Source organism: Solidesulfovibrio sp. C21, from assembly GCF_047785625.1.
In the GTDB taxonomy this organism is placed as follows: domain Bacteria; phylum Desulfobacterota; class Desulfovibrionia; order Desulfovibrionales; family Desulfovibrionaceae; genus Solidesulfovibrio.
The window spans coordinates 1-51,199 of record NZ_JBLODY010000028.1 but is presented as its reverse complement, the minus strand read 5'-3'; the positions used below and the strand labels follow the sequence as shown (position 1 = coordinate 51,199).

Annotated in this window: 50 protein-coding genes; 35 read left to right on the top strand and 15 right to left on the bottom strand. The window is 65.0% G+C overall.

The features are described 5' to 3' along the window. Positions 1-165: 165 nt before the first annotated feature. The 3 genes from aroC to ACMZ6R_RS10410 all read left to right on the top strand — a co-directional run bounded on the left by aroC (position 166) and on the right by ACMZ6R_RS10410 (position 2,942). Positions 166-1,218 carry a chorismate synthase gene (gene aroC / locus ACMZ6R_RS10420; RefSeq protein WP_416111090.1) on the top strand — a complete coding sequence of 351 codons (1,053 nt, stop codon included), beginning with the start codon at positions 166-168 and terminating at the stop codon, positions 1,216-1,218. A 474-nt stretch (positions 1,219-1,692) separates the two neighbouring features. Further along, complete coding sequence (locus ACMZ6R_RS10415) at positions 1,693-1,926, top strand: hypothetical protein (protein WP_416111088.1); 234 nt, start codon at positions 1,693-1,695, stop codon at positions 1,924-1,926. A 14-nt stretch (positions 1,927-1,940) separates the two neighbouring features. Beyond that, positions 1,941-2,942, top strand: coding sequence for a DUF6976 family protein (locus tag ACMZ6R_RS10410; RefSeq protein WP_416111086.1), 1,002 nt, complete (start codon positions 1,941-1,943; stop codon positions 2,940-2,942). 416 nt (positions 2,943-3,358) lie between these two features. Here the strand turns inward: ACMZ6R_RS10410 and ACMZ6R_RS10405 are convergent, their stop codons facing one another. Then, complete coding sequence (locus ACMZ6R_RS10405) at positions 3,359-3,988, bottom strand: helix-turn-helix domain-containing protein (RefSeq protein ID WP_416111084.1); 630 nt, start codon at positions 3,986-3,988, stop codon at positions 3,359-3,361. A gap of 439 nt (positions 3,989-4,427) precedes the next feature. Here ACMZ6R_RS10405 and ACMZ6R_RS10400 point away from each other — a divergent pair, with 439 nt between their 5' ends. Beyond that, complete coding sequence (locus ACMZ6R_RS10400; RefSeq protein ID WP_416111082.1) at positions 4,428-6,287, top strand: lysophospholipid acyltransferase family protein; 1,860 nt, start codon at positions 4,428-4,430, stop codon at positions 6,285-6,287. Positions 6,288-6,483: 196 nt separating this feature from the next. On the opposite strand, the gene ACMZ6R_RS10395 is transcribed toward ACMZ6R_RS10400, so the two are convergent. Together ACMZ6R_RS10395 and ahbD are read right to left on the bottom strand one after the other, a co-directional pair. After that, a complete protein-coding gene (locus ACMZ6R_RS10395) occupies positions 6,484-6,882 on the bottom strand; it encodes a hypothetical protein (protein ID WP_416111080.1) in 399 nt (132 codons plus the stop codon). A 22-nt stretch (positions 6,883-6,904) separates the two neighbouring features. Continuing rightward, positions 6,905-8,026 (bottom strand): heme b synthase, encoded by a 1,122-nt coding sequence (gene ahbD / locus ACMZ6R_RS10390; RefSeq protein WP_416111079.1) that lies wholly within the window; start codon positions 8,024-8,026, stop codon positions 6,905-6,907. Between the two features lie 215 nt (positions 8,027-8,241). Here ahbD and ACMZ6R_RS10385 point away from each other — a divergent pair, with 215 nt between their 5' ends. After that, positions 8,242-8,943 (top strand): acid phosphatase, encoded by a 702-nt coding sequence (locus tag ACMZ6R_RS10385; RefSeq protein WP_416111078.1) that lies wholly within the window; start codon positions 8,242-8,244, stop codon positions 8,941-8,943. A gap of 82 nt (positions 8,944-9,025) precedes the next feature. Here ACMZ6R_RS10385 and hemB read toward each other — a convergent pair whose 3' ends face one another. Continuing rightward, on the bottom strand, positions 9,026-10,012 hold the full coding sequence (hemB, locus tag ACMZ6R_RS10380) for a porphobilinogen synthase (protein WP_416111077.1): 987 nt from the start codon (positions 10,010-10,012) through the stop codon (positions 9,026-9,028). Positions 10,013-10,039: 27 nt separating this feature from the next. Next, positions 10,040-11,290 (bottom strand): HDOD domain-containing protein, encoded by a 1,251-nt coding sequence (locus ACMZ6R_RS10375; protein ID WP_416111075.1) that lies wholly within the window; start codon positions 11,288-11,290, stop codon positions 10,040-10,042. Positions 11,291-11,471: 181 nt separating this feature from the next. Here ACMZ6R_RS10375 and ACMZ6R_RS10370 point away from each other — a divergent pair, with 181 nt between their 5' ends. Beyond that, the gene (locus ACMZ6R_RS10370; RefSeq protein WP_416111073.1) at positions 11,472-11,726 is read left to right on the top strand and encodes a hypothetical protein; all 255 of its coding nucleotides are present in this window, start codon (positions 11,472-11,474) and stop codon (positions 11,724-11,726) included. Between the two features lie 387 nt (positions 11,727-12,113). Here the strand turns inward: ACMZ6R_RS10370 and ahbC are convergent, their stop codons facing one another. The 4 genes from ahbC to ACMZ6R_RS10350 form a co-directional block, all read right to left on the bottom strand. Further along, a complete protein-coding gene (ahbC, locus tag ACMZ6R_RS10365) occupies positions 12,114-13,301 on the bottom strand; it encodes a 12,18-didecarboxysiroheme deacetylase (protein ID WP_416111071.1) in 1,188 nt (395 codons plus the stop codon). Positions 13,302-13,376: 75 nt separating this feature from the next. Beyond that, the gene (locus ACMZ6R_RS10360; protein WP_416111069.1) at positions 13,377-14,012 is read right to left on the bottom strand and encodes a class I SAM-dependent DNA methyltransferase; all 636 of its coding nucleotides are present in this window, start codon (positions 14,010-14,012) and stop codon (positions 13,377-13,379) included. A gap of 109 nt (positions 14,013-14,121) precedes the next feature. Beyond that, a complete protein-coding gene (locus ACMZ6R_RS10355) occupies positions 14,122-14,529 on the bottom strand; it encodes a response regulator (protein ID WP_416111067.1) in 408 nt (135 codons plus the stop codon). 137 nt (positions 14,530-14,666) lie between these two features. Continuing rightward, a complete protein-coding gene (locus tag ACMZ6R_RS10350) occupies positions 14,667-16,424 on the bottom strand; it encodes a sensor histidine kinase (protein ID WP_416111065.1) in 1,758 nt (585 codons plus the stop codon). Positions 16,425-16,553: 129 nt separating this feature from the next. Here ACMZ6R_RS10350 and ACMZ6R_RS10345 point away from each other — a divergent pair, with 129 nt between their 5' ends. The 13 genes from ACMZ6R_RS10345 to ACMZ6R_RS10285 all read left to right on the top strand — a co-directional run bounded on the left by ACMZ6R_RS10345 (position 16,554) and on the right by ACMZ6R_RS10285 (position 31,282). Further along, on the top strand, positions 16,554-17,036 hold the full coding sequence (locus ACMZ6R_RS10345) for a hypothetical protein (RefSeq protein WP_416111063.1): 483 nt from the start codon (positions 16,554-16,556) through the stop codon (positions 17,034-17,036). Between the two features lie 217 nt (positions 17,037-17,253). After that, positions 17,254-18,048: a phosphatidate cytidylyltransferase gene (locus ACMZ6R_RS10340; RefSeq protein WP_416111061.1), complete on the top strand. Its 795-nt coding sequence runs from the start codon at positions 17,254-17,256 to the stop codon at positions 18,046-18,048. Positions 18,049-18,064: 16 nt separating this feature from the next. Beyond that, entirely contained in the window at positions 18,065-19,588 is a 1,524-nt protein-coding gene (locus ACMZ6R_RS10335) for a hypothetical protein (protein WP_416111059.1), read from the top strand. Continuing rightward, positions 19,585-20,841 carry a 1-deoxy-D-xylulose-5-phosphate reductoisomerase gene (dxr, locus tag ACMZ6R_RS10330; protein WP_416111057.1) on the top strand — a complete coding sequence of 419 codons (1,257 nt, stop codon included), beginning with the start codon at positions 19,585-19,587 and terminating at the stop codon, positions 20,839-20,841. Before ACMZ6R_RS10335 ends, dxr begins: the two co-directional genes overlap by 4 nt. Before the next feature lie 136 nt (positions 20,842-20,977). Further along, positions 20,978-22,057 (top strand): RIP metalloprotease RseP, encoded by a 1,080-nt coding sequence (rseP, locus tag ACMZ6R_RS10325; protein WP_416111055.1) that lies wholly within the window; start codon positions 20,978-20,980, stop codon positions 22,055-22,057. Beyond that, positions 22,050-22,826, top strand: a complete 777-nt coding sequence (gene tsaB, locus ACMZ6R_RS10320; protein ID WP_416111053.1) for a tRNA (adenosine(37)-N6)-threonylcarbamoyltransferase complex dimerization subunit type 1 TsaB — start codon at positions 22,050-22,052, stop codon at positions 22,824-22,826. The genes rseP and tsaB overlap by 8 nt, the downstream gene beginning before the upstream one ends. A 605-nt stretch (positions 22,827-23,431) precedes the next feature. Next, positions 23,432-24,325 carry a flagellin gene (locus ACMZ6R_RS10315; protein WP_416111051.1) on the top strand — a complete coding sequence of 298 codons (894 nt, stop codon included), beginning with the start codon at positions 23,432-23,434 and terminating at the stop codon, positions 24,323-24,325. Positions 24,326-24,445: 120 nt separating this feature from the next. Further along, a complete protein-coding gene (gene fliD, locus ACMZ6R_RS10310) occupies positions 24,446-26,143 on the top strand; it encodes a flagellar filament capping protein FliD (RefSeq protein WP_416111049.1) in 1,698 nt (565 codons plus the stop codon). Positions 26,144-26,380: 237 nt separating this feature from the next. Further along, on the top strand, positions 26,381-27,127 hold the full coding sequence (gene fliS, locus ACMZ6R_RS10305) for a flagellar export chaperone FliS (RefSeq protein WP_416111047.1): 747 nt from the start codon (positions 26,381-26,383) through the stop codon (positions 27,125-27,127). 117 nt (positions 27,128-27,244) lie between these two features. Further along, positions 27,245-28,468 carry a hypothetical protein gene (locus ACMZ6R_RS10300; RefSeq protein WP_416111045.1) on the top strand — a complete coding sequence of 408 codons (1,224 nt, stop codon included), beginning with the start codon at positions 27,245-27,247 and terminating at the stop codon, positions 28,466-28,468. Between the two features lie 121 nt (positions 28,469-28,589). Beyond that, positions 28,590-30,032, top strand: a complete 1,443-nt coding sequence (locus ACMZ6R_RS10295) for a YIP1 family protein (RefSeq protein WP_416111043.1) — start codon at positions 28,590-28,592, stop codon at positions 30,030-30,032. Positions 30,033-30,194: 162 nt separating this feature from the next. Next, on the top strand, positions 30,195-30,497 hold the full coding sequence (locus ACMZ6R_RS10290) for a hypothetical protein (RefSeq protein WP_416111041.1): 303 nt from the start codon (positions 30,195-30,197) through the stop codon (positions 30,495-30,497). A 26-nt stretch (positions 30,498-30,523) separates the two neighbouring features. Next, the gene (locus tag ACMZ6R_RS10285) at positions 30,524-31,282 is read left to right on the top strand and encodes a hypothetical protein (RefSeq protein WP_416111039.1); all 759 of its coding nucleotides are present in this window, start codon (positions 30,524-30,526) and stop codon (positions 31,280-31,282) included. A gap of 153 nt (positions 31,283-31,435) precedes the next feature. Here the strand turns inward: ACMZ6R_RS10285 and ACMZ6R_RS10280 are convergent, their stop codons facing one another. Continuing rightward, positions 31,436-32,767 (bottom strand): DUF4405 domain-containing protein, encoded by a 1,332-nt coding sequence (locus tag ACMZ6R_RS10280; protein WP_416111037.1) that lies wholly within the window; start codon positions 32,765-32,767, stop codon positions 31,436-31,438. A 198-nt stretch (positions 32,768-32,965) separates the two neighbouring features. On the opposite strand from ACMZ6R_RS10280, the gene ACMZ6R_RS10275 reads away from it, so the two are divergent. After that, positions 32,966-33,187: a NifU family protein gene (locus ACMZ6R_RS10275; protein WP_416111035.1), complete on the top strand. Its 222-nt coding sequence runs from the start codon at positions 32,966-32,968 to the stop codon at positions 33,185-33,187. A gap of 99 nt (positions 33,188-33,286) precedes the next feature. After that, entirely contained in the window at positions 33,287-34,681 is a 1,395-nt protein-coding gene (gene gltX / locus ACMZ6R_RS10270) for a glutamate--tRNA ligase (protein ID WP_416111033.1), read from the top strand. 103 nt (positions 34,682-34,784) lie between these two features. On the opposite strand, the gene ACMZ6R_RS10265 is transcribed toward gltX, so the two are convergent. Further along, a complete protein-coding gene (locus ACMZ6R_RS10265; protein ID WP_416111031.1) occupies positions 34,785-35,006 on the bottom strand; it encodes a hypothetical protein in 222 nt (73 codons plus the stop codon). A gap of 192 nt (positions 35,007-35,198) precedes the next feature. On the opposite strand from ACMZ6R_RS10265, the gene ACMZ6R_RS10260 reads away from it, so the two are divergent. Next, positions 35,199-36,530: a hemolysin family protein gene (locus tag ACMZ6R_RS10260; RefSeq protein ID WP_416111029.1), complete on the top strand. Its 1,332-nt coding sequence runs from the start codon at positions 35,199-35,201 to the stop codon at positions 36,528-36,530. Between the two features lie 132 nt (positions 36,531-36,662). Here ACMZ6R_RS10260 and rpmB read toward each other — a convergent pair whose 3' ends face one another. Then, positions 36,663-36,869: a 50S ribosomal protein L28 gene (gene rpmB / locus ACMZ6R_RS10255; protein WP_005990833.1), complete on the bottom strand. Its 207-nt coding sequence runs from the start codon at positions 36,867-36,869 to the stop codon at positions 36,663-36,665. A gap of 192 nt (positions 36,870-37,061) precedes the next feature. Here rpmB and ACMZ6R_RS10250 point away from each other — a divergent pair, with 192 nt between their 5' ends. The 9 genes from ACMZ6R_RS10250 (at position 37,062) to ACMZ6R_RS10210 (ending at position 44,126) form a co-directional block, all read left to right on the top strand. Continuing rightward, complete coding sequence (locus ACMZ6R_RS10250) at positions 37,062-37,613, top strand: YceD family protein (RefSeq protein WP_416111027.1); 552 nt, start codon at positions 37,062-37,064, stop codon at positions 37,611-37,613. Positions 37,614-37,675: 62 nt separating this feature from the next. After that, entirely contained in the window at positions 37,676-37,858 is a 183-nt protein-coding gene (rpmF, locus tag ACMZ6R_RS10245; RefSeq protein ID WP_416111025.1) for a 50S ribosomal protein L32, read from the top strand. Continuing rightward, positions 37,848-38,897: a phosphate acyltransferase PlsX gene (gene plsX / locus ACMZ6R_RS10240; protein WP_416111023.1), complete on the top strand. Its 1,050-nt coding sequence runs from the start codon at positions 37,848-37,850 to the stop codon at positions 38,895-38,897. The genes rpmF and plsX overlap by 11 nt, the downstream gene beginning before the upstream one ends. A gap of 16 nt (positions 38,898-38,913) precedes the next feature. Next, a complete protein-coding gene (locus ACMZ6R_RS10235) occupies positions 38,914-39,906 on the top strand; it encodes a beta-ketoacyl-ACP synthase III (RefSeq protein ID WP_416111021.1) in 993 nt (330 codons plus the stop codon). A gap of 214 nt (positions 39,907-40,120) precedes the next feature. Continuing rightward, positions 40,121-40,849, top strand: coding sequence for a 3-oxoacyl-[acyl-carrier-protein] reductase (fabG, locus tag ACMZ6R_RS10230; protein WP_416111019.1), 729 nt, complete (start codon positions 40,121-40,123; stop codon positions 40,847-40,849). A 42-nt stretch (positions 40,850-40,891) separates the two neighbouring features. Next, positions 40,892-41,128, top strand: coding sequence for an acyl carrier protein (locus ACMZ6R_RS10225; protein ID WP_416111017.1), 237 nt, complete (start codon positions 40,892-40,894; stop codon positions 41,126-41,128). A 66-nt stretch (positions 41,129-41,194) separates the two neighbouring features. Beyond that, a complete protein-coding gene (gene fabF, locus ACMZ6R_RS10220) occupies positions 41,195-42,439 on the top strand; it encodes a beta-ketoacyl-ACP synthase II (protein WP_416111015.1) in 1,245 nt (414 codons plus the stop codon). 95 nt (positions 42,440-42,534) lie between these two features. Further along, entirely contained in the window at positions 42,535-43,773 is a 1,239-nt protein-coding gene (gene glyA, locus ACMZ6R_RS10215) for a serine hydroxymethyltransferase (protein ID WP_416111013.1), read from the top strand. A 155-nt stretch (positions 43,774-43,928) separates the two neighbouring features. Then, positions 43,929-44,126, top strand: a complete 198-nt coding sequence (locus ACMZ6R_RS10210; protein WP_416111011.1) for a GGDEF domain-containing protein — start codon at positions 43,929-43,931, stop codon at positions 44,124-44,126. Positions 44,127-44,223: 97 nt separating this feature from the next. Here ACMZ6R_RS10210 and ACMZ6R_RS10205 read toward each other — a convergent pair whose 3' ends face one another. Next, a complete protein-coding gene (locus tag ACMZ6R_RS10205) occupies positions 44,224-44,541 on the bottom strand; it encodes a hypothetical protein (protein ID WP_416111009.1) in 318 nt (105 codons plus the stop codon). 367 nt (positions 44,542-44,908) lie between these two features. Here ACMZ6R_RS10205 and ACMZ6R_RS10200 point away from each other — a divergent pair, with 367 nt between their 5' ends. Then, a complete protein-coding gene (locus ACMZ6R_RS10200; RefSeq protein WP_416111007.1) occupies positions 44,909-45,373 on the top strand; it encodes a deoxycytidylate deaminase in 465 nt (154 codons plus the stop codon). Then, positions 45,360-46,493: a bifunctional diaminohydroxyphosphoribosylaminopyrimidine deaminase/5-amino-6-(5-phosphoribosylamino)uracil reductase RibD gene (gene ribD / locus ACMZ6R_RS10195; protein ID WP_416111005.1), complete on the top strand. Its 1,134-nt coding sequence runs from the start codon at positions 45,360-45,362 to the stop codon at positions 46,491-46,493. The genes ACMZ6R_RS10200 and ribD overlap by 14 nt, the downstream gene beginning before the upstream one ends. Here ribD and ACMZ6R_RS10190 read toward each other — a convergent pair. Next, positions 46,465-48,066: an SGNH/GDSL hydrolase family protein gene (locus ACMZ6R_RS10190; protein ID WP_416111004.1), complete on the bottom strand. Its 1,602-nt coding sequence runs from the start codon at positions 48,064-48,066 to the stop codon at positions 46,465-46,467. The genes ribD and ACMZ6R_RS10190 overlap by 29 nt on opposite strands. Before the next feature lie 201 nt (positions 48,067-48,267). After that, complete coding sequence (locus ACMZ6R_RS10185) at positions 48,268-49,386, bottom strand: AAA family ATPase (protein WP_416111002.1); 1,119 nt, start codon at positions 49,384-49,386, stop codon at positions 48,268-48,270. A 125-nt stretch (positions 49,387-49,511) separates the two neighbouring features. On the opposite strand from ACMZ6R_RS10185, the gene ACMZ6R_RS10180 reads away from it, so the two are divergent. After that, positions 49,512-50,342: a CvpA family protein gene (locus tag ACMZ6R_RS10180; RefSeq protein ID WP_416111000.1), complete on the top strand. Its 831-nt coding sequence runs from the start codon at positions 49,512-49,514 to the stop codon at positions 50,340-50,342. Beyond that, on the top strand, positions 50,339-51,124 hold the full coding sequence (gene mazG, locus ACMZ6R_RS10175; protein ID WP_416110998.1) for a nucleoside triphosphate pyrophosphohydrolase: 786 nt from the start codon (positions 50,339-50,341) through the stop codon (positions 51,122-51,124). Before ACMZ6R_RS10180 ends, mazG begins: the two co-directional genes overlap by 4 nt. The last annotated feature ends 75 nt before the right edge of the window (positions 51,125-51,199 follow it).

Here is a 51,199-nt window from a genome sequence, read left to right as displayed (position 1 = left end):
GAAGAAAAGTTTCCCCCCGGGCCCCCCTTCCAAAGACTTTTATAAATAATGACGGTGAGTCACAGGCATTATGAGAAAGCTTAGGAAGGGGAGAGCGCGAGAGGGGAGAACCCTTTTTAAAGGGTTTCCCCTCTCGCACTTTCTTCTCATAAAATAGGAGCTCTTATGAGCGGGAATACCTTTGGCACTGTTTTTCGTCTGACCACGTATGGCGAGTCCCATGGCCCGGCCCTTGGCGGCGTGGTGGACGGTTGTCCGCCGGGGGTGCCGCTCGATGCCGCCCTTATCCAGCGCGACCTGGACCGTCGCCGTCCCGGGGCCGGGGGACTCACCGGCACGGCCCGCAAGGAGCCCGACGCCGTGCGCCTGCTGTCCGGCGTTTTCGAGGGCGCAACCACCGGCACGCCCATCGGGTTCGTGATCGAGAACACCAACCAGCGTTCCCGGGACTACGAGGAAGCCAAGAACCTGCTGCGCCCCGGCCATGCCGACGGCACCTATCTGGCCAAGTACGGCCGGCGCGATTATCGCGGCGGCGGCCGGGCCTCGGCTCGCGAAACCGCCGCCCGGGTGGCCGGCGGGGGAGTGGCCGGCGCGTTCCTTGCCGGCTGCGGCATCGAGGTTGCGGCCTACACCGTGGAATTCGGCGGCATTCCGGCCGATATCGTGGACATTGCCGGCGCGGCGGACCGGCCTTTTTGCGCCCCGGACCCGGCCATCGTGCCGGCCTGGGAGGCCCGGGCCAAGGAAGCCATGGCTTCGGGCGACAGCCTGGGCGGCATCGTGGAGGTTACGGCCACGGGCGTTCCGGCCGGGCTTGGCGAACCGGTCTTCGACAAGCTCGACGCCAGGCTCGCCTATGCGCTGATGGGCGTCGGCGCGGTCAAGGGCGTGGAAATCGGCAACGGGTTTGCCGCCGCGCGCCTGGCCGGCTCCGCCAATAACGACCCCATCGTCACCCCGCCCGAATCCAACCATGCCGGGGGGATACTGGGCGGCATCTCCAATGCGCAACCCGTGGTGGTGCGGGCGGCGGTCAAGCCCATCCCGTCCATTGCCGTGTCCCAGCGCACCACGGACATCGCCGGCAATCCGGCGTCGATCGTGGTCGGTGGCCGGCATGACCGCAGCGCCATTCCGCGCGTGGTGCCGGTGCTTCGGGCCATGGTGCTGCTCGTTTTGGCCGACATGGTGCTTCTGCAGCGCACGGTACGCTAGTGTGGCGGGGCGTTCACGGACACGCGAGGGTGTTGGCCGTGTCCGTACATCCGACAGTTTTTGCAAAGAAAATTTGCTGAAAATTCATGGTCGGTTAGGTGACGTAATTCCTGTTTCCTTTTGACCCGTCGCGGCTTTTTACTGCCCCAATTCTGCCCATCATTTCAACACACTGAAATAATTTATTATTTTAATGAATCTCACGCTCCAATCAGGCTTTTGGAACACGGGAAACTTCCTGTTTTGTCTTGTATTCTTCCGCAATTTCTCGTACTCTTTCAATAACCTGTGGGTTTCTTGATATTTTTCTCGTGGTGCGATCTTTGCTTAATTGACGCCTGCACGGACGTTTCGTCACGCAATACGCCGATTCCAGCCGGGTCATGAGGGTCGTGGGTCACCGTGGCCGGGTTGCAGGCGACGATTATTCCCGCTGCCGCAAGATCGCGCTGCCGCATAAAGAAGGAGGCGAATATGGATGTACCGAGCAAGAGCAACAAAGCCTGGCAAGAAATTGTGACGGGAAAGAAAACCTACCAGCTCAAGTTCCTTGCCGCCAAGATCCTGCTTGGCCGCCTGACGCGAGCGGTGAAGGAAGACCCTTCGCCGGACAACATCGGCGCCAGCGTTGATCAACTCTATGCTATTTTCGCCAACAATGTGAATATGCCAAGCGTTCAGGACGATCTGAAAACCATCTTCGGCTAGGAGGGGAAAGCGACATGCGACAAACTATTTCCAAAGTAGCTGATGTCAGGCAGTTGATCGAGTCGGGACGCAAGCTCCTTCTGGCCGGTGACGAGGATGCCCTGCGCCAGTTGCCCCAGGGCGATTGGATAGGCGGCACGATTCCGTACTTCATTTCCAGCGACAAGGGCGGCATGTCCAGCCGTGAGCTCATCTGCGCCACGGACATCACCGACATCGTCACGTCCATCGAGATTGTCGCCTACGACGAAACCAGCCTGGCCCGCGTCTACGCCGAGGGTCCCAAGCACGGATTCAGCTTCATCATCATTCCGGCGGCCAGCAAGACGCACCTGTCTTTTGCCCTGAACGCCCCCAACTATAAAGATTTCGGTATCCGGCCGCTGATCGGCTGGGTCGCGGGCGTACACCTGTCCGACCTGGGCAAGAAGACCCCCAAAATCATCAACGGCCGCACCGGCGAGGTGCGCGAGGAAGGAGCCCTGGTGCTCCAGGCCCAGCTGCCCGAGGGCAAGGTGGCCGAAATCGGCATTCTCAACCTGTTCGAGCAGGGCGACGGCGACATCCTGACCTTCACTTCCGACGACTTTGCCGCCAAGGACGTGATGGTCAACGGCGAAAAACGCAACTTCGCCGCCTACATCGTGAAAAACAAGCTCGACACCAAGCTGCCGCTCGTAGCCGACTACTACGGGGCCATAGTCAACATCAGCTTCCAGGATGTCGACGAGGTGGAAGGCCAGGTGAAGTTCTACGCCCCGGTCTTCTCCGGCATCCGCTACAAGCACGCCAAGCCCGTGGCGGATTACGTCAAGGAATTCAACAGCCGCCTGAACAAGGAATGCTCCATCGAATCCTCCCGGGTGGCCTTCTCCTGCAACTGCATCCTCAATTACCTGTATTCCGAGCTGGAAGGGAAAAAGACCGATCCCTTCACCGGGCCGGTCACCTACGGCGAGATCGCCTATCAGCTTCTCAACCAGACCTTGGTGTATCTGGAGATCATGGACGTTTAGCCGCCAGTCGCCGAAGCGCGACCCACACCCAAGCCCATCGGGACCCATCGTTTAAGCGATGTCTGCTGGGCCGCCACCGTCAACCGGAAGGCGGACCGACGTTTCCGCGGCGTCGGGGCGGCCTCGCGGACCAGGCGATAGTCCTCGAGGAAAGGAAGGCCGTGAGCCGGGCGCAAGCCGGGCAAGCGGCCTTCCCCATTTGCATCCCCCACAGGGCGAAGACCGGGGGGAAACCTTTCTTGCAGAAAGGTTCTCCCCCCAGGCCCCCCTTCCAAAGACTCTTAACGGTTACAGACTGTTATCGTGATTGCGCCTGTAATCGTTGAAATTTTTTGGGAGGGGAGAGCGCGAGAGGGGGACCCTTTTTTCAAAAAGGGTCCCCCTCTCGCACCTCTTTCCCTTCTTCCCCTCTCCCCTCACGACGTCTCGTCGGCGCGGCGCAGGGCGTTTATCTTGTCCACGAGGTAATTTTCCAGTTCGCGCCGGTCCTTGCGCAGGCGCACCAGTTCCGCCTCCAGCAGATGCATCTTCTCGGCCATGGCGGCGTTTTCGCCGCGCACCGCCCCGAGCTGCTCCCGCAGCCCCTCCACCGTCTCCTCGGGCAGGGCCGGCTGGACCGGCGGAAAATGCTGCTGGAACTGGGCCATGATCGACCGGGCGATTTCCGTGCCGATGCCGGCGGCCATGGCCATGACGGCCGGCTCGCCGCCGGAAAAGGCCGCTTCGCCTGCGGTGATGGTCGTTGCGGGCGAAGCGGGCGCGGCGACAGTGGAAAGAACCGCCTCGCCGGCCGCCTCGTGGGCCACGTTGACCGGAAACTGCCGCATCAGCTCGGCCCGCACGTCCGCCGCCGAGAGCCCCTGGCCGAGCAGCCGGCCGATGGCCTGGAAGACTTCCACCGCCTCGGGGCGAAACCGCTTGCTGCGTCCGCGCCCGACGCTCGGCAGCACCTCGTCGAAGCGGTTCTTCCAATAGTGGAGCGTGGATTCCGGCATATCCAGCAGCTTGGCGATGGCGGCCACGGAGTACAGACGATTTTCCGACACGGCGCATTCCCCGGAGCTATTTTATACACGGTCGCTGGGGGGAAACCTTTCTTGCAGAAAGGTTCTCCCCCCAGACCCCCTTTCCAAAGACGCTTCAAAGGGTGGATATCCGCTGCAACACCTTAACAGATAAAAAATTGAGAAAGGGACGCGAGCGAAAGGGCAGCCCCCTTCCCGAAGGGCTCCTTCTCCCGCATCGCCTATACCCTAGGAGCGGCCCGCGTCGGGTGTCAAGACGTCGACATCTTGCCGGACGGCGGACAACGGCGTAAGTTTCGAATGTTACAAATCCACCTGCGTTGTGACGCATCCGCGCACAATCGTCGGCGAACGCAGCCAATTCTCCATGGAGTCGTAACCCTGGCTGGCTATGCCTTGTATGGTTTGACCAGTGGCTATGCGCCCCGTCTTCCTAGACGCCATCCCCCGAGGTGATGACATGGAACAAAGCGAACGTCCCCGCATCTTTTCCCTGGCCCCATCCTTTGGCGGGCCTGTCACGCGCCGCGCCGTCGCCCTGGCCGAGCCTTTTCTGGCCAAGGCTCTGTCGCTTGCCCCCATCGAGGACATCTACCGGGCCATTCCGAACGGCCTGGACGGCGGCTCCTTCGTGGACGCCGTGCTCGATGCCATGAACGTGCGCGTGCGGGCCGCGACCGAGGAACTGGAGCGCATCCCCAAATCCGGGCCGGTGGTGGTGGTGGCCAACCATCCCTTTGGCGGACTGGAAGGGCTGGTGCTGGCCAAAATGCTTTTGGCCGTGCGCCCCGACACCCGGATCATGGCCAATTTCATGCTCTCCCGCATTGCGGAGTTGCGCGATCTTTTCGTCTTCGTCGACCCCTTCGGCGGCTCCTCGGCCACGGGCAGCAACATCCGGCCTCTCAAGGAATGCCTGCACGTGTTGCGCAAGGGCGGCCTGCTCGGCATCTTTCCGGCCGGAGCGGTGGCCCACCCCCACCTGGAAAACGGCCGGCTGACCATCGGCGACCCGGCTTGGAGCGCCACCGTGGCGAGGCTCGTGCGCAAGACCGAAGCCACGGTCGTGCCCATCCATTTTGGCGGCCGCAACAGCCGGCTGTTCCAGGTCCTGGGCCTCATCCACCCCCTCGTGCGCACGGCCATGCTGCCCCGGGAATTCTGCAATAAACGCGGCCGCACCGTGGAAGCCCGCATCGGCACCCCCATCCGTTACAACCGCCTGGCCAAGGTCTCGACCTGCGACGAGGAAGCCGATGCCTGCATCACCCGCTACCTGCGCCTGCGCACGGAGCTCTTGCGCAATCGCCCGGACAGGCCTCTGCGCCGGCCGCCGCTTTTCCCCCAGAAAAACGCCGGCCGCCAGGAAGCGCTCATCCCGCCCGTGAGCCCGGACCTGCTGGCCGACGAAATCGCCTCGCTTGCGGCCGGGGCGGTCCTGCACCAAAGCGGCGAGTTCCAGGTCATCGAGGCCAAGGCCGTGGACATCCCCCTGACGCTGCGCGAAATCGGCCGGCTGCGCGAACTGACCTTCCGCCGGGTGGGCGAAGGCACGGGCAAGGCCTGCGACCTCGACGGGTTCGATCCCTTCTACCGCCACCTGTTTTTGTGGAACGCCGCAACACGCGAAGTGGCCGGCGCCTACCGCATCGGCCGCACCGACGAGCTTTTGACCGAAAAAGGCCCGCAGGGGCTTTATACCAGCACGCTTTTCGTGCTCAAGGCCGCCTTTTTCTCGCGCATAAGCCCGGCGCTGGAGATGGGCCGGTCCTTTGTGCGGCCCGAGTACCAGAAAAGCTACTCGCCGCTTCTGCTCTTGTGGAAGGGGCTGGCCCAGATGGTGGTGCGCGAGCCGCGCTACCGGGTGCTTTTCGGCCCGGTGAGCATCACCAACGACTACAAGCACGCCTCCAGGCGGCTTATCGCCAGCTACTTCGAGGGCAACGTCACCAATCCCAACCTGGCCCGGCTGGTGCGCCCCAAAACGCCCCTTCGCGGCCAGACCTGGCTGGCCCGGGCGGCCCGGACCCTGGTCGAGGACCTCGACGACCTGCTGGCGCTTATCGACGACATCGAGGCCGACCGCAAGGGCATCCCGGTGCTTTTGCGCCAGTACCTGAAGCTTGGCGGCAAGATCCTGGCGTTCAACGTGGACAAGGGTTTCGCCGACTGCCTCGACGGACTGATCGTGGTGGACCTGCTCCAGGCCGACCGACGCCAGCTCGAGCGCTACATGGGCAAGGCCGGGCTGGCCGGTTTCATCGCCTACCACGAAGCCCAGGCGGCCACGGCCGACACGCCGGCGGAGCATTGCGCCTAGTGTCGCGTTCTCGAAATTCGTGCATACGAATTTTGAGAGTAATATATTTAACTAATTATTTTTTCTCTAAAAAATATTGTCATATTTTTTAGAGAACGCCACACTAGGCTTTTCGCGCTTTCCCGAACGCCAACGGAAAAAAGCCGGAGGGAAGACATCCCCCCGGCTTTTTTGCGCCTGGATAGGCCTCACGCGCCTACCCGGCCCCGTCGTCCGAGTCGTCGTCATCGGGCCGCGCCGGACGCGACAGCAGGAGCCAGCCGCCAAGGCCCAGGACGAAGACGGCCACGCCCCCGGCAACGCCTCTGGAACGGCCAAGGCCGGAAAACCACTCTTCCAGCTTTTCGGCCAGGACCAGTCCCTTGCCGCCGAACGCCTCCATCCGGCGGTTGTAGGCCTTGGTGTCCTCCAGACGCTGCGGGTAGGCCACGCCGTCGATGACCACGTAGCCCGACGTCTCCGCGCCAGCGCCGGCCCGCTGCCATATCCAGGCGGACAGGCCGAGGCCGACAAAAAGGAGGCAAACACCGCACAAGCGTCTGCCCCAGGCTTTTCGGGACGGGCCCGGCACGCCCGGCGTCAGGTTGTCGCACATTTTGCCAACGTACCTTAAGCGCCTACCGGCCCTCGGCGGCCTTGGCCGGGGTGTAGTCGCACAGGGGCTCCGGGGCCATGTAGTTGCCGGACATGGTGTGGGCCCTGGCCCGGCAGCCGCCGCAGACGCGGTGGTATTCGCACACGCCGCACTTGCCGAGATACTCGTCCTTGTTGCGGAACTGGAGAAACTGGGGCGAGGAGCGCCAGATCTCCGGGAACGGCGTTTTGCGCACATTGCCGCAGTCGAGGTCCAGATAACCGCAGGGCTGCACCTGGCCCACGGCCGAAATGAAGCAGAACCCCGTGCCGCCGAGGCAGCCGCGCGTCATGGCGTCCATGCCGAAGGTGTCGGGGCTGACGGTCACACCCTCGGCCTTGGCCCGCTGGCGCATGATGCGGTAATAATGGGGGGCGCAGGTGGCTTTCAGGTGCATGCTGGTGGTCTTGCGGAAATCGTAGAACCAGTTGAGCACTTCCTCGTATTCCTTGGCCGTTATGATCTCGGCCCCGAGCTCCACGGCCCGACCGGTCGGCACGAGCAGGAAAATATGCCAGGCGGCGGCCCCAAGCGCCTCGGCCAGCTTGAATATTTCCTTGAAGTTTGCCATGTTATGCTTGGTCACTGTGGTGTTGATCTGAAACTCCACCCCGGCCGACTTGAGGTACTCGATGCCGCGAAGCGCGCCTTCGAAGGCCCCGGGCACGCCCCGGAAGGCATCGTGGTCGGCGGCGTTCGGCGCGTCGATGGAGATCGAGCAGCGGGCGATGCCGGCATCGCGGATTTCCCGGGCGTTTTCGGCGGTGACGAGCGTGCCGTTGGGAGCCATGACGCAACGCAGGTCGCGGCTCCTGGCATGGCGCACCAGCTCGAAGATGTCCGGGCGCAACAGCGGCTCGCCGCCGGTGAAGATGATGATGGGGCTGCCGGTTTCCGGGAATGTGTCGATAAGGGCCTTGGCTTCGGCGGTGTCGAACTCGCCGGGCCAGGGATCGAGGCAGGCCTCGGCCCGGCAGTGCTTGCAGGCCAGGTTGCAGGCCCGGGTGACCTCCCAGGCGATGAGCCGCAGGGGCGGCATGCCGGCCGGGCCGGCGGGATGCGCATTGTGGGGATGACTGTGGCCGTTGGCGTGGGGATGCTGCATATGGGGATCTCGGACCCGAAGGCGGCCGGACGGTCGCCGGGTCCCCTCCTTTGTGGCGTGATGTGCGCGCGGCCGCGCTGGCGGCATGCGCGCGCGACCGGACGGTTCGCTTGATATAATGGTTGGCCGCCCGGTGGCAAGGCGGACGGGCGTATCGGGCACAAAAGCCCGGGCATGGGACCTCATGCCCGCAACACGAAAACCCGGAGGTATTTATGCGCCAGGCGTTTCGCCTGCTTGCCCTGTTGCTGCTGCTGGCGGTGCCCTGCACCGGTCAGGCCGGCGAACAGGCCTTTGGCCTCACAGCAAAACAGATCGACCTCGTCCGGCTGCTGCCGCCGCCGCCCGCCGTGGGATCGGCCAGGCAGCGGGAGGAGATGGCCCTGCTCATGACGCTGCAACAATCCCGCACCCCGGCCCAGGTCGCCCTGGCCCAGGCCGACGCCATGCGCTCCGTGTTCCGGTTCGCCGACGCCATAAGCCCGGCTTTTTCCGCCGCCGAGCTGCCGGTCACGGCCGCTTTTTTCGACAAGGTCCGCCACGCCGCCGACCTGCTCCTCGGCCCGGCCAAAAAACATTTCGACCGCCCCAGGCCCTACGCGAGCAATCCGGCGCTGACGCCCTGCCTGCACAGGCCGGGAAACGCCTCCTACCCCAGCGGCCATTCCACCTTCGCCACCGTCATCTCCATCCTCCTGGCCAACATGCTGCCCGAGGATGCGGACGCCATCTACGCCAGGGCGGAAGTCTATCGGTTCAATCGGGAACTGGGCGGCGTGCACTACCCGAGCGACGTGACGGCCGGGCGCATCGCCGGGACCGTCATCGCGGCTCTTCTCTTCGACGACCCGGCCTTTACGGAAGCCTACGCCAAGGCCCGGGCCGAAACACGCCGGGTCCTCGGCCTGCCGCAATAACGCAAGACGTCCCCGAAACCCAGGCCGGGTTCTCGGGGACGTCCTCGTGCGGGAATGCGGGCGCGCCGGCCCGGAGCCTCGGCTATTTCGACAGCCAGGGCAGCGCTTTTTCGGCGAAATAGGTGATGATCATGTCCGCCCCGGCCCGCTTGATGGAGGTCAGCGACTCCAGGATGGCCCCCTTGCCGTCGAGCCAGCCGTTGCCGATGGCGGCCTGGAGCATGGCGTACTCGCCGCTGACCTGATAGGCGGCCAGGGGCACGTCGAAATTGTCGCGCAGAAGGCGCAGCACGTCGAGATAGGGCATGCCCGGCTTGACGATAAGGATGTCCGCGCCCTCGGACAGGTCGGCCGCGGCCTCGCGCAGGCCCTCGCGCACGTTGGCCGGGTCCATTTGATAACCGCGGCGGTCGCCGAAGGCCGGCGTGCTGTCGGCCGCGTCGCGAAACGGCCCGTAAAAGCACGAGGCGTACTTGACGGCGTAGGACATGACCGGAATGTGGGTGAAGCCTGCCTCGTCGAGCGCCATGCGGATGGCCCCCACGCGCCCGTCCATCATGTCCGAAGGGGCGACGATGTCCGCGCCGGCCCGGGCATGGCTCACGGCCGTCTTGGCGAGCAGTTCCAGGGTCGGGTCGTTTTGCACTTCGCCGCGTCCGTCGATCAGGCCGCAGTGGCCATGGCTCGTATACTCGCACAGGCACACGTCGGTCACCACGACCAGTTCGGGATAGGTCTCCTTGAGGCGCATCACGGCCTTTTGCACGATGCCGTCGTCCGCGTAGGCCCCGGAGCCGACCGGATCCTTTTTCTCGGGCAGGCCGAAAATAATGGCCGAGCGCAGACCATTGTCCATGGCCGCGCCCACCCGCGCCGTCATGCGTTCCACGGAAAGCTGGCTCTGGCCGGGCAGGGAGGCGATGGGGCGCTCGAAGTCCCGGTCGTCGGTATCGACCACGAAATAGCCCTGGATGAGATCGGCCGGACGCAGTTCGGTTTCGCGCACCATGTCGCGCAAAAAAGGCGTACGGCGCAGCCGGCGGCCGCGATGAAAATCGCCGAAAACCATGACAGTCCTCGCTTCGCTAACGTTGGATCAATGTTTACGGACAGGGAAAAACGCGCCCACGATGTCGTCTATCTGGTCCTGGCCGGCGGCGGCCAGTTCGGGCAGGCGCTCGGGAGCGAGACCAAGCATGTCCCAGGCTTCGGGTTCGAGGGTGGGCACCATGGACGAGGCCGGCGGGGTATGCCCCAGGGCCACGGCCATGATGTCGGCCAGATGCAGGATGGCCGGCTCGATGTCGCCCGGACAGGCCGAGGGCTTGTGGTGGCAGGTGACGATGGCCACCAGCGCCTCGGGAAATTTCCAGGCCCGCAGCAACAGCCCACCGACCAGAGGATGGGCGAAGCCCACCACCTCGTTTTCGGCCACGAAAAGGGGCGTCATGTTGGCCTTGGCGTAATAGATGGCTTCCACCGCTGCGTGGGGCAGCTTTTTAAACAGCACCAGCCGGCCGATGTCGTGCAGAATGCCGGCCACGAACAGCCGCTCGCCGCCGTTTGTGCCCACGGCGTCCCCGAGCAGCCGGGCAAAGACGCCGACGGCCACGGAATGCTCCCAGAACGTGCGCATGTTGATCAGTTCCGGGGGGATGTCCTTGAAGGCGTTCATGGCCGAAATGCCAAGCGCCAGGGTGGAGACTTCCTGGCCGCCGAGGACCATGACCGCCCGCGAGATGGAGTCCACACGGTGGGGCAGGCCGTAAAAGGGGCTGTTGACGAGCCTGAGAAGCTTGGCGGTGAGGCTCGTGTCCTTGCTGATGACGTCGGCCACCTGGCCGGAGGAGCTTGAAGGCGAATCGAGCACCTGGCGGATCTTGAAATAGATGTCCGGGAACGAGGCGAGCTTCACCTCGCTGTCCACGAGGTCGTCGACCCCGCCCTCCTCGCGGAAAAAGAGATCCCCCATGGACTCGGCCCGGGGATTGGGGGGGATGTCCGGGGGCAGGCCCGCGCCGGAGGCAAGCGCCCGCGCCTGATCCAGCACGGCGGTCTCGAACAGGGCGATCACGGCCGGGTGCGACATGTCGTTGGCCAGGAAACGGCGGAAAACATGGGTGGCGCTTTGCTCGATGAGCGCCGACGGGATGTCCGCCCCCCCGGGCGCGTCGCCCGATGTGCCGTCGGCCACGTCCGCGCCGGCCACGCCCCGCGTGCGCAGGCTCCCGATATGGCTGTCAGTAAGTGTCATCCCCTTGGGCAACAGCATGTTGCCGTCAGGCCCAAAGAGGTCCGACGCCAAGGTCATGCCCGCCTCCAGCGCGTCCAGGGGTAACCTGCCCACGATGTGCTCCTCCGCTTACGCCCGCCCAATAGGCCGCTTCACGTACTTTCCTTCATATTCTTTTTTACCGGACATGGTCAACAGGCGCGAGAACGCTTTACAGCCCCCTTCCCGGGGAGTATGACCGCCGCCGTAAAGCAACCGTCACTCTACGGACGCAAACATTTCGGGGGACCGTTTCATGAGCGCATGCGTGGCATCGCTGGCGACCGCCAAGGAAGCCAGGAAAATCGTGGAAGCGGAGGCCGTGCCGGCTGTGGCCGCCACCGCAACGGACGACAAGGCCCGCCTGGCCATCGCCCTGGAAGCCCTTTCGGCCATTGCCGGAGAAAACGACCTGACCTGCGTGCGGACGCTTTTCCGTATGCGCCGCCAGGCCGAAAAGGCGCTTTTGCGCATCAGGGGCTCCCGCAACGACCAGCATACCCTGTTTTAACCGCCCGGGGCGGCCGCGCCGCCCCGCCCCGCCGGCTTTTCGCCAGCGCGAATGCGAGAGGGGGACCCTTTTTGAAAAAAGGGTCCCCCTCTCGCGCTCTCCCCTCCTAAAAACTTCTAACGGTTACGGGCAGCGTAACGCTAACAGGCTGTTCTCGTTAAAAGTCTTTGGAAAGGGGGCCCGGGGAGCTTGCTGACAAAGCCAGATGAATCAGGCTGCTGAAAAGGTTCGAGTGCAAGGCGCAAAAAGACTCCAAGACCGACGCGTAGATAACTACGCGAGGGTTTGGAGTCTTTGAAGCAACGCAGCAATCGGGCCTTTGTCAGCAGTCTGGGGGGGAGAACCTTTCTGCGAGAAAAGTTTCCCCCCGGCACGTCTTTTCGAATTTTACTCTTCAGGGCGGATTTCGTCGTCGGTCAGGTAGCAGGCCGGATCGGGCGCCCAGACGTCGCCGGTGACGGCTTCGGCCCGGGCCCGGAAGTTGCCGCCGCAGATGGCAAGATAACGACAGGTGGCGCAGCGCCCGGTGACGTAGCGCTTCTTGTCCTTGAGCTTGGCCAGCAGTTCGATGTTCGGATCGTCCCAGATCTCGGAAAACGGCCGCTCGCGCACATTGCCGAAGACGTGGTGCCGCCAGAACTGGTCGGCGTGGACCTTGCCGTCCCAGGAGATGCAGCCGATGCCCCGGCCGGAGCTGTTGCCTTCGTTAAACGAGAGCAGCTCCGCCACCTCGGCCGCGCGCTTGGGGTCCTCGCGGGCCAGGCGCATGTGGACGTAGGGACCGTCGGCGTGGTTGTCCACGGTGAGCACTTCCTTGGGGAAGCCCGCGTCGTGCAGGGCCCGCGTGTGGTCCATGATCAGGTCGACCAGGGCCCGCGTGGCCGTGTGGTCCAGGTCTTCCTTGATAAGCTCCGAGCCGCGCCCGGAGTAGACCAGGTGGTAAAAGCAGATGCGCGGCACTTCGAGGTCGCGCAGCAGGTCGAAGAGAAGCGGCACATCGCTGGCGTTGCGCTTGTTGATGGTGAAGCGCAGTCCGACCTTGAGCCCTTCCATCTGGCAGTTTTCGAGGCCGGCCAGGGCTTTTTTGTACGCGCCCGCAACGCCCCGAAAGCGGTCATGGACCGCCTCGCCGCCGTCCAGGGAGATGCCGACGTAGGACAGGCCGACCCCTTTGAGCTCCCGGGCCTTTTCGCGGGTAATCAGCGTACCGTTGGTGGAGATGACGGCCCGCATGCCCCGGGAGGTGGCGTGGGAGGCCAGCTCGGTCAGGTCCTTGCGCACCAGCGGCTCGCCGCCGGAAAAAAGCATCACCGGAGCGCCGTAGGCGGCCAGATCGTCGATCATGGCCTTGGCTTCCTCGGTGCCGATGTCGTCCACGCCCTCCGGGTCGACGGCCTTGGCGTAGCAGTGCACGCACTTGAGGTTGCAGCGCCGGGTCATGTTCCAGACCACGACGGGCTTTTTGTCCGCGGAAAACTGAAGCAGGTGCGACGGGAGCTTGCCCGATTGGCGGCCGTAGCGCAGGGCGTCGGAAGGCTCCACCCCGCCGCAGTAAAGCTTGGATATGCCGATCATGAAAAATCCTCTGTTTCGTTGGGTGGGAAGGCCCTATACTACATTTTCGACCAGCGCGGTAGGGGGTTCACCCGGTTACGGCCTTCTGGCGGTCATGAGAAACACGGTGAATTCCCGCACGGCCCCGTCCCTGCCCGGCCGTTCGATGGTGGCGGCGGTGGTCGCGTCGATGTCCGTAAACCCGCATCCGGCCAGCATGTCGGCCAGTTCCAGGCGGTCGAAGCCGAAATGGTAAACCCCGTCGTTGTCGGGATGAAACACCCCGCCTTCGCTGTCCAGGTCGGCCAGGGCCAGGCGCGCCCCCTTGCCCGCGGCCTTGAAAAGCCGGTCCAGCACGGGCGGGATATTCTCGACATGATGCAGGGCCATGGCGCTGCCGATGAGGTCGTAGGTCCCGGGCAGGGGGTCCCCGGCGCCGATGTCGGCCAGGATGGTGGCCACGTTGTCGAGGCCGACCGCCTCGATCTTGGCGTCGAGGGCGGCCAGCATGCCCGGCGAGGTATCGAGCCCGGTGACGCGCTGGCAGCGCCTGGCCAGCTCCAGCGTCAAAAGCCCCGTGCCGCAGCCGAAATCCAGGGCATCGGGCACGGTCTCCCGAAAAAGCCCGACCCGTTCCATGGTGGCGGCGATGTCGCCGGCCAGCTTGCGGCGGAACGGATTGGCGTCCCAGGCCTCGGCCCGGGCGTTGAAAAGCGCGACGTTGTCATCCATGCCTGTCTCCCTACAGCCGATGGAGCGGCCGAAAAAAAACGGCCAATCCGCGATGCGCGGCGGCCTTTGCCCTCGACCAGATTCCCGGCGCGGCGTCAAGGAGGAAATGTCAGGACGGGTCGGAAACGGACGGCGTCTGCCGGCGGGACCGGTCCACGGCGTCCGTGATCTTGGCCAGCAGTTCGTCGAGGTCGCAGGGCTTGAGCAGGTAATCGGTCGCCCCGGCGGCCAGGCCGTCCTTGGCCGCCTCCTCGGAACCATGGCCGGTGAGCATGATCACGGGCATGGACGGGACCATCTTCTTGAAAATCTTGAGCACCTCGATGCCGTCCATGTCCACCATCTTGAGGTCGCACACGGCCGCGTCGCAGGCGTTTTCATGCAGCGTGCGCACGGCCTCGGCCCCGGAAAGCGCCACCATGATATCGAGGCCCCGCCGCCGCAGGCGCTTGGCCAGCACTTCGGTGAAGCCGGCCTCGTCGTCGATGAGAAGAACCCGCAACGGTTTGTCACTCATGACCGCTTGAAACCCTATTGGATGCTGTTGTCCGGGGGAGGGGACTTTTTGAAAAAAGTCCCCTCCCCCGGGCCCCCTCCTTCAAAAACTTTTATCGGGGGGGAATGGTTGCTTCACTGCATTGCCGCAAAACGCACTTACGGCTTTTCCGGCCCGGCGCTTGACGCGTTGGGTCCGGAAGGCGCGGCCGGGGCCTGGGGTTCGGGATAGCCGGCCGAGGGCAGGGAGATCCGGAAAGTCGCGCCCTGTTCCGGGGCCGATTCCACGGTGATCTCGCCGCCGAGCTTTTTGACGATGCCGTAGCAGATGGAAAGTCCGAGCCCTGTGCCCTTGCCCACGGCCTTGGTGGTGAAAAAGGGCTCGAAAATGCGGGCGGCCACGGCCTTCGGTATGCCATGCCCGGTGTCGGACACGACAAGCTCCACATGATCGCCGGCCAAACGGGTGGCCAGCGTCAGGTCGCCGCCGTTTTTCTCCATGGCGTCCATGGCATTGTTGACGAGGTTGAGCACGAGCTGCTGGAGCTCCGAGGGCGAGCCGGCCACATGGGGCAGGTTCTCGGCCAGATCGGTCTTGATGTGCACGTTGACGTAGCGGGCGCGCTTGTCGGACAGCTCGGCCATCTCGGCCACCAGGGCATTCAGGTCCAGTTCCTTGATGCGCTCGTCGGTCTTGCGGGCGAAACTTAAAAGCTTGTAGGTGATTTCCTTGCAGCGCGTGCCCTGCAGGCGGATCTGGTCCAGGGCCCGGCGCATTTCGGCCATGTTCTCGGGCGTGCCGTAGTCGTCGTCGGTCAGGATGTCCGTCACCCAGCCGGCCTCTTCCATCATGATGGCCACGGGATTGTTGATCTCGTGGGCGATGCCGGCGGCCAGCTCGCCGACCGAGGCCAGCTTGCCGGCCTCGATGACCTGATCGTTTAAAAGATCGCGCTCGGCGTCGGCCGTGGCGATGCGCCCGACCATGCGCCGGGCCAGCCACCAGGCGGCGACGAAAACCAGCACCGCGCCCACGGCCACGATGACGATGGCCAGCACCCTGGCCCGGTAGAGCGAGGCAAAGGCGTCGGCCTCGTCCTGCTGGTAGACCAGGGCCCAGTCCCCGCCCTTGAGCGTGGCCGCGACGTAAAGCACCCGATGCCCCGAGGCCGGGGACTCGTGGGTGAACACCATGACCTGATCGGCGGCCATGGCCGGCGCATCGCCCGTGCCGCTCCAGATCTTCCTTCGCAAGAACGGCGCGTCGGTTTGCAGGCCGCGCTTGGGCGTGGTTTGCAGCTCGCCCCGGGCGCTTAAGATAAAGGCCTGCCCCGTGGCCCCCTGACCGATATTTTCCACAAGCTTGTTGAAGGCGGCGAAGTCGATGGTGGAGCGCAGAATATATTCCTGGCCGTCATGGGCACGCCGCACCGCCACCACGAAATGGGGCAGCCCCCGCAGCCCGAGGAACACGTCGCTTATGGTCACCTCGCCTTTCTGGGCGGCGGCGAACCACGGCGAATCGGCGTAATCGGCCCGGCCCAGGCGGTAGGGCCCGGCATAGGACACGAGCGCCCCGGCGGCATTGACCAGCCCCAGGTCCACGAACACCCCGCCGTGCTCTTTTTGCATGGTGGCCAGGAGCCCGCCCAGGGCGCCGTCGTCGGTCAGCGAGGAAAACGGCGTCAGATCGGCCAGCACCCGCAGCTCGGCGGCGGATTCGCGCAAAAACGCCCCCACCTGCTGCGTGTGCTTGAGCACCAGCTCTTCCAGGTGTTCCACAACCTTGGCCCGGTAGGCGGTATGGAACTGGTAGCCGAGCATGACCGCGCAGGCCAAAAGCGGGGCCAGAGCCACCACCGCCACCCAGGCCACCATACTGCGTGTCAGGGACTGATAATAATGGCGGTCGCTCAAAGGCTGCCTCCAGCGGCGGCGGGCGGAATGGCGGTGGCCAAATACATGAAAAAAGCATACGTCTCCGGAAAGGCTTTTACAAGCGGCCAGGAATCGTCCGTGACCCCGACCGGCGGGAGGTGTGCAGGCATGGCCGAGGGCGTGATCGATCTCAAAAAGCAGTTGCGGGATTTGAAGGCCCACGAGCACTTGGCCGGATTCACCGGGTTTCGTCTCGACCTGGGCCTTGGCGACGCGCCCAAGGAAGGCGTGCTCAAGATCGCGGAATTCGTCCGGCCCGACGCCTCGGGCTACCTCACCCTGACCTTTCAGACCGATCCCGACCCCGAGCCGGATCGCCGGGCCGCCCTGGCCGGCCTCTTCGACCGGTTCGGCCGGTTCGCCCAGGCGGCCGACGCCGTAACCGGCGCCAAGCGCTTCGGTCAGGGGTTCGAATACATCATGATCGCATCGCAGGGCCTTGCCGATGGCGATCCGTGGTTCGTGGTGGACATGGACTTCTATTATAAGAATCTGGCGGGACGGCTGCGCCCCCTGATCGAGGACGCGGTGCTGCCGGGGCTTGCCGGGGTGATGCCCGTGACCTTCGAGCCCGTCAATTGGTGGGACTGATCGCCCGGAGGCGACACGCGGCATTGGACGCCGCGGCGCTTTTGCTCTACCAGTGACGCGAGGCCGCGCGTTTACGGCCGAACGAGCGGCGTTTCCCCTTGATGCCCCTTGATGCGGACGCGCCGTTTTTGGTGTCCAAATGCCGGGACCGGTTTCACCGCATCCCGAAAACACGGGGCGCGGTCCGCGCCCGCCCCGGAGACAGCGACACGCTTCCATGCCTGCCGGATCACAACGACAACGCCTGCTCACCGCCGCCGTGGGCCTGCCGGTCCTGGCCGTGGCCGTGGCCGCCGGCGGCTGGTTTCTGGCCATCCTGACCGCCGTGGCCGCCGCCCTGGCCATGCGGGAATTTTTCGCCATGACCGGCCGGCCCGGACCGGTTCTCGAAGCCATCGGCCTGGTCCTCGGGCTTATCGTCGTCGGCAGCGCCGTCCTTGGCGGCTGGCCCGTGGCCGGGGTTGCCCTGGGGCTGGCCTTCTGGATCGAGCAATTCACGTTCCTGGGCCGTTTCGCCGCCCGGGGAGAGACGGCCCCGCCGCGCGCCGCGTTGGCCGCCGCACTCCTCTACGTCGCCTTTCCCCTGCGGTTTCTCTGCCTTTTTTCCCCACTGGAAACGGTATTCATCCTGGCCGTGGTCATGGCCGCGGACACCGGGGCCTATTACGCGGGGAGCCTTGTCGGCGGTCCCAAGGTCTGGCCGGCGGTCAGCCCCGGCAAGACCTGGGCCGGAACCTGCGGCGGACTTCTGGCCTCGGCGCTCGTCGCTTCGGTCTTTGCCGCGTCCACGCGTTTCGTACCCGGCCCGCTGGCGCTGGCCGGCTTTGGCGTGATCGTTGCCGGCGTTTCCCAAATGGGCGATTTTTTCGAATCCGCGCTCAAGCGCGCCGCCGGCGTCAAGGACTCGGGCACTGTGCTCCCTGGGCATGGCGGCGTGCTCGACCGCATCGACGGGCTGTTGCCCGCCATCCTGGTTTATGCAGCCGGCCGGCCCCTGCTCGGGCTGGGGTAAAGGAGGTCGTCAGGCCATGGATGATGCCGCTGCCGCGCCGCCGGGCGACCGCGAGGCCCGCTTCGACGCCTGCCTGGAACGTCTGGAGGAATTAAAGGCCGTCAAAGCCCGCCGGGAAGTGCTGGAAGAACGGGTTTTCCTGGAATTTCTCAAGGCCAACCGGAGCCGGATCAACGAATTTCCCCTGCTCGAAACCGAGCAGCAGGGACTCATGGACATGCTGCTGCGCCGGGCCGAGGGCCTGCATCCGGGGCACGAGTACGTCAAGGAACGCTTTTCCGCCTACTTGATCGAGCTCAACCACTACGGCAAGGCCAAGGCCGTGGGCGATGCCGCCGCCAAGCAAAAGCTGGCCCGACGCCTGGAGCGCGAGGAGATCATCCTGGTCAAGTGCCTCCAGGGCGTGGTCTACGCCTCGAGCCTGATCAAGGACAATTTCAGCGACGCGGTCATCCGCCACTTCGGCGAGGACTCCCTGACCAAGATCGACGAGATCACTTCCACCCTGGTCTTCGACGAGCTCTACTGGCGGGCCTACATCGAGCGCTTCATCAAGGAAGAGGTGCGCGGGGCCTACGACGATATTCTGGCCGAACGCCGCTATCGCATCTCCCGCGAAGGTCAGCTCCTCATCCTGGCCTTTCCCTTCGACGCGGTGCTGCAAAAGCTCAAGGGCACCACCAAGGCCATCTCCAAGACCCGCGTCCAGACGGCCTTTGACGAAGCCGTCTCCTCCACGGAGGGCCAAGGCCTTTTCGAAACCGCCCTGTCGGTGCTCGCCCGGGCGGAGATTCCCCAAGGGCAAAAGCGCCCGGACCGCGCCGAAGCGGCTTTCGCCGCCCAGGTGGCCACCATGGACGCGGTCACGGTGGAGTACCGCACGGCCGCCGGCGACGCGGAGGCCGGGGCCGACGCCGCCCAGGAACTGCGCGCCAAACAGATCGTGGCCCTTTGCGTGGGCGCGGCGGCCTCCCTGCGGGTGGTGCGCGAGGACTTCGCCCGGGCCCTGCGGGATTTCCCCCCCAAGGAAGCGGCCTGGATCGTCCAGATGGCCGGCTCCTTCGACGCGCCCCACCTGGGCCTCATGCTCGAACAGATCATGGAACTCGACTTCGCCCACCTGCTGCGGGAAAAGGGCGCGGCCGACGCCGGGCGCATCCAGATCAAGACCGCCCGCACCCGGCGCGCCCCCAAGGACGCCGTGGACGCGCTGGCCGAAGCCGGCTTCAACAAGGTGCGGCGCAAGCAATTTTTCGAAGACGACGGCGACGCGCCCGAGTTCTCGCTCTTCCGCCCCAGGAATCCGGCCGAAATGCAGGAGCGCCTGCGCCTGTTCCAGATCGAGCCCGAACTGACCCGGTCCCTGGTGGCCTTGTGGGAGATGGCCTCCCACAAGGTCGACCTCTACGTCTGTATCAACCTGGCCGCGCTCGGCAAGGTGGCCGCCAACCTGTCCGCCCGCATCACCGAAATCCTCGGCCGCTACGGCATCGCCCTGCCCGGGGCCGCCGAGCCGGCCAAAGCCAACCGCGACGCATGACCCAATTTCCCCAAAACGCGACACCGTCCCCCGCCTCACCCGGCGCGGGTTACATCACCTCCCTCGACGTGCCGGCCCCCACCCGCCCGAGGCGGCTGGCCGTGCTCGGCGCCACCGGCTCCATCGGCGTCAGCGCCCTGCGCGTGGCCGCCGAACATCCGGACAAATACGCCGTGACCGCCCTGGCCGGGGCCACCAACGTGGCGCTTCTGGCCGAGCAGGCGGCGACCTTCCGGCCGCCGGTCCTGGCCGTGCTGACGGACGAGCGCGCCGACGCCCTGCGAAAGCGCCTGCCGGCCGGCTACGCCCCGGACATCCTGGTCGGGCCGGAAGGCTACGCCGCCCTGGCGGCGCTTCCCGAGGCCGACGTGGTCGTTTCGGCCATTGTCGGCGCGGCCGGGCTTTTGCCGACGCTTGCCGCCGTCGCCGCCGGCAAGGTGGTGGCGCTGGCCAACAAGGAGTCCCTGGTCCTGGCCGGCGACCTCATCCGGGAAACGGCCCGGCGCACCGGCGCGGTCATTTTGCCCGTGGACTCCGAGCACAACGCCCTGTTCCAGGCCATGGGCGGCGCGGGACTCCCAGATCTGCCCCTGGTCGAACGGCTGGTGCTGACGGCCTCGGGCGGTCCCTTCCGCACCCGGGAAACCGGGGAGCTGGCCGCCGTCACCCCGGCCATGGCCCTTGACCACCCCACCTGGGCCATGGGGCCGAAAATCAGCGTCGATTCGGCCACGCTCATGAACAAGGGCCTGGAGGTCATCGAGGCCTGCCGGCTCTACGGCCTGCCCGTGTCCATGGTCGACGTGGTGGTCCATCCCCAAAGCATCGTCCATTCCCTGGCCCAGCTCCACGACGGCTCGCTTTTGGCCCATCTGGGGCCGCCGGACATGCGGGTGGCCATCGCCTATTGCCTGGGCTATCCCGAGCGCCTGCCCCTGGCCGTGCCCCGGGTGGATCTGGTGACGCTCGGCAGCCTCACCTTCGAGGCCCCGCGCCACGACGCCTTTCCCTGCCTGGGACTGGCCCGGGACGCCCTGGCCGCCGGAGCGAGCCACACCGTGGTCTTAAACGCCGCCAACGAGGTGGCGGTCGCACTTTTCCTGGAGGGCCGCCTTCCCTTCATGGGTATTGCTTCGGCCATCGCCGACGCCCTTGACGCCCATGCCGGGCAGGCGCTTCCCGACGCGGCGTCCATCATGGACCTCGACGCCCGGGTGCGCCGGCGGACAATGGAGGCGGCAAAACCCGCCTGATGGCATTGCCTCGCCGCCAAAGTCGCTTATTATAATGCATCGGCCATGGGCCCGCCCCGGGATGTTCCGGGAGCCGGCCGGCCGCGCAAAACCCGCCCCTGACGCCTGAAAACCGCCAGGGAGCACCCGAGTAGGCATGATCCAAAGCATCGTCGCCGTGGCCCTGGTCCTGGGGGGCCTCATCTTCTTCCATGAACTGGGGCATTTCCTGGCCGCCCGGGCCTTCGGCATGGGCGTGGCCACCTTTTCCCTGGGCTTCGGCCCCCAGCTCCTGGGTTTCACCCGGGGCAAAACCCGCTACGCGCTTTCCGCCATTCCGCTTGGCGGCTACGTGCAGCTCGTGGGCCAGGACCCGGACGATCCCGTGCCGGACGGCTTCTCGCCGCAGGAAGAGTTCAAGCTGCGCCCGGCCTGGCAGCGCATGATCGTGGTGGCGGCCGGGCCGCTGTTCAACTTTTTCCTGGCCTGGCTGCTCTTCTGGTGCCTGCTCGTGGCCGAGGGCCGCTTCGAGATGCTGCCCGTGGTCGGCCAGGTCCAGGCCGACAGCCCGGCCGAGAAGGCGGGCATCACCGCCGGCGACACCGTCACGACCATAAACGGCGCGCCCGTGGCCAACTGGGAAGAGATGGCCAAGTCCATCCGGGGCGGCGGCGGCAAGTCCGTCACCCTCACCGTGCGCCGCGACGGCAAGGACCTGACCTTCACCCTGACCCCGGCCATGCGCACCATCAAGAACCTCTTCGGCGAGGAGGAAAGCGCGCCCCTGGTCGGCATCGTGGCCTCGGGCAAGACCCGGGCCGTGCCCATGGGCGCGGGTTCGGCCGCCGGCGAGGCCGTCAGCCAGACGTGGAACGTGGTGGCGGTGACCTACACGGGTCTTTTGAAGCTCATCGAGCGGGTGGTGCCCCTGGACAGCCTCGGCGGCCCCATCATGATCGCCCAGATGGTCAGCAAGCAGGCGGCGGAAGGCATCGGCAACGTGGTGGCCCTGGCCGCGCTTATAAGCGTCAACCTCGGCGTGCTGAACCTGCTCCCCATTCCGGTCCTCGACGGCGGGCATCTGCTTTTCTACACCCTGGAAATCATCATGCGCAAACCGGTCAGCCCCCGCATGCGGTCGCTGACCACGCGGCTCGGGCTGGCCTTTCTCATCGCGCTGATGCTTCTGGCCACGGTCAACGACATCCGCCGCCAGATAAGCGTGCTCAATGGCTAAGGCGCGCCCCTTGCCGGCCGAAGGGCCGCTGCTGGTCGTAAGCGGCGTCTCGCCGCGCCTGACCGTGCTGCTGGGCCTGCCCGGACAGGACGTGCTGGTCCGGGAAAACACGGGCACGGGCCATTCGGCCGCGGTCCTGGCCCCCATGATCGCCGACATGCTGACGGCGGCGGGGATTGCCCCGGCAGACCTTGCCGGCATCGCCTGCGTGCGCGGCCCGGGCAGCTTCACCGGCATCCGGGTGGCCCTGGCCACGGTCCTCGGCCTGTCCATGGGCTCCGGCGCGCCCATGGCCGGCCTCGACTACCTGCCGCTTCTGGCCGCCTCGGCCGCGCGCCATGCCACCGGCGCGGTCATCGTCATCACCCATGCCCGAAGCGGGCAGGTCTATCTCCAGTCCTTCCTGGCCGACGGCGAGCTGGCCCCCATGGGGCCGCCCGAATCGCTTTTTCTCGAGACCGCCGCGGCCCGCGTGGCCGAGGGCGCGGCGGTCGGACCGCTTACCCTGGTCGGCGATGGCGCGGCCCGCTACCGGGCCGCCCTGCTCGAGGCAGCGCCCATGGCCGCCATCCCCGAGGACGGCGACCGACCGGACCCGGACACGGTGCTGGCGGCGGCCAGACAGGCCGACTACGGCCCTGACCAGGTGGAACCGCTCTACCTGCGCCCCTGCGACGCCGAGGAAAACCTGGTCGCCCTGACCGCCGTCCGGGGGCTTTCCCCGGAAACGGCCCGGACCATGTTCCACGACGCGGTCACAAGGGAATGAACTTTTTGGGAATGAGAAGAGTATGCGAGAGGGGAAACCCTTTAAAAAGGGTTCTCCCCTCTCGCGCTCTCCCCTTCCTAAACTTTATAACGACAACAGTAGCAACGATACCATCCAGTCACGACGAAGCGTCTTTGGAAAGGGGGTCCGGGGGAAGAACCTTTCTGCAAGAAAGGTTTTCCCCCGGCTCTCCCCCTCGGCTCTTCCCTCCAAAAGCGCCAGCCCTGCGCGCCTTCCACGAGTCCCTCCCGACCCGCGAACTGCTGCGTCAATTTCGCGACGCCCGGTCCAGTTTCGAACAACAGCTGTAAATCGAAGCGATTAGCCTTTCCTCGCGTTATCGCCGGACAAGATGGCTGCGTCGGGAAACCGACGTATCCGGCCGTACGCCACGAAAAACGCCGCACCGTTTCCCGCGAAACGCCGCTGCCGGCTGCCATGGTATTTTTTCTTTCGGCCCGCAGGACGCTAAAGAATCGTTTTTCCGGCGTCGATAAGAACGGTGAAATCACGCTACCGGTTGTCCTCGGCCGAGGGCCCGCGGCCGCAACCGGACAAGCACAAAGGGCAAGGACGCCCGCATCCATTTCAAGGAGGAAACAACCATGTCGCTGACCATCAATTACAACGGTATGGCCGCCAACGCCGCCCGCAACCTTTCCAACTCCTACTCCTCTCTGGCCACTTCGACCCAGCGCCTGTCATCGGGCCTGCGCATCAACACCGCCGCTGACGACGCCGCCGGTCTGGCCATTCGCGAGCTCATGCGCTCGGACGTCGCCGCCATCAACCAGGGCGTTCGAAACGCCAACGACGCCATCTCCATGATCCAGACCGCCGACGGCGCGCTCCAGGTCGTGGACGAAAAGCTCATCCGCATGAAGGAACTGGCCGAACAGGCTTCCACCGGTACCTACACCTCGGATCAGCGTCTCATCATCGACTCCGAATACCAGGCCATGGCCTCGGAAATCACCCGAATCGCCAGCGCTACGGACTTCAACGGCATTTATCTCTTGAACGGCAACCTGTCCTCGAGCACCCACAGCGGATCGACCCTCAATTCCAGCGGCAAGCTCAAGGTGCACTTCGGCTCCGGCAACCAGAGCGCCGAGGACTACTACTACGTCCAGATCGGCACTTCCACCGCTTCCGCCCTGGGCGTGGGCCTGGGCGCCGCATCCGGCGCTACCGGCCGCAGCATCTCCACCCAGGAACTGGCCCAGAAGGCCCTCGACGCCATCCAGACGGCCATCGTGTCCAAGGACAAGATCCGGGCCAACCTGGGCGCCCTGCAAAACCGCCTGGAGAACACCATCTCCAACCTGCAGGTCCAGAGCGAAAACCTGAAGGCCGCCGAATCCCAGATCTCCGACGTGGATGTGGCGACCGAAATGACCCAGTTCGTCAAGAAGCAGATCCTGACCCAGTCGGCGGTGGCCATGTTGTCCCAGGCCAACTCCCTGCCCAAGATGGCCATGCAGCTCATCCAGGGTTAAGCCCCGGCTTCATGACCGGTCGGGCCGCGGGGCACGGCCCGACCGGTTTGTGGCATAAGAGTTGCTTAGATCCGACCGGAATCTCCCGTATGGGAACAACTCTTTTTTCAGGGTAGCGAAATGTCCAGCACGGTCAGCGCCTACACACCAGTAACCAAGTCCGGCCAGGTCAATTACACAGGGCTTGGCAACGGCACGGATTTCGACTCCCTGATCACCAAGCTCGTCCAGGTCGAGCAAAACCGCATCACCACGCTGCAAACCTGGAAACAGTCCTGGACCAAAAAGCAGGACGCCTTCCTGGAACTCAACACCAAGCTCCTCGCGCTCAAAAGCACCCTCGAGGGCATGGACACCGAGGGTGAATTCCTGGTCAAGGTGGCCAATTCCACCAATTCCACGATCCTCACCGCCACCACCAGTTCCGGCGCGGACAACGGCTCCCACGTCATCGAGGTGAACCGCCTGGCCACGGCCAAGGCCATGGTCACCCAGGTCGCTTTCTCCGACCCCAACCAGTCCATCAACATAAACCCCACAGACCAGACCTTCGCCTACACCTACAAGGGCACCACCTATTCCAACAACATCGGCACCAACTGCTCCCTGAACGACCTCGCCAGCATCATCAACAACGACGCCAACAACCCCGGCGTCAAGGCCAGCGTCGTCTATGACGGCTCCGGCTACTTTCTCCAACTACGCGGCATGGATACCGGCGATGCCGCCACGCTGACCATCGACTCCAGCACCACCCTGCCCTATTTCCAGGCCTCCGATTTCGACACCATCACCTCCAACGCCAGCGCCTTGCTCAAGCTCGACGGCTGGCCCACGGGCGCGACCAGCTACATTACCCGGGAAAGCAACACCGTCACCGACCTCCTCCCCGGCGTCACCCTCAACCTCAAAAGCACGGGCACCATCACCCTGGCTGTGTCGACCGACACCACGGCCGTCAAACAGAACATCCAGACCTTCGTCGAACAAATGAACACGGTGCGGTCCATGTTGCAGGACCTTACCAAATACGACTCCACGACGTCGAAGGCGTCCATCCTGACCGGCAACTACGGCCTGCAGCTCATCGACACCAACCTCAAGACCGCCGTGGCCGGCAAGGGCGTCGGGTTCGACTACACCGAGGACACCTACTCCGTGCTGTCACAACTCGGCATCTTCACCAATGCCAACGAAGGCGCCAAAAACGAGGGACTGCTCTACATCAGCAACGCCACCCTCAATGCCATTCTGGCCTCCAACGCCACCAAGGCGGCCGAGTTGTTCTCCGCCAGTTACGCCGGCCGCACGGACAGTTCCGAATTTTCCATCGCCTCCTACCTCAAAGGCACGACCAAGTGCGGCACCTACGAGCTGTCCTACACCACCGACGCCAGCGGCAAGATCACAGCCGCCACGATCAACGGCCATCCGGCCATCTTTCACAGCAATTCCAACCTGATCACCGGCATGCACGGCTATGACGAAGCCGGCCTGGTGCTCAAGGCCATCGACGTCTCGGCGGGCACACACACCGGCACTGCGGCCCTCAAGCAGGGCAAGACCGGCCAGTTGGTCGACCTGCTCGGCGAATTGACCAATTCCACCAGCGGTCCCCTGCACATCCTCGACAAGAACTACGACGACATCACGCACATGATCGACAACAAGATCTCCTTCGAGCAGCGCCGCATCGCCACCTACGCCTCCAACCTGCGCAAGCGCTTCGCCAAGGTCGACTCCCTGCTCTCCACCTACAACCAGCAGCAGAACCAGCTCGCTTCGGCCATAAAAAACCTCTCCTCCTCCAGCTCATAACCGGAAGGAAACCGAACCGCGCCACGGCGGATACCATATGAGACGATTGCCCCCGCTTCCGTAGCGGCCAAGGCGGCCTCGCGCCGCCGCTGGCGGACATCGCCCGGATGATTTTTTCTTTTCTTTGTATTTCAATTAATTAAAATCTAAAACATCCTCCAGCCGCGTTTCTTCTACGACAGCACCCTTCAGTTTTCTCCGGCATCACCGATAAGTGTGAAAACAGGGAGAAAGCGCATGCAAGCCGCCGCCAGATCATATTTCCAGACCCAGGTTGCCACCACCACCCAGGGAGACCTGCTCATCATGCTCTTTGACGCGGCTCTCAAGTTCTTAAGCCAAGCCAAGGAAAAGATCGCCGAGAAGAATTACGCCCAAAAAGGCATCCTCATCTCCAAGGCCATGGACATCCTCTCCGAACTGCAAGGGTCACTCAACGCCCAAAAGGGCGGCGATCTGGCCGACCGGCTGCAAAAGCTCTATTTTTTCTGCACCGCCCGGCTGTTGGCCGCCAACCTCAAGATGGACGTGGCCAAGATCGACGAGGTCGTGAACATCCTGACCGGCCTGCGCGACGCTTTCAACGAAGCCAACCAGCACGTGGCCACCAAGAGCGTGCCGATAAGCGCCGGCTCCGCCGCCCCCATCCTGCCCGGGGCCATGTCGGGGCAAACCGGCAAGCCGGCCGCCCAGGCCCTGTACCTGGCCCAGGTCGGTCAGGGCGCGTCCAAGGCCACACCGGCCGACGTCCCCGGGCAGGCCCCCAAGGCCACGCCCAAGCCGGTGGCAACAGCCGCCGCCCAGCCCACGCCCCGCACCCTGCTCCGGCCGGTCATGCCCGCGGCCACGTCCGTCACGCCCCTGGCGGCCATGGATGTTCCCGCCGCGCCCCTGGTGCGGGAATTCGAGACGGTCGATGTGCCGACCGGCGCGCCCGTACGCCGGGTCATGGCCGCCTACGCCGCCAGCCGACCCCAGGGATAGCCCCTCTTCAAAAACGCTCACGCCCGCCACGGCCATCGTGCGGGCGTTTTTCTATTGTCCGACGCCGCCATGGACTTCCGGCCGCTTCCCACGGTACAGCCCCGGACGGAGGCTCCAGTGGCCGACGCGCATCCCTTTTTCACGTTCACGAGCGAGATCCTGTCCTGGCGGCTCGGCGGCCAGGCGGCGACTCCTGTTCCCGGCACAGACGCCCCGTCCCCCGATCCCGGACGCACGGCCGTGCGGGTCGAGCGAGTCGTGCGCGCCGCCAGGGAGCGGCGGCATGTGCTGCTGCTTGGCCTTGGCACGGGCGATGTGGCCGCCGCCCTGGCCGACGCCTTGCCGCCGGCCGCATCCCTGACCGTTCTCACCCCGGACACCGTCGCCGCCGCAAGGCTGCGCGACGCGGGAAAGCTCGCCTGGGTAGGCCCGGACGGCAATCGCCAGCTTCTGGCCGACTCCTCGCGCCAGGCCCTTTTCTGCCTGCCGGCCATGACCGCGCCACTTGGCCCGCAAACGCTCGTCACTGTCAATCCAGAGCCCTGCCCGCCGGAGATCCGCCAAAGCCTCGTCTGGCTGCGGCGCATGCTGGCCGAAGTCGTGTCGTTGCCGAAACCGGACAAAGCCGCCGCGCCCGCGCCCGTAACCCTGGCCGTGCTGGCCCGACCGGACGAGCCGGCCCTGGCCGATTTTTTTGCCGCCTGCGCCGGGCTGGCCCAACGGGCCGTCATCGCCTGGGACGCCCGGGCCGTACCCGCCTCGGGCCGGGACGCCGCCTCCCGGCTGGGCATGCCCGTGCGCCATCTGGCCCGGCCGCTTTCCGGCGATTTCGCCGCCCAGCGAAACACGCTGCTTGCCGCCTGTCCCCCCGGGCGCATCCTCAGCCTCGACCCCGACGAACGGCCCGGCCCGGGCTTTCGGGAAACGCTTCCCCGGCTTGCCGCCATGCCCGGACTGGCCGGAGCCTACTTTCCGAGGCTCACCCTCTATCCCGACCCGGGCCACGTCAAAGCCGGGCATGGCCTCTGGCCGGACCTGCAATTGCGCTTTTTCACCAAGGAACCGCCCTCGCGCCCTCGCTACGTCCGTCCGGTCCACGAACGCCTGGAAGGGCTCGCCGGCCCCGTCGTCCTGGCCCTGGACGCCCCGTTGCTGCATTTAAACCGCCTGCTCACCGACGACGCGGCCGTCACGGCCAAGCTCGCGGCCTATGACGCCGCCGCCGGCCACCATGCCCACCGCCTCAGCCGCGACTACCCGGCCCTGCCCCTGGAATTCTTCACCGCCCTGGCCGCCAACGCCCCCGACGACAGGGTTTTGCTGCTGCCCGGCCTGTGGTAACCAGCCCCAGGCCGGCCTTCCGCCACCCCCGTGCAGTTGCCTTGCCGCCGGGGAGTGGCTACACTGCCTTGCGTCGGCTTGCGTCAGGCGGCAACGCCAGGGCGCTTCACAAAGGGACACGATGCGCATCACTTGCCCACAATGCGGCTACTTTCGGGAATTGCCCGACAAGAAAATTCCCGTGACCTCGACCATGGCCACATGCCCGAAATGTCGCCATCGGTTCAAATTCCGCACGGATAACGATTCCGATTCCCGGACCGCAGCCAACGACCGCGAGCCCATGCGGTCCCATGGCGACGTCTCGTCCTGGCGCAGACCCGGACCCGCCGCGCAGGCGGAAACGGCCGCCCCGCCGGTCACCCATTGGGAGTCCCCCCACCAGGACGACGCGCCCGAAGACCTCGCGCCGCCTTCCGACCGGTCCAAGGATCCCGCGCCAAAGGCCGAGGCCGCCGTCCCGGAAGAAGCGCCCGACGAGCAGGCGCACACCCCCTCGCGCGATCACCAATGGTCCCAAGTCGCGCAAGAAGTCGCCGCCAGCAGGCCCGAACCGGCGGCAACGGCCGGACACGACCCCGAGGTCGAAGAGGACGCGACCTCTCCCGCGCCCGGTGAAGACCGCCCCGGCGACAGGGTCCCGGCCGAGGACCCGCGCGACACACAAGCCACGCCCGGCGCAGCGCAGCGCGACGATCCAGACGATACGGCGGCAACCAGGGAAGATGCGGCCGAAAGCCCGGAGGTTCCCAAGAAAGGCCACGGCCAGAGCGACGGCCAACGGGCCAGCGACGGCGTGCGGGACATCTGGGCCAGACTCCAGGCCATGGACGCCTCGCCGTCCCGCAAACGCGCCGCCAAACCCGAGGCGCCAGCGGACGACGAAGACGAAGCGGACGACGCGCGGGAAAACGCCGACACGCCTCCCCGGGAAACCGTCACCGATCCCATTCCCTGGGAACGGGTGGACGCCTACGGGTTCTTCCCGGGCCTTTTCCGCACGCTCAAGAAAATCCTTTTCACGCCCGTGGAATTTTTTGGCGACATGCCCTTGGGCCGCCCCAAAGGCAAGGCGCTGGCCTTCAACCTGCTCATCAGCGAATTTCTGCTCGTCATCGACTTTTTATGGTCGATTATGGGCCTGCGGGCCAGGATCGGCGATCCCGGCCAGGCCGATCCCCTGGGGGCCGCCGCCGCCACGCCCGGGCTGGGATTTCTCATCGCGCTTTTGCTCGTGCCCCTGGCCATCACCTTCGGCATCTACCTCGACGCCTGGCTCACCCACCTGCTCTTGCGGCTTTTTCGCAGCGCCAACAAAGGATTTAACGAGACGTTCCGCGTGCTGTGCTACAGCGCCGCGCCAACGGTCCTTTCGGCCGTGCCCGTGGCCGGCCAGATCCTCTCCCCGGTCATTCTCGTCTGGTATATGGTGCTGCAGGCCATCGGGCTCAAAAAAGTCCACCAGGGCGCCTACACCCAGACCCTGGCCGTCATCTTTATCAAATGGTCCATTTATCTCTTTCTGCTCCTGGCCATGCTGCAAAACTTCACGCCCGGCCGATAAAGCCTGCCGTCCCCCTGGTCCTCTTGACGCAGGCTTCGGGAAACGCGAAGACACTGGCATGGAAAGCGTGCGCGGACGGACGGACCCTGCCCCGGGCTCTATCGCCTGGGCGATGACGCGGTGACGCCCATGTTGGCATGGTTGCGGACAAAATGGCGGAACATGGCCGAAAAGCGCCGATTGGCCAGGGAGATCCATCCCGAGACCTTTCGGACCATGGCCGCCGAACTGGCCGAACTGGCCGAGGTGGCTTCCAAGGTCCGCCCGGAGGAACAGGCCTTTCTGCTCAAGGCCAGGCGTATCCGCCGGGAAATGCTGGAGCTTGGGCGCATGGCCGCGCGCCCGGAATTTCGCATGCTTCCGTCGCGAAAACGCATCGAGCTGCGCGAGAGCCTGCTTTCCTCGCGCGAACAGCTCCTGAAAACCCTTTGCGACGCGCCCGTGGTCACCACCACGCGCCAGTAACCGCCCTTCGGCCCAGGAGGAACGCCATGCGCCGCCATCCGCGTCTCGCCCGTCTGCCCGCCTGCCTGACCACCCGCCTGGCCGCCCGCCTGGCTGGACTCGTTTGCGCCCTGGCCGGGCTGACGCTTCTTGCCGCCTGCGCCATCGAACCCAAGCTCTCCGACAAGAGCACCGTCTACATCGACAACTACACCCGCCGCGACAGCCCCGAGGTCTACGTCGAGCCCATGCGTTCGCCGCCGGCGCCCGTCTCGGCGCTCATGGTGCCCTTCGAGGTCACCCAGGACATGGCCGGATCCCAGGACCTGGGCGAACAGCTCACCCGGGTGGTCTGGCAGACCTGGACCCGGGACCGCGTCTTCCCCAAGATCCTCTACGAGCCCAAGCTGCGCGGGGCGAGCACACCGCAAGCCGTGGCCGTGGCCCGCAGGATGGGCCTCGATACGGTCATCGTCGGCAAGTTCACCTACGTCCTCTCCGGCGGCACCCGGGGCGACAGCGGCGTGTCCTTCACCTTCGACGTCATCGACGCCCGAAACGGCGAACGCCTGTGGTCCATGGCCGAGGCCGGCACCATGGAGACCGGGCTCGTCGAGGACTACATCCTTTTCGCCCGCAAAAACCGCATGCCGACCGATCCGCTGACGGCCATCACCTCCACGCTGGCCATGGACATGGGCGGCACCATGACCAAGTGGAACTACGGCTTCGTGCCGCCGCCCCCAGCCGGCCCCAACCCCGCGCCGCCGCAACCGGCCCCGGCTCCGTCCGGCCGCCGTCTCTGATCCGGCGAGTCACGGACTTCCCCAGGCAGGACAGTAAAAAAGGGCAGGTAATTACCTGCCCTTTTTCTTTCCGGCGCCTGTTGCCTGCCCGGGCCCGGTCGCGGGTTGCCGGAAAACGAGGGGACTGGTACCCGGCGGACCTGCCGCTTCTTCCTACTGGCCGACGACCAGGCGCATGATGTCGGAGGGGGTGCGGTTGTTTTCCAGCGACAGCTCCTCGAAGCTCATGTCGCCGAAGGCCGTGATGTGGTGCCGGGCCAGCCGCTGCACGGCCACCGAAAGCGGAATGTCGTATTCGCGGCAAAAGGTCTGAAGCATCATTTTCTCCAGCCCCGGCGGCGGGGTGGCCGGGATGGACGCGGCCGGAGCCGGGGGTTGGGCCGGCGCGACGGTTGCCGGCGGATAGCCCGGCTGGGAGGGCTGGACCGCTCCCGGCGTCGTTGGCGCATACCCCGGCTGGGAAGCGACGCCGGGGGCCGGTTGGGCAGGCTGGGCCACGGGAGCCTGTTGCGGCGCGGCCTGGACAGGTGTGGGCTCCTGGACGGGAGCCGATTGCTGGACGGTGGTCGGCTGCTGTTGGGCAGGGGCGCTTTCCTGCTCCTGGACCGGCTGGGGCGTCGCGGCCTCGGGCGTGGGCGTGACCTCCACCGCCACCGGGGCGGGCTTTTCCGTGCGCAGGGCCTCGTAGACGGCGATGGGCAGCACGTTGTTGGCCTTGGCCGTGTCGGTCAGCGTCCAGGACGGCTGGGCTTTCATCCCGGCGGCGGCGAGGCGGGACATGGCCGTGGCCTGGGGCAGGCCGTATTCCTCGCAGATATCGGAAAGCTTACGCCGGCCAAGGCCCGGGGGCGGGTCCTTGGGCAGCCCGGCCGGGTTGCCGCCCGAAGGCTCCATGACCATGCGCAACGCCTCGAACACCCCACCCGGGGCCACCCCGTTTTGCCGGGCGATCTCGGCCAGCGTCATGTTCGCGCTTTCGGCCTTGATGTTTTTAAGCCGCAGCAGGGCGAGCGCCTTGTCCTTGTCCATGCCCATGCGCCGGGCCAGGCTTTCCAGGGTCGAGCGCTGGGCCTCGGCATAGGGCGGCTCGCCGTAGGTCTCCACGGCCCGTTGCTTGAGATAGTCCGATACGGCGACCAGCTGGCCGACCGGCGGCATGCCGCCGAGGGACCAGACGAAAACCGCCACGGCCACGATAAGGCCCACGAAAAACGGCCTTGTGAAAAGCACCACCACGCCGTCGGCGTCGCGCAAGGCATCGAGGAGGGTCGCCCGGTTGCAGGCCACATGGGCCAGTCCGGCCACGACGAAAAGCAGGCCCATGCCCAGGTGCGCGGCCTCCCAGCTTGGCCGGGACAGGCCCAGAAAAGTCCAGTCGGCCCAGGAGGCGACCCGGGCCGCCGGCGCGATGAAGACCACCAGGGCCGAGAGCATCAGGAAAAAGAAGGAGAAAAGGAGAATCAGGAAGACGGATTTCTTGAACATGCGGGGGCTCCACCGCCCGGTTTATCAGTCGGGCGTTCGGGTTGTCCGCCCTCTAGCACGCCCGGCCGCATTTGCCCATCCCCGAGGCGGGGCCAAGGGCGGCGCGGTTGACGCCGCCCCCCAAAGACGCTACCTCCCGGCCGCAAGGTCGCCCGCCATCGTCGGCCGCGGCCAAGGCCCACGCCAAGGAGTATCGCCATGCGAGAGAAAGTCGAAGCCGCCCTGGCCAAGATCCGTCCCAGCCTCCAAGCCGACGGCGGGGATGTGGAACTGATCGAGGTCACCGACGGCGGCATCGTCAAGGTGCGGCTCACCGGCGCCTGCAAGGGCTGCCCCATGTCGCAGATGACGCTCAAAAACGGCATCGAACGCATTCTCATGCAGGAGGTTCCGGGCGTCAAGGCCGTGGAACCCGTCTAGCTCCGTCCATTTCCCGCAGCCGGCCGCGCCCCGGCCGCGTTTTCGTCCGTCACCTGGGGAGCCGCCGCGGCAGCTCCCTTTTTTCGCTTTGGAGCCTCTATGAGCACCATCGTTACCCGTTTCGCCCCGAGCCCCACCGGCTATCTGCATATCGGCGGCGCGCGCACGGCCATTTTCAACTGGCTGCTGGCCCGCCACACCGGCGGCAAATTTCTGCTGCGCATCGAGGACACGGACCTGGCCCGGTCCAACGCCGACATGACCAAATCCATCCTCGACGCCATGGAGTGGCTCGGCCTCGACCATGACGGCGAGATCACCTACCAGAGCCAGCGCTTCGACATCTATAACGAGTACATCGACAAGCTGCTCGCAACCGGTCACGCCTACTGGTGCTCGTGCACGCCCGAGGAAGTCGAGGCCATGCGCGAGGAGGCGAGACTCAAGGGCCTCAAGCCCAAGTATTCCGGCCGCTGCCGCGAGGCGGGCCTTGGCCCCGGGCCGGGCCGGGTGGTGCGGCTCAAAGCCCCGATTTCCGGCGCGACCGTGGTCGACGATATGGTCAAGGGGCCGGTCTCCTTCGACAACGCCGAGCTCGACGACATGGTCCTGCGCCGCCCGGACGGCTCGCCGACCTACAACATGGCCGTGGTGGTCGACGACGCCACCATGGGCGTCACCCACATCATCCGGGGCGACGACCATTTGAACAACACGCCGCGCCAGATCCTCATCTACAAGGCCCTGCAACTGCCCCTGCCGCGCTTCGGCCATGTGCCCATGATCCTCGGCCCGGACAAGAAAAAGCTCTCCAAGCGCCACGGGGCCACGGCGGTCATGGAGTACGAGACCGAGGGCTTCCTGCCCGAGGCCATGCTCAACGGGCTGGTGCGCCTGGGCTGGTCCTCCGGCGACCAGGAGCTTTTCTCCCGCGAGGAGCTGGTCCAGCTTTTCTCCACAGACAACCTCGGCAGTTCGGCCGCCGTGTTCGACAAGGCCAAACTCCTGTGGTTAAACGCCCACTATATCAAGGAAAGCCCGGCCTCGCGACTGGCGGTGCTGGTCAACTCGTTCCTCGAGCGCAAGGGCTATCCGCCCCAGGACCTGGAATACCTGGCCCGCATCGTGCCGCTTTTGCAGCCGCGCGCCCAGACGTTGGCCGAGATGGCGGACAAGACCGAATGCTTTGTCGTCCGCACGGACGATCTGGTCTACGACATGAAGGCGGTGCAGAAGTTTCTCACCCCCGAGGTGCGCGAGCACCTCACCGACGTACGCGCCATCCTCGAGGCCCTGTGCTGCTTTGACGAGGCCTCCATGGAGCAGGCGGTCGCGGCCTATCTCGAGGCCAGGGAGCTCAAGTTCAAAAAGCTCGCCCAGCCCATCCGCGTGGCCATCACCGGCGGCACGGCCAGCCCCGGGCTCTTCGAGACCATGGCCGCCATGGGCAAAAAGCGGGTGCTCGCCCGTATCGACCGGGCGCTGGCCCTGTAGGCCGGCACCCGCCACCCGATCTCTTTCCCGACGCTGCAAAAGCCCCCGGGCACGGTCATGGCCGTGTCCGGGGGCTTTTTGCATTGTCGCGCCTAAGAACTGGTCACGTATTCGACGCAATGAGGCTCGCCGCGCGATCCACCTGATTGGGCGACAGATCGGGAGGCACGTTTTCCCGTCCCATGGCCACAAGCACCATATGGCGGGCGCATTTCGTATTGTCGCCGCGACACAGTCTTTTCTTGAGCAGATTGGCGGCATTCGGCATGTTCTGCATCTTGTCGTTGAAAAAGACACAGCCGGCCAGGCATTCGCAATCGGCCATGGAACCCTCCTTGCATGCATTCCATACTGATGTAATGGAAATTATACCTTGCACCACCATACCATGTCCTAACCACAATACAATACGGCATGACAACCATCCGCAACCGCCCCCCCCGAGCGCCCTTCGCCTTTGCCGCCGCCGATGCTACCATGGTCCCATACCGGCGGGCCGCCGCCGTACGGAGCGTCCATGACCGCGATCACCCTGGAACTGTTGGCCGTTCTCGGCCTCATCTGCGTCAACGGCTTTTTCTCCATGGCGGAAATGGCCCTGGTCGCCTGCCGCAAAAGCCGTTTGCAGGCCCTGGCCGAGGCCGGCAACCGCCGGGCCGGGACCTGCCTGCGCCTGCGGGAACATCCGGAAACCTTTCTGTCCGCCGTACAGATCGGCATCACGCTGGCCAGCACGCTTGCCAGCGCCTACGGCGGCGCGACCCTGGCCGGAGAGCTGGCCGCCTTTCTCCACACGTTCCCGATCCTTTCGCCCTATGCTCACACCCTGTCCCTGGCCGGGGTGGTGGTGCCGATCGCCGTGATCACGCTCCTTTTCGGCGAACTGGTGCCCAAGCGGCTGGCCCTGGCCTGGCCGGAAGGACTGGCCATGGCCGCCGCGCCCGTTATGCGGGCGCTGCTTTTCGCCAGCCGGCCGGCGGTGCGGCTGCTCGGCCTGGCCACGCGCGGCGTGGTGGGCCTGCTCGGTTTCGACGGCGTGGACGGCGAGCAGGACGTGACCGAGGAGGATATCCGCGGCCTTTTGCGCGAGGGGATGCTGCACGGGGCGCTGGAACACGAGGAACATGCCATCATGGAGCGGGTGCTGCGGCTCACCGACCGGCCGCTGGACGTCATCATGACCCACCGCTCGAAGATCGACCGCGTCGATATCGACGCGCCAGCCGAGGAAGCCCTTGCGGCCATGATGGAAAGCCCGCACACCCGGTTTCCGGTCGTGCGGGGGGATTTTTCCCAGGTGCTCGGGGTGGTGCGGGCCAAGGACGTGCTGGCCGGCTATCTGCGCGACGGCCGGATCGATCTGGCCGGCCACCTGACGCCGCCGGTCTTTTTACCGGAGACCTTGCGCGGCCTGTCGCTGCTGTCGCGCTTTCGCCAGTCGCCGCGCCTGCATCTGGCCTTGGTGGTGGACGAATACGGCGACGTGGTGGGCATGGTCACGGCGGCGGACGTGTTCGAGGACATGGTGGGCGATCTGCCCGGGCTTTCCGGTTACGACGAGCCGGCCATGGTCGCGCGTGAGGACGGCTCGTTTCTCATCGACGCGGCCACACCCATGGACGAGGCGGCCGCCGCCCTGGCCCTGCCCCGGCCCTGGCCCGAGGACGTCAGCGAAGCCACCCTGGCCGGATTCCTGCTGGAACGCCTCGGCCGCATCCCGGCCATCGGCGACAAGCTCACCGCCCTTGGCGCGACGTTTGAAATCGTGGACATGGACGGCCGGCGCATCGACCGGGTGTTGGTGACGCCCGCTTTGAAAAAAACGGACCAGACGGGACCGGACGCGTGATCAAGAGCCAGGGGAAAACCTTGTCTTACAAAACGCGCCCCGCCATCCTCCTTTCCCAAACGAAAAAAAAGCGGCGCGCCGGATGACGCGCCGCTTTTGCGACCTTACTATAAGAAAAGGCTGGAAACGAAACTAGGCGGTCTTGGCGACAGGCTTGGTCACCGCGCCGGAGCGCAGGCAGCGGGTGCACACCGTCATGGTGGTCACTTCGCCGGAAGGCAGCTGGGCCCGCACCTTGACCAGGTTGGGCGAAAACCGACGCTTGCTCTTGTTGTTGGCGTGGCTGACGTTGTTGCCGCTCTGGGGCTTTTTGCCGCAATGCTCACAGATCTTGGCCATAACGAGGTTCCTCCCGAAAACATATGTCGCGGGACGGCCCGCCGGACAAGGTTTCCGGGCTGCCGCGACCGCGTGTTTTTTCGCAGTGACGCAAAGAATTTTGTGAGGTACATGGGAACGAAGGCATTGGCAAGCTTTTTCTTGACAACACACGGGCCACAGACTAGCACTCTTTTCTCCGCGAGGGAACCCATGTCCGAACTTTGGCTCGATATCACCGACATCCCGGCAACCGGCCGGGAGTTTTCGTTTTCCGACCAGTCCATCTGGACCGGATCCATCGGGGAATTCGATCTGCCGCACCGTCTCGACGTGCCGGGAACCGGGCTTGCGGCCACGTTCACCGTGCTGCCGCAAAACCGGGGGGCGCTGGTGCGGGGACGGCTTGCCGGCAAGGTCGTCACCCCCTGCGACCGTTGCGCCGAGGAGACCATGCTCGACGTCGCGGTCGATTTCGAGTTGTTCGAGGAAACCCCCGTGGATGGCGAACAGTCCCTTGAGCCGGGATTGCTGCGCCGCCGGGGCCAGGTGCTGGAACTGGACGTGGCCAGCCTTTTGTGGGAACAGTTCCTGCTCGCCCTGCCGGCCAAGCCCTTGTGCGACGAAAACTGCCCGGGGCTCTGTCCCCAGTGCGGGGCGTCGCTGAAAAACGGGCCGTGCTCCTGCTCCAAGGAGGAAGGCGACCCCAGGCTTGCCGTCCTGCGACAATTGAAGGTCCCGAACGGCTCGAAGCAGCGGCATTGACGCACAATCGCCGCGAGCCGCATATTATACGACATTAAAACCCTAGCTGCGAGGTAATCGCCATGGCCGTCCCCAATAGAAAAATCTCCAAGTCCCGCAAAGGTATGCGCCGCGCCCACGACCACGTCCCGGTTCCCGCCGTGGTGCTTTGCTCCTGCGGCGAGCCGACGTTGCCCCATCGCGTCTGCCCCAGCTGCGGCATGTACCGTGGCCGCCAGATGCTGCGGAAGGACGATGCCGAATAACAAACCGCGCATCGCCGTGGACGCCATGGGTGGGGACTTCGGTCCCCACGTGGTCGTTCCCGGCGCTTTGCACGCCGCCAGGACCGGCAAGGCCGAGATTCTCCTGGTGGGCGACACGGACGCCATAAACGCCCAGCTCGCCCGCTACGACGTCAAGGGCCTGCCGGTTTCCGTGGTGCACGCCACCCAGGTGGTGGAGATGCAGGAGAAGCCTTCCGAAGCGTTGCGGCGCAAGAAGGACTCCTCCATACAGGTGGCCTGCAATCTGGTGCGCGACGGCGCCGCCGACGGGGTCATCTCCGCCGGCCACTCCGGCGCGACCCTGGCCTGCGCCATGTTCACCATCGGCCGCGCGCCGGGGGTGGAACGTCCGGCGCTCGCCACCTTCATGCCGACCGAACGCTCCCACTGCGTCATCATCGACGTGGGGGCCAACGTCGACTGCAAGCCCTTCCACCTGCTCCAGTTCGGGGTCATGGCCTCGGTGCTCGCCCAGACCATGCTCGGGCGCGAGAACCCGGCCGTGGCGCTGCTCTCCAACGGCGAGGAGTCGGGCAAGGGCAACCACCTCGTCAAGGAGACCTTTGATCTCCTGCGCTTGAGTTCGCTCAATTTCGTCGGCAACATCGAGGGCCGCGACCTGTTCACCGGCAATGTGGACGTGGTCGTGTGCGACGGGTTTGTCGGCAACGTGGTGGTCAAGCAGGCCGAGGGCCTGGCCTCCTCGCTCGGCAGACTGCTCAAGGGCGAGCTGCGACGCGGCTTTTTCGGCAAGATCGGCACCATGCTGGCCTTAAACGCGCTCAAGCGTTTCTCGCGCCTGGTCGACTATGCCGAATACGGCGGCGCGCCGCTTTTGGGGCTCAAAGGCATCTGCCTCATCTGCCACGGCGCCTCCAACAGCAAAGCCATGTCCAGCGCCGTGCGCATGGCCGCCCGGTTCGTGGAGATGGAAGCCAACACCCACCTCTCCGCGGCTGTGGCCAAGAACATCGATCTGGCCGGCTCCCGCCGCCAGGCCGTCAACGACCAACGCTAACCGAGCCCCCTCCCTCATGAAGCACGAAGCCTACATCCGCGGCCTTGGCTATTACGCGCCCGAAAAAATTCTGACCAACGCCGACCTGGAAAAAATCGTCGAGACGTCCGACGAGTGGATCACCAGCCGCACCGGCATCAAGGAACGCCACATCGCGGCGCCCGGAGAAGCCGTCAGCGACATGACGGCCGAAGCGGCCCGCCGCGCCCTGGCCGATGCCGGCATGGACGCCGACGAGCTGACCCATATTTTTCTCTATACAGTCACCCCGGACTACTACACGCCCTCGGCCGCCTGCCTCGTTGAGGAAAAGCTCGGCATCAAGGGCAAGGTGGTCCAGGACGTCAACGCGGCCTGCTCGGGCTACATCTACGGCCTGGAAATGGCCCGGGCCGTCCTCGCCCTGCACCCCGAGGCCAAGGTGCTCGTGGCGGCGGCCGAGGTGCTCACCTCGCGCACCAACTGGGCCGATCGCCGCACCTGCGTGCTTTTCGGCGACGCGGCGGCCGCGGCGATCATCTCGGCCGGGGACCCTCGGCCGGGCGACGGGCGCATCGTGGACGTGCTGCTCGCAAGCGACGGTTCGCTCGGGCATCTACTCACCATCAAGGGCGGTGGTTCGGGCCATCCCTACAAGCTCGGCGACACCGTGGACGAGGACTATTTCCTTTTCATGAACGGCCGGGAGGTCTTCAAGCACGCCGTGCGCAACATGACGACCGTGTGCGAGGAACTTGTCGCCAAAAACGGCCTGGATATTGACGCCATCGATCTTTTCATTCCGCACCAGGCCAACCTGCGCATCATGGAAGCCGTGGCCAAGAAGTTGGCCCTGCCCGAGGAAAAGGTGGTGTCCACCATCGCCCGCTTCGGCAACACCTCGGCGTCCACCGTGGGCATCGCCCTGGCGGAAACCAAGGCCGAGGGCCGGCTTTCCCCGGGATGCCGGGTCCTTTTCGGCGTGTTCGGCGGCGGCTTCACCTGGGGCTCGGCCCTGGTCCAGTTCTGAGGAAGCGGCGCGCGCGTTCCCGGCGGCGACCATCCCCGGAAAGGCGCGAATAAGGCGACGGCGCGCGGGAAAACGCGATTGCCGTCACGGGGCGTTTCGGCTAGGGTGTCGCCCTGCCCGGCCGGGGCGGGACCCTGTCCCACGCCCCCGTCTTACGAAAAACAATCCGGCCGCGTTACGGGGAAACCTTCCACGCGCCGCAAGGAGTTGCGCCATGCGTACGGCACTGGTCACCGGCGGATCTCGCGGCATCGGCGCGGCCACGGCCGCGCGGCTTGCCCGTGACGGTTTCGACGTCCTGCTCACCTACGTCAGCAAGCCCGACGCTGCCGCGCAAGTGGCCGCAGCCATCACGGCCGAGGGGGGCAGCGCCAGGGCCATGGCCCTCGATACGTCCGATCCGGCCGCCGTCACCGCCTTTTTCGCCGAGCACGTAAAGGGCCTCGAACTGCATGTGCTGGTCAACAATGCCGGCATCACCCGCGACGGGCTGATCGCGCGCATGAAGGACGAAGATTTCGCGGCCGTGATCCAGGTCAACCTGATCGGGGCCTTCACCTGCCTGCGCGAGGCGGCCAAGCTCATGATGAAGCGCCGCGCCGGCCGCATCGTCAACATCACCTCGGTGGTCGGCCAGTCCGGCAATGCCGGCCAGGCCAACTACGCCGCGGCCAAGGCCGGACTTATCGGGCTGACCAAGTCCGCCGCCCTGGAACTGGCCCCGCGCGGCATCACGGTCAACGCCGTGGCCCCGGGATTCGTCGAAACCGACATGACCGCCGTGCTCCCGGACGCCGTCAAGGCGACCTTTGCCGAGCGCATACCGCTCAAGCGCGCCTGTTCCCCCGCCGAAATCGCCGCCGCCGTAGGCTACCTCGCCAGCGACGACGCCGCCTACGTCACGGGACAGGTCCTCGGCATCAACGGCGGCATGTACATGTAATGCAACGTTTAGGATAAATCCGGCCACTATTTGGAGGAAACCATGTCTGTCGCGGAAAAAGTCAAAGAGATTATCGTGGATCAGCTCGGCGTGGATGCCGGCGAGGTCAACCCCGACGCCAAGTTCGTCGATGACCTGGGCGCGGACTCCCTGGACCTGACCGAGCTCATCATGGCCATGGAAGAGGAGTTCGGCGTGGAAATCTCCGATGAAGACGCCCAGCAGCTCCAGAAAGTGCAGGACGCCATCTCCTTTATCGAAAAGAAAAAGGGCGAATAAGCCCCAAACGCCCTGTCGACCGGGGCGGCGTGCCAAGACGTCGCCCCGGCCGCGGACGGAAGCGCCATGACTTTAAATAGGGTAGTCGTCACCGGCCTAGCGGCCATCACCCCCATCGGCAACGACCTGGCTACGAGCTGGACCAATCTTCTGGCCGGCGTATCCGGTGCGGGCCCCATCACGCGTTTTGATGCCACCGCCTTCGATACGCACTTCGCCTGCGAGGTCAAAAACTTCGACGAGAAGGCTTTTGTCGCGCCAAAGCTCGCCAAACGCCTGGACCGCTTCTCGCTGTTTGCCCTCTCCGCCGCCGCCATGCTCATGGAGGACGCGGGATACAAGGTCGACCCCGCCGAGGCGGCCGATGTGGCCGTCATCATCGGCTGCGGCCTGGGCGGCCTCGAAACCCTCGAGGCCACCCATACCAAGCTGCTGGCCCAAGGGCCGTCGCGGGTCTCGCCTTTTTTCATCCCGACCATGATCGCCAACATGGCCGCGGGCCAGGTGTCCATCGCCGTCGGGGCCAAGGGCCCCAACATGTGCACCACCTCGGCCTGCGCCTCGGGGATGCACGCCATCGGCACGGCCTTTACCGACATCCGCCTCGGCCGGTCCTCGGCCGCCCTTTGCGGCGGCGTGGAGTCCACCATAACCCCCCTGGCCGTCGGCGGGTTCAACGCGCTCAAGGCCCTTTCCACCCGCAACGACGATCCGACCAAGGCCTCGCGCCCCTTTGACGCGACCCGCGACGGCTTCGTCATCGGCGAGGGTTGCGGCCTGCTGCTGCTCGAATCCCTGGAACACGCCAGAGCGCGCGGCGCACGCATCTACGGCGAGGTGATCGGGTACGGCGCGTCGGGCGACGCGTTCCACATGACCGCACCGCCCGAGGACGGCGAAGGCATGGTCCTGGCCATGCGGGCCGCCCTGCGCGAGGCGGGCCTGGCACCGGCCGACATCGCGCACATCAACGCCCACGGCACCTCCACGTCCTTAAACGACGCCTGCGAGAGCACGGCCATCAAGACCGTGCTCGGCGAGCACGCCAAAAAGGTGCCCATCACCTCCAACAAGTCCATGATCGGGCATTGCCTGGGCGCGGCCGGCGGCATCGAGTCGGTCATGAGCATCAAGACCATTGTGGAGGGCATCATTCCGCCCACCATCAACCTGGAGACGCCGGACCCGGTCTGCGATCTGGACTACACGCCCGGCAAAGCCAGAAAGGCCGACGTCGCCAACGTCCTTTGCAACTCGTTCGGATTCGGCGGCACCAACGCCTGCATGCTGTTCAAGGCTTTCGTCGAATAGGCGGGTTTCGGCCCGATCGGCCGCCACCGCAATCCTTTAACGGGGGGAGGCTCGATACCCGAGTTTCCCCCCGCGCGCTTTGGGAGGAGAGGCCCATGGAAGAACTGCTCATCGCCGACCCCGAAGTCGGGCGCGCCGTGTGCCTGGAGATAGACCGGCAAACCGGCAAGCTCGAAATGATCGCCTCGGAGAACTTCGTTTCCGTGGCCGTGCGCCAGGCACAGGGCAGCGTGCTCACCAACAAGTACGCCGAAGGCTATCCCGGCAAGCGCTACTACGGCGGCTGCGAATACGTGGACATCGCCGAGGATCTGGCCCGCGACCGGGTCAAGGCGCTTTTCGGGGCCGGCTACGCCAACGTGCAGCCCCATTCCGGCTCCCAGGCCAACATGGCCGTCTACTTCGCGGCCATGAAGCCCGGCGACACCCTGCTCGGCATGGACCTCTCCCACGGCGGCCACCTCACCCACGGTTCGCCCGTCAACTTTTCCGGCCGGCTTTTCAACATCGTGTCCTACCACGTGAAAAAGGAAACCGGCACCATCGACTACGAAGAGGTCGAACGGCTGGCCAAGGAACACAAGCCCGCCGTCATCATGGCCGGGGCCAGCGCCTATCCCCGCATCATCGACTTTGCGCGCTTTCGGGCCATCGCCGACGAAGTCGGGGCCAAGCTCGTGGTGGACATGGCCCACATCGCCGGGCTGGTCGCAACAGGCCACCATCCCTCGCCCATCCCCTACGCCCACTACACCACCTCGACCACGCACAAGACCCTGCGCGGCCCGCGCGGCGGCCTGATCCTCTCTTCCGAGGAGTTCGGCAAGTCGCTCAACTCCCAGATTTTCCCCGGCATCCAGGGCGGCCCGCTCATGCACGTCATCGCGGCCAAGGCCGTGGCCTTCGGCGAAGCCTTGAAGCCCGCCTTCAAGACCTACCAGGGACAGGTGGTGAAAAACTGCCAGGTCCTGGCCAAGGGACTCATGGACGCCGGCTACGACCTGGTTTCCGGGGGCACGGACAACCACCTGGTGCTGATCGATCTGACCAACAAGGACGTGACCGGCAAGGACGCCGAACATGCCCTGGATCTGGCCGGCATCACGGTCAACAAGAACACGGTGCCCTTCGAGACGCGTTCGCCCTTTGTCACCTCGGGCGTGCGCATGGGCACGGCGGCGCTGACCACACGCGGCATGGTCGAGGCGGACATCGAAAAGATCGTCGGCTGGATCGACGCGGCCATCGCCTCGCGGGAAAACGAGACCAAGCTGGACGAAATCCGCAAGGACGTGCAGACCTTCGCCAAGGGATTTCCGCTGTTCGCCTGGTAGAAAAGACTTGGGGGTTTCCCCCAAGCCCCTGCCGGGGAGCTTATTCTCCCCGGTTCATATAGCGCATCGGGCTGGTGGGACTTTCGTCCTGCCGGCCCGATGTTGTTTCAAGCCGGGAGCGATTACTCCTTTACAACCAGTTAGTTGTCCATCCGATGGTGTCCCAGGGAGCCGACGCCAACGCTGCGCGCGCCCTGGCCACCGGCCGCTATCCCGAGGCGGAGCCGATGATCGTCAGCATCGGCGTGGTGTGCATGCGCGAAGGCGACACCCTCGACAGCCTGATCAGCCGGGCGGATGAGGCGCTCTATGCGGCCAAGCGCGCCGGCCGCAACGCCATATGGCAGTCCTGAATCTTGCGAATACCAACAGAGAAATCCCCCGGGGACACTGTCGCCGGGGGATTTGTACGTCAGGCCTGCGGCCGGATCGGGAAGCTGGGCTTTGCGTTTATTGCGCCCAGGGGCTGCCGAACCCGGTGCCGTCCAGCGGCTGCGGCTGGGTGCCATCGCCGTAGCCGAGCCCAAGACCGAGACCGAGACCCGTTGTGGGGGTGCCGGTACCCAGACACGTTCCCGCAAGCGATCCAGCAACCCCCTGCGGCGCATCGTCGCCGTCCATCCACCACGGGCCGGACCCCAAACCGTTTTGCGCATAGGCCATGGCACTTGCCAACACCGTCAAAGCCAACACCGTTCCCATCAGGAGCTTTTTCATCCCAATCCCCTTTGTCTGATTTGCATCGTTGGGAAGCAAAAGCGATGCCATAATGTTTCTCTTAGCATATCAACAGTATAGAATTATACACAAAACAAGTATGTTTAAAATATATACAGGTGCAGCACAACAATTGTCTCTTTTTCGTGCACATGGATGATCAAGATACAATAAGTAGCCCCCTGCGCAACAGTCATTTTCCCAGCAATAAAACAGTTCACACTAAAATATACATACACGCTATGAAATACACCTTTCCCATATGCCCGCGCCTTGACGCCTTCCCCGCCTTGGTCCACTCTCGCCGCTCACCCCCTTTTGAAGTTTTTCGGGAGGGAGTGGGTCCGGGGGAGGGAACCCCTTTTTGCAAAAAGGGGTTCCCTCCCCCGGTTCCACTCCTCCGTACGGAGTCGCCACCATGGATAATCGCCTGCCCTGGCCAGAATATTTCATGCGCATCGCCTATCTCGTGGCCGAGCGCAGCACCTGCCTGCGCCGCAAGGTTGGCGCCGTGGCCGTCAGGGACCGTCGCATCCTGGCCACGGGCTACAACGGTTCGCCGTCCGGCACCGCCCACTGCCTGGATATCGGCTGCCTGCGCGAACAGATGGGCATTCCCTCGGGCGAACGCCACGAACTGTGCCGAGGCCTGCACGCCGAGCAAAACGTCATCATCCAATGCGCCCTGCACGGTGTGCCCATCGCCGGCGCGCACATCTACTGCACCACCCAGCCGTGCCTGATCTGCACCAAGATGCTGATCAACTGCCAGATCAGCCACATCTATTTCAGCCAGGGTTATCCCGATCCGCTCTCGGCCAAGATGATCGCCGAGGCCGGCATCGGCTTCGAAGTACTGGAGGGCGAGTATGGCCCCTGCTGATGCGGATTTCATGGCCCGGGCCCTGGAGCTGGCCGAACGCGGCCGGGGATATGTCATGCCCAACCCCCGGGTCGGCGCGGTACTGGTGCGCGACGGGGCCATCGTGGCCGAAGGCTGGCACAAGGTGTTCGGCGGGCCCCATGCCGAAGTGGAATGCCTGCACGACGCCGAAAAAAAAGGCATCTCACCGGCCGGCTGCACCATGTACGTGACCCTCGAGCCGTGCAACCATTTCGGCAAGACCCCGCCGTGCTCGCGAACGCTTTTGGACGCGGGCATTGCCCGCGTGGTCGTCGGCTGTCTGGACCCCAATCCCGTGGCCGGCGGCGGGGCCGCGCTGCTGCGCCAGGAAGGCGTGGAGGTGACGGTCGGCGTGCTTGACGCGCAGTGCCGCGAGGCCGTGGCCGATTTCATCACCTGGCAGACCCTGGGCCGCCCCTACGTGACGGTGAAGCTGGCCATGACCCTGGACGGACGCATCGCCACCCGCACCGGCGACGCCGCCTGGGTGAGCGGCGAGGCATCCCGGGAGCGCGTCCACGTCATGCGCGCCGCGTCCTCGGCCGTGATGGTCGGCGGCGGCACGCTGCGCGCCGATGATCCCCGGCTGACCCACCGTCTGCCGGAGAATCACCCGCTGGGCCACAATCCCCAGCCTCTCGGCGTGGTGGTCACGCGCCAGTTGCCGGCCGCGGACGCGCCGCTGGCGTTGCTCAAGGAACGGCCGACCCGGCTCGTTTTCCTGACCGACGCCAAGGCGGCCGCGTCGCCTGTCGCCACACAGCTGGAAAAGGCCGGGGTACGGGTGTGGGGACTGCCCAGGGCAGCGGACGGCGAAGGGCTCGATCTGGCGGCCGGGCTGGCCCGGTTGCGCCGGGAGGCGCGCGTCTTCGCGCTGTTGTGCGAAGGCGGTGGCGCACTCGCCACCAGCCTGTTGGGGCAGGGGCTTGCCGACGAACTGGTTCTTTTCTACGCGCCCAAGGTCCTTGGCGACGCGGCGGCCGTCCCCGGGTTTTCGGGGCTGACCGTTGCCCGCATGGCGGATGCGACGCAACTGCGCTTCACCGCCATGGAACGCGTGGGCACGGATGTCATGGTCCGGCTGCGCCCGCCGGCTTAGCGCCCGCATAGGAAAAAACAAAAAAGTCTTTGAGGTCCTCGACGTTCTTATCGAAAAGAATACCCGTAGATTTGCCGATGAAAAAACGGAGCGTCACTTCCGTGATGCCGCCCTCCGGCGCGTAGTGCTCGTAGAGATAGGGCGTATCGGACGAGGTGTCGTGGTCACGGTCGATAAGCAGTTCGCTTTGCCCCGCCGCATAGGAAACAAACCCTTTGATCCCGCCATTTTGTGCCTCGTTGAACAAAACGGGGCGCATGTTGACGGCAAAATACCGGAGAGCCCGTTCCGGTCGCAAAACGAGGGTCAATTCTCCGGGAGCCTCGTTATAATCCGTGACTTCCACCTGGGGGCGATCCGATGATGCCCCCTGGAAAACGAGCCCCTTGGTCCGGCAGGACACCGTTACCCCCGCCTGCCCGCCCGAAGCGACAATGGTCTTGCCATCGAACACCAAGGGGACGTTTTTGACCGCGTCATACGGAAAATTGCGGGGCGGTACGATCCTGGCATTTCCCGCATCGCCGCCCCCTATGGCCGCGGCCAGCTCATGGGCAATCAAGGTGTTGCCGATTTTATTCGTGTGAAAATCGTATGGCGTATTATACGGTTCCGTCCGGTTCCGATAATAGAGTTTCCGGAAAAGAGGCAGGCAGTCCACAAAGGCGATGCCCGCGCTGTCGAGCCGTGTGTTGAGGACGGCCGAAGGCGCATAAAGATCGGTGAGGATCTGCGACCTGTCCGGAATGCTTAAAAAGAGGAACTGCGCCCCGGTCGCCGTCACATCCCGACGCAGTTCGAGAAGATTGCGAAAATAGGCTTCCCAGCGCCCGGCGATCTGTCCGATCGTGCGCTGATCGAGGATGCGCGCGGTCGTATTGATGATGGCCGCCTGTTCGTCCGTCACCGGGCCACTGTACCGCCCGGCGTACCAAGCCTTGTCGGCTTCGGAACTCCCCGCCTGGACAGGCTTGGGCAGGCCAAGTTTGTAGGCCAGGGCGGATGCCGCCTGCACCAGTCGCAGATTCTTGAACGCATCCACGACCCGGTTATATTTTTTGGGCGGGAATCGGTTCGTTCTTCGAAAGGCCCCACCATTCATGGTTTGCACGTCATTATAAAAAAACTGGCAAATGACGATATCCGGATGCAGTTTCCAGCCTTTTTGCTGCCAATAGTCCAGTTCGTCGACAATATCGAAAAAAGGGATGCCGGAATTAAACACTTCGAACCGGGTATCCGGATAACGCTGTTCCAAAAAACGGCGCAGCAAGGCCGGATAGGTATAGGCGTCATCGACCCCTACGCCGAAGGTGAAGGAATCCCCCAGGCACAAAATCCGCACCGTCTTCCCGCGCGCCTGGGTAGCGGCGAGGCCCGGGGCCTTGCGAAACCCCTGCGCGTCGGTCGTGACATGATAGGGAAGCCCTTGGATCAGATTGTCGACAACGGCCGTATTGGGCGGAAGATCGCCAAGGAGGTTGTCGTAAAACGTGTAATCGACATAGGCTGGCGCGGTCTTGGCGGCATAGCGGAGGGACATCTCCACGCCGGCCAGCAGAACCAGTGTCATAAGCGTCACCAGACAGACCGTTTTGACGGCGGACCATTGAACCTGCATATCACCTGATACTGTACCGTCACCCCGCCCGCAGCAAGGCTGCCGGGGATCGCCCCCTGGCGGGATGCGGCTTTTTTTGTGGTTGTTCCGTAAGACGCCGTCGCAAAGCCCACGGCGTCTTCCGTTGCGAGGTCGCCGAGGCGGACCGGCGGCCTAGTCCATCCGGCACAGGTACTGCGTGACCGTTTCCTGGTCGATGGTGAGCGTCGGCCCGGACTCGGTTTGCGCAAAGCGCGGCGAGTGGAACGGATCGAACTCGTGGGGCGCGATCAGGCCGTTGAATATCTCGCGCAGGGCCCGGGCGCCGATGCGGCTGTTCTTGACCGCCGCCTCGGCAATGGCGTCCACGGCCCCCTCCGTCACCGCCAGCCGGATGCCCATGTACCGGAAGTACTCCATGGTCAGGCGCAACGGCGAATTGGCGGATTCGAGCAATATCCGGCGCAACTCCTCCTTGCCCAGGTCGTCGAGCACGGCAATGGAGCCGAAACGGGAAATGAACTGCGGCATCATGCCATAGGTGAAAAGATCGGCCAGGCGCAGGTAGTCGCACAGCTTGAACCGGGTCACCGTACGCACCGAAACCGTTCCGTCGGCCCGGCGCTCCACCTCGGAAACCTCCTTGAGCCGCCTGTCGTCGCGCCGGTTGACAAGGCAGCCGTAGACCTGGTCGTAAAGCTCCTCGAACGCCCCGCCGCAGATGAAAAGCAGCCGGCCCGTATCCAGGGCCAGGTCGACCTCCGTCTCGCGCCCGTCCTCCATGACCTTGGCCCGGTAGAGAAACTGTTCCCCTTCGAGCATGGTCAAAAGCGCATACTGGGTGGCGATGCCCGAGACGTTGGGCTTGCCCGAGATGCGCCCGGAAATCTTGTCCACCTCGTCCACGCACACCGTGGCGTTTTCCAGGTATTCCGTCAGTTCGGCCGCCGTGAGATGCGCACCGAAAAGCACCCTGGCCCGCGCCTCGAGCTTGGCGAAAAGCCGCGCCGTGCGGTCCTCGCCCACCACCTCGGCGGCGAGCGTGTTGGCGTTGATGACGATCATGACCCGCAGTTTGGCCAGCGAGTCGTGGGCCTCGTAAAAAGCGGCGATGGCCTGCATAAGCGTGGTCTTGCCCGTGCCGGAGTTGCCGACGAGCAGGACGTTCGGCGCGGGCAGGCCGTGGATGTGCTTGTAAAGCGATACGCTGATGCGCGTAAGCAGGTCTTTCTGGCCGAGCACGCGCTTGGCCAAAAAAGCGTCGATGGCAACCGGGAGCAGGGACTCTTCCATGCGCGCATCCTTTCTGGTTTTCCTCTTCCTACCTGCTTCGAGCTGCCCGGACAAGCGCACGGGACGCCCCCTTGCCGGCGCGCTTGGTTTTTGGGGGGGCATTTGCTAAGAGGCGGGAGCGCAAGGTGGCGCGGCAACCGCTAACCTCCCGGGATTTCATGCCGACGCTCAATATCGCCGACCTGCTTCTCGCCATAATCTGGCTCTTTTTCAGCATCCGGGGCTACATGCGCGGTCTGGTCAAGGAAGCCGGGTCGCTGGCCGCCATCGTGCTGGGCTTCTACTGCGCCGGCGCCTACCACAAGGCCCTGGCCCCGCACCTGACCGATTTCATCTCCGGCAATTACGCCGGCACCGCCGCCTACATCATCCTTTTCACCGCCACCCTGCTCGGGGTCTGGTTCCTGGCGCTCGCCATATCCGGCATGGTCAAGGTAACCACGACCCAATGGGCGGACAGGCTTTTCGGCGGCGCCTTCGGCCTGGCCAAGGGCGTGGTGCTGACCGCAGTGCTGCTTTTTCTCATCCACCTGGCCGCGCCGCATCCGGATTTCCTCAAAGGGTCGCTCCTGGTGCCCCAGCTGGAAAAGGTCAGCGTCAAGCTCGCCCGCTACATCCCGCCGGACCTCAACGAAAAGCTGCGCAACCTCGGCAAGAAGGACTCGGCCGCGACAGTGGCGCCCGCCGCCGTGAAAAAGAAGGGCGAACCGGACAAGGCGCCGACCGTGAAAAAAGCGCCCGAACCCGAAAAAAAACCCGCCGAAAAGCCGAAGGCCGCCCCCGAGAAAAAACGGGAGGAAAAGCCCAAGGCCCAGCCCGAAAAAAAAGCCGTCGACACGGAAAAGAAAACGTCGCGGCATAAAAAGACCGCCACGCCCGCCCAGGAAACGGCGGCCAAGACGACATCCCATGCCAAAGCGGCCCAGCACGCCGCAGCAACAGAGAAGAAACCATGAGTGCAAACACCACGGCCGAAGCCCTGGCCCGCTTGCAAGGCGTGCTCGACGCCCTGCTCGCCCCGGACGGCTGCCCCTGGGACAAGACCCAGACCCCCCGCAGCCTGTGCGATTACGTCATCGAGGAAGCGTTCGAACTGGTGGACTGCATCCGCTCGGACGACCCGGCCGGCACGGCCGAGGAACTCGGCGACGTCCTGTTCCTGCTGCTTTTCATCGCCACGCTGTCCGCCAAACGCGGCGACTTCACCCTGTCCGACGCCCTGACGGTCGCCTCGGACAAGATGGTGCGCCGCCATCCCCATGTGTTCGGCGACCTGAAGGTGGAAACCCGCGAAGAGCTCCTCAAAAACTGGGAACGCATCAAGCGCACCGAAAAAGACAAGGACCATCAAGGGCTTTTCGCCACCCTGCCCAAGGGCCTGCCGCCGCTTTTAAAGGCCTACCGCATCCACTCCAAGGCCGCCCGGGCAAGCTTTACCTGGGAATCCGACGCAGCCATGCGCCAAAGCCTCGACGCGGAAAAAGCCGAGCTCGACGCCGCCGTGGCCTCGGGCGACGCCGAAGCCATGGCCGAGGAATTCGGCGATTACCTCTTCTCCCTGGCCGAATACGGCCGCCGGCTGGGACTCAAGGCCAACAGCTGCCTGGACGTGGCCAATAACAAATTCCTGACGCGCTACAAGGCCATGGAAGCCCTGGCCAAGACGCGAGGCCTCGACCTCGACAGCCTGGACATGACCGCCAAAAACGCCCTGTGGGATGAAGTAAAGAAAGGGTAGAAAGGGAAAAGATAGGAAAGTGCGAGAGGGGAACCCTTTTTGAAAAAAGGGTTCCCCTCTCGCGCTCTCCCCTCC

Bases quoted from the DNA above. Each gene is read 5' to 3' on its own strand.
- ACMZ6R_RS10315 (WP_416111051.1), top strand. From the start codon at position 23,432: ATGTCGCTGACCATCAATTACAACGGTATGGCCGCCAACGCCGCCCGC.
- ACMZ6R_RS10210 (WP_416111011.1), top strand. From the start codon at position 43,929: ATGGTGTCCCAGGGAGCCGACGCCAACGCTGCGCGCGCCCTGGCCACC.
- rpmF (WP_416111025.1), top strand. From the start codon at position 37,676: ATGGCCGTCCCCAATAGAAAAATCTCCAAGTCCCGCAAAGGTATGCGC.
- ACMZ6R_RS10395 (WP_416111080.1), bottom strand. From the start codon at position 6,882: ATGTGCGACAACCTGACGCCGGGCGTGCCGGGCCCGTCCCGAAAAGCC.
- aroC (WP_416111090.1), top strand. From the start codon at position 166: ATGAGCGGGAATACCTTTGGCACTGTTTTTCGTCTGACCACGTATGGC.
- ACMZ6R_RS10355 (WP_416111067.1), bottom strand. From the start codon at position 14,529: ATGAGTGACAAACCGTTGCGGGTTCTTCTCATCGACGACGAGGCCGGC.
- ACMZ6R_RS10335 (WP_416111059.1), top strand. From the start codon at position 18,065: ATGGATGATGCCGCTGCCGCGCCGCCGGGCGACCGCGAGGCCCGCTTC.
- tsaB (WP_416111053.1), top strand. From the start codon at position 22,050: ATGGCTAAGGCGCGCCCCTTGCCGGCCGAAGGGCCGCTGCTGGTCGTA.
- ahbC (WP_416111071.1), bottom strand. From the start codon at position 13,301: ATGATCGGCATATCCAAGCTTTACTGCGGCGGGGTGGAGCCTTCCGAC.
- fliD (WP_416111049.1), top strand. From the start codon at position 24,446: ATGTCCAGCACGGTCAGCGCCTACACACCAGTAACCAAGTCCGGCCAG.
- ACMZ6R_RS10415 (WP_416111088.1), top strand. From the start codon at position 1,693: ATGGATGTACCGAGCAAGAGCAACAAAGCCTGGCAAGAAATTGTGACG.
- fabF (WP_416111015.1), top strand. From the start codon at position 41,195: ATGACTTTAAATAGGGTAGTCGTCACCGGCCTAGCGGCCATCACCCCC.
- ribD (WP_416111005.1), top strand. From the start codon at position 45,360: ATGGCCCCTGCTGATGCGGATTTCATGGCCCGGGCCCTGGAGCTGGCC.
- ACMZ6R_RS10275 (WP_416111035.1), top strand. From the start codon at position 32,966: ATGCGAGAGAAAGTCGAAGCCGCCCTGGCCAAGATCCGTCCCAGCCTC.
- ACMZ6R_RS10290 (WP_416111041.1), top strand. From the start codon at position 30,195: ATGGCCGAAAAGCGCCGATTGGCCAGGGAGATCCATCCCGAGACCTTT.
- ACMZ6R_RS10265 (WP_416111031.1), bottom strand. From the start codon at position 35,006: ATGGCCGATTGCGAATGCCTGGCCGGCTGTGTCTTTTTCAACGACAAG.
- ACMZ6R_RS10260 (WP_416111029.1), top strand. From the start codon at position 35,199: ATGACCGCGATCACCCTGGAACTGTTGGCCGTTCTCGGCCTCATCTGC.
- dxr (WP_416111057.1), top strand. From the start codon at position 19,585: ATGACCCAATTTCCCCAAAACGCGACACCGTCCCCCGCCTCACCCGGC.
- ACMZ6R_RS10295 (WP_416111043.1), top strand. From the start codon at position 28,590: ATGCGCATCACTTGCCCACAATGCGGCTACTTTCGGGAATTGCCCGAC.
- glyA (WP_416111013.1), top strand. From the start codon at position 42,535: ATGGAAGAACTGCTCATCGCCGACCCCGAAGTCGGGCGCGCCGTGTGC.
- gltX (WP_416111033.1), top strand. From the start codon at position 33,287: ATGAGCACCATCGTTACCCGTTTCGCCCCGAGCCCCACCGGCTATCTG.
- ACMZ6R_RS10185 (WP_416111002.1), bottom strand. From the start codon at position 49,386: ATGGAAGAGTCCCTGCTCCCGGTTGCCATCGACGCTTTTTTGGCCAAG.
- ACMZ6R_RS10360 (WP_416111069.1), bottom strand. From the start codon at position 14,012: ATGGATGACAACGTCGCGCTTTTCAACGCCCGGGCCGAGGCCTGGGAC.
- plsX (WP_416111023.1), top strand. From the start codon at position 37,848: ATGCCGAATAACAAACCGCGCATCGCCGTGGACGCCATGGGTGGGGAC.
- rseP (WP_416111055.1), top strand. From the start codon at position 20,978: ATGATCCAAAGCATCGTCGCCGTGGCCCTGGTCCTGGGGGGCCTCATC.
- ACMZ6R_RS10190 (WP_416111004.1), bottom strand. From the start codon at position 48,066: ATGACACTGGTTCTGCTGGCCGGCGTGGAGATGTCCCTCCGCTATGCC.
- ACMZ6R_RS10205 (WP_416111009.1), bottom strand. From the start codon at position 44,541: ATGGCATCGCTTTTGCTTCCCAACGATGCAAATCAGACAAAGGGGATT.
- ACMZ6R_RS10200 (WP_416111007.1), top strand. From the start codon at position 44,909: ATGGATAATCGCCTGCCCTGGCCAGAATATTTCATGCGCATCGCCTAT.
- rpmB (WP_005990833.1), bottom strand. From the start codon at position 36,869: ATGGCCAAGATCTGTGAGCATTGCGGCAAAAAGCCCCAGAGCGGCAAC.
- ACMZ6R_RS10345 (WP_416111063.1), top strand. From the start codon at position 16,554: ATGGCCGAGGGCGTGATCGATCTCAAAAAGCAGTTGCGGGATTTGAAG.
- ACMZ6R_RS10410 (WP_416111086.1), top strand. From the start codon at position 1,941: ATGCGACAAACTATTTCCAAAGTAGCTGATGTCAGGCAGTTGATCGAG.
- ACMZ6R_RS10400 (WP_416111082.1), top strand. From the start codon at position 4,428: ATGGAACAAAGCGAACGTCCCCGCATCTTTTCCCTGGCCCCATCCTTT.
- fabG (WP_416111019.1), top strand. From the start codon at position 40,121: ATGCGTACGGCACTGGTCACCGGCGGATCTCGCGGCATCGGCGCGGCC.
- hemB (WP_416111077.1), bottom strand. From the start codon at position 10,012: ATGGTTTTCGGCGATTTTCATCGCGGCCGCCGGCTGCGCCGTACGCCT.
- ACMZ6R_RS10280 (WP_416111037.1), bottom strand. From the start codon at position 32,767: ATGTTCAAGAAATCCGTCTTCCTGATTCTCCTTTTCTCCTTCTTTTTC.
- ACMZ6R_RS10340 (WP_416111061.1), top strand. From the start codon at position 17,254: ATGCCTGCCGGATCACAACGACAACGCCTGCTCACCGCCGCCGTGGGC.
- mazG (WP_416110998.1), top strand. From the start codon at position 50,339: ATGAGTGCAAACACCACGGCCGAAGCCCTGGCCCGCTTGCAAGGCGTG.
- ahbD (WP_416111079.1), bottom strand. From the start codon at position 8,026: ATGCAGCATCCCCACGCCAACGGCCACAGTCATCCCCACAATGCGCAT.
- ACMZ6R_RS10370 (WP_416111073.1), top strand. From the start codon at position 11,472: ATGAGCGCATGCGTGGCATCGCTGGCGACCGCCAAGGAAGCCAGGAAA.
- ACMZ6R_RS10285 (WP_416111039.1), top strand. From the start codon at position 30,524: ATGCGCCGCCATCCGCGTCTCGCCCGTCTGCCCGCCTGCCTGACCACC.
- ACMZ6R_RS10225 (WP_416111017.1), top strand. From the start codon at position 40,892: ATGTCTGTCGCGGAAAAAGTCAAAGAGATTATCGTGGATCAGCTCGGC.
- ACMZ6R_RS10250 (WP_416111027.1), top strand. From the start codon at position 37,062: ATGTCCGAACTTTGGCTCGATATCACCGACATCCCGGCAACCGGCCGG.
- ACMZ6R_RS10235 (WP_416111021.1), top strand. From the start codon at position 38,914: ATGAAGCACGAAGCCTACATCCGCGGCCTTGGCTATTACGCGCCCGAA.
- fliS (WP_416111047.1), top strand. From the start codon at position 26,381: ATGCAAGCCGCCGCCAGATCATATTTCCAGACCCAGGTTGCCACCACC.
- ACMZ6R_RS10385 (WP_416111078.1), top strand. From the start codon at position 8,242: ATGCGCCAGGCGTTTCGCCTGCTTGCCCTGTTGCTGCTGCTGGCGGTG.